The sequence below is a fragment of the uncultured Sphingomonas sp. genome (genome assembly GCF_937859915.1).
Taxonomy (GTDB): Bacteria; Pseudomonadota; Alphaproteobacteria; order Sphingomonadales; family Sphingomonadaceae; genus Solisphingomonas.
The window spans coordinates 1-54,282 of sequence record NZ_CALMAW010000088.1 but is presented as its reverse complement, the minus strand read 5'-3'; the positions used below and the strand labels follow the sequence as shown (position 1 = coordinate 54,282).

The following is a 54,282-nucleotide window of genomic DNA, read 5'->3' as shown; positions in this document are numbered from 1 at the left end:
CGTGTTCGATTTCGGCCAATATTGGATGCACAGGGGGATGCACAATTGGTATCCCTTGTGGCTGCCCCATTCGGTCCATCACTACATCACCCAGCTGAACATCAATAAAGGCGCGGTCGGCAATCCGGTCGAGCTCTTCCTGATCGGCCTCGGGATCGGCGGATTCTTCGACTTCCTGCCGCGCGCCGCGCTAATTTCCGGCGCTTTCGGGCTGGGCATCGGCATCTACCAACATATCAATGTCCGCTTCAATTCGCCGCGATGGTGGCGGTTCCTGTTCAACACCACCGAGCATCACAGCCTGCACCATTCGCAGGACTATGAAGCGACCCGGAGCAATTATTCCAACTCCTATATCTTCATCGATCGCATGTTCGGCACCTGCGTCGATGGCGAAGCCGAGCTGCTGGGGCTGGAAGGCGGCCGCCGGATGTCGATCAGCGAGCAGATGACCCATCCCTTCACCGAGGGCTGGAAGACGATCAAACAGCGCTATGGCCGGCGAACGATGGGCTATGGCGGCGGTCGCGTCCTCGAAGCGGCCGAATGATCGAAGCCCGTCGCGCGCCCGAAATGCGACAGGCTCGGGGCGCGGTCGGCTTCGGAATCACAATGACGCGCGGCGGGACTGCCGTCCGGCGTAGGACCGCAATGCTCTCCTGTAGGGAATTCCTGTGAACCTGCGTTTTATCGACTGGATCTGGCAGGTCAGAGGCAGCCTGCCGCTGGCGCCCGCGCAATCGGGGTGCGATGCCTTCGACCGGCTTGATCCGCTGTTCAGCCAGCCCGGCACCAGCCATGAGCGGACATTCGACCGGCTGACCTTCGCCAAGAAGAACCAGGCCGCCCAAGACAAGATGTCGATCTTCGACGGCGGCGTCCTGCTGATCGAGAAAGCGGCAGGCGGCGCCGTCCTGCGCTATCGGCTGACCAGCCGCGCCCTATTGTTCTGCTTCCTGGCGCCGTTGCTGTTTCTGGGGATCGCCCAGCTCACGCTCTTCACCGGCAGTCTCGAGAAGCCCAAGAGCGACGCCGCCAAGGCCGCGGAGGCGAAGAAGGCCGCCGCCAAGGACGCAACGCCGCCAATGAACCCGATCGACAAGGCGCTTGGCGCGCCGGCGCCCGAAAAACCCGGCAAGAAGGCCGCGGACGAGGCGCGGGGGCGCGACAAGAAGCCGACGGCGACGCCCGCCTATGTCTTCGCCGCGATCTTCGCCGCGCTCTATGTCGTCGGGCGGATTCTGGAAGACTGGCTGATCCGGCGATTATTCAGGAAGCGCTTGCAGGGGCTATGACCCCACCGCCCGTCCGCAGCCTCCTTCGGTCGGAAAGCTCTTGACGCTGCCCTGAGATTCGACGCGTGATGTCTCGGTAATGGGTGTCGCGCGACTGCCCGCATATCGATTCTGATCCGGCCACGTGCGCGGCACAGCAGACGGGGAGCTCTCATCATGAACGGGTCGCAACCGTTTCAGCTCAGCCTCGCCCCACAGCAGCTCTGGCAGGCGATAAACCCCTGGTTCGCCGGATCGCGCGACGATCAGTTCGGTCTGATCAACATCAATCTCGGCGAAGGCGACGGATCGGTCGAACGGGATATACTCGCGGATGTCGGCAGCTATGGGCGGCAGATCGGGCATCTCGCCGAGGCGCTTGAGGTCGTCATCGGCGTGCTGCATGCGATCGCGCCCGAGAAAATGGCGGCGCTACCCCAGATCCAACGCGATCGCCTGGCGATCGCGCTCGGCGACGTCGCAGCCGTCAGGCAGATCAAATCGAAACCGGACGAGGCCGGCTAAGCACGCACGAAGATCCGCCGGGGGATCGCTCGCCTGTCACGGAAGCAGATGCCGGATGCGGCGAAGAGTGCGCACCCGCCCCTCCAGCCGGGGATCGAAGGCCGCCGCAGCCGGTTGTCCATCCGCCGCCTCAGGCCGGGGCCGGCCGAGGACTTCCTTATGCCTATCAAGCTCAAGCCGCTCCATCAGCAGGTCATCGTCGTCACCGGCGCGACCAGCGGCAACGGCCTCGCGATTACCGAACAGGCGATCGCGCGCGGCGCACGCGTGGTCGCCGTCGCCCGCAATGCCGACGCGCTCGATGCGTTGCGTCAGCGTCTATCGCCGGACGGCACGCGTCTGCTGACCTGCGTCGCCGATGTCAGTGATCCCGTCGCGCTCGAGCGCGCCGCTGTCCTTGCCCAGGATTGCCTCGGCGGACTCGACAGCTGGGTGAACAATGCTGGCGTCGGCACCTATGGCACGCTCGATCAGGTGCCGCTTGCCGATCACCGCCGCGTTTTCGACGTCAATTATTTCGGCACGCTGCACGGCGGTCTGATCGCCGCGCGTCATCTGCGCGCCGGCGGCGGCGCGATCGTCAACGTCGGATCGATCCTCGGTGATCGCGCGATCGTCCAGCAGGGCCCCTATTGCGCGACCAAGCACGCCGTCCAGGCGCTGACCGACACGCTCAGGATGGAATTGGAGCGCGACGGCGCCCCGATCTCGGTGACGCTGATCAAGCCGGGGGCGATCGACACGCCGTTCCCCGAACATGCGCGCAACTTCATGGACAACCCGCCCCGCCTGCCACCCCCGCTGTATGTGCCCGAGGTGGTTGCCGACGCGGTGCTGTTCGCCTGCGCGCATCCACGACGCACCCTCTATGCTGGCGGCGGGGGGCTGCTGTCTTCGCTGTTGTCGCGCGCCGCACCCAGGCTCGCCGATCATATCATGGAAGCGGTGGGGACGACGGCGCAGCAGATGCCGGGCGATCCCGGCGACCCGATGCGGCGCGACAATCTCGACTCGCCGCGCGTCGATGCCCGACGCGGCAGCCAGCCTGTCCACGCTCGGCGATCGAGCATTGCCCTCCAGCTCCAGAAAGCCCCGTCGCCCGTGATGATGTTCGGCCTGCTCGGCATCGGCACGGCGCTGATGCTGATCGGCCGAAGACCGCGCTAAGCCCTGTCGCCTGCGCGCTTCAGTCCGTACGGAGCGGCGGATTGTCGTTGAGCATCGGGAAGCCGCGCTGGTGCCAGACCGGATAGGCGGCGGGCTCATCGCTGGCGGCGTCGAGTGTGGCGACCTGCGTGGGCGTCAACGCCCAGCCGACCGCGCCGACATTCTCGACCAGCTGCGCCTCGTTGCGCGCGCCGATTATGACGTTGGCGACGGTCGGACGCCGCAACAGCCAGTTGAGCGCGATCTGCGGGATGGTCTTGCCGGTCTCCTCCGCCACCTTGTCGAGCGCGTCGACGATGCGGAACAGACGCTCTTCGTCGAAATGCGGGCCGGTGCCGGCAATGTCATGCGCACGCGTGCCGGGCTTGGCGGGCTGGTCGCGGCGGATCTTGCCGGTGAGCTTGCCCCAGCCGAGCGGGCTCCAGATCAGCGCGCCGACGCCCTGGTCCGCGCCAAGTGGCATCAGCTCCCACTCATAATCGCGATTGAGCAGCGAGTAATAGACTTGATGCGCGACGTGGCGCGGGAAGGCGTGGCGGTCGGCGGCGCCGAGCGACTTCATCAGGTGCCAGCCCGAGAAGTTCGAGGCGCCGACATACCGGATCTTGCCGTCGCGGACGAGCTGGTCGAGCGTCGCCACGGTCTCTTCGACCGGCGTGTTATAGTCCTGCCCGTGAAGCTGGAACAGATCGATATGATCGGTGCCGAGCCGCGTCAGTGCCGTGTCGACCGCATCGATCAGATGGGCGCGCGACGATCCATAGTCGTTGGCGCCGTCGCCGGCCGGAAAAGTCGCCTTGGTCGAGATCAGCAACCGGTCCCGCTTGCCCTTGATCGCCTCGCCCAGGATCGTCTCGGCAAGGCCATCGGAATAGACGTCGGCGCTGTCGAACAGCGTCACGCCGTGATCGAGGCAGACATCGATCAGCCGTGCCGCGCCGCCCGCATCGGTCGATCCCCATGCCTTGAAGAAGTCGTTGGACCCGCCGAACGTCGCAGTGCCGAAGCTGAGCGCGGGAACACGAAGGCCAGATGCGCCGAGGCGGCGATATTCCATGACGAACTCCTTGCTGAGATGCGCGATGTAGGGTTGAGGGGCCCCCTCTGCCACCCGCCTGCGATCCGGCACGACGGGTCGGCAGCCGACGGTCGTCTCGAGCGCGCGCCGCATCGCTAGCGGACAAATAAGGATATGGCGGTATGAGGCAGCCATGATCCGCCGACTCGATCACTGGATTGGCACCCGCCTCTTCCATCCGCCGATCATCTGGCTCTGCCAGCGTACGGGGATGACGCAATATGCGGTCGCCCGCTACGGCTGGATGCTGGCGGCGTGGACGCTGGTCATGCGGATCAGCTTCAACGGGCTGGGCGACTGGATCTTCTCCGCTCTGATCCTCGTCGTGACGCTGCTCGAAACCTGGCGCGCGGCGGTCACGCCGGATGCCCCGACGCGCCGCAACGATGGGCTGCGCCTGATCATCCTGGTCTTCGCGCTGATCGATGTCGTCAAGCTCGTCTACGTCTCGGCGCATCAGGCCTTTCCTGGCTTCAGCTGGACCGAGGCGTGGGATGTGTTCGCGCTCGTCGCCGAATATGCCAAGACGATCGATACCATTCCGCCGCGCAGGCGCCGCGACGTACGCACGACGGCCGCCCGCCAGCGGGGATGATCGACGAGCGCCGCGACCGGCTCGGAGTCCGCCGCATGAAAGGCCGAAGACCGTGCCAGTACGGGATGCATGCCGATCGCTCTGATTGACTGCAGCCCTGCGGCGTCCATCGTCGGCGTGGGTGCTTCGCGCACCTCCGGCGCGCCGTGCTTTACCCTTTGCAGCGGCGCGCCGGGCTTTGCGCGTTGCTCGAGATTGCCCGGGCTAGGTGAGCAGTTCGGCGCCAAGCGAATTGCGGACGTCGCCGACCTCGATCGCGAGGTCCAGGAACGTCAGTCGCCCGTCGCGCGAGCGGACGTCGCCGGTGTGGCGGCTCTGGCGCCGCAGGTCGCTCAGCGTCTTGTCGCGGACCCGCCACGCCAGCGGCTTCGACCCCTGCGACGTCGACATATCCATCAGTTCGATCATCTTCGTGGCAATCATGCGCATCTCCGGTTCCGACGATCGAAGTAGCGCCCCGATGGTTAGTGGCACGTTAACCCGCGGCGGCGGCCGTGCCGTCCTATCGAGCCCCCGCCCGTTGCGACAGCGCCCGAACATGCAGAACGGCGCCGAGGTCGTCAGCGCCGTTCGGGGATGGTGGCCGGCAGAGATCAGCGGCGCGAGAAGGTCACGCCCTGCTTGGCCCAATCGTCGACGCTGTGGCACTCGTTGGTCGGGATCATCGTCCCGGTGACCGGCTCGCTGCGCAGGCAATAGGCGCCCGTCTTGTGATCGATCCGGACTGTGGGCTGCACACCCGTGTCGGCCATGGCGGCAACGGCACCCGTGGTGAGGAGGACGGCGGCGGCGGCGCAAGCGATGGAACGGATCATGGCAAAGTCTCCTGTCAAATTCGCTCGACGGGAGTGGTTCTCGTCGATGTCGGAAGCTTTGCACGGAGCGTGCCAAGTCATTAAAAACGCCGTATCCGCGCGCTAACGGCCCGCAGATAGGGTATCAGCTGCCGAAATATCCGCACCTTTGGCGCCGATCGCCAGATAGTGGCAGACTATCGCGCGCGGCCGTCACGTCTGTGGAATAGCGTCCGGATGTGGACAGTCGTTGGTCGCTAGCGGACAATAGGATGGACGCCGGGCCGACGAGGCGCGCCTCACCGCCTGGCGCAGACGCACGACCCGCGCGTCATAGACGGGCGACACGATGCTGATCGCAATGACGTATCGGCGCGAGTGCAGCCCTGATGCCCAAGGCAACATTGGAGGGCGGCGTTTGCGTTGCGGCGCTGATGATCGATGCCGGTTCGGGCTCGCCTTGGACGCTGGCCTCGTCGTCGGAGCATGACGGCGAAGACGAAGCCCGCTGTTCCTGGGGCGGACCATCAATGTTCCGTCTTTTGAGTTCCGCTGCGAGCGCCGCGGCCCGCCTAGAGCCATCGGCAGCGGAGCCAATCCGTGCCCATTCCGCGAGCAGCGACAGGTCGGTCATTGCGGATGGCGGAATAAGTGCGGTTTCGTCCATTCCCTCTTATGACATGGCAGAGCGAGCCGCGCCCTCATCCGTTGGTCTAATTCCCGCCCCTATACTGCCCGCAAACAGCAAAAACCCACGGCCGTTTTTGCGAATACGACCCGCGCGTCGGACCGAGCGCAACACTGGCCAAGGACATCCCGATATCATCTCGAGAAATATCGATGTCTTAAGTTTTCGTTAACCGTTTATCGCGCGACTTCGCCTGCTCGATTGACGTCGCGGCTCCACGACGCCCTTTTAGAGGTTGGTCGAACATCCTGCTTCTTAGGTTGCCTTGTCACGCCGTACGCGTTCAGCTTTGCGATCAAGCTCTCGGGAGACGGACGATGTTGCAACGGCTGAAGATGGAACATCGTCAAATTCTGCGGATCATGGACCGCGTCGAAACGACGCTGTTCTCGCCCGAGGCGACGGAGGCCGTGCACATCGGCGAGGCGCGCTGGGAAACGCAATATATCCTGCGCGACCATTTCGCCTTCAAGGATGCGTTCGTGTTTCGCATCCTGGCGGCGAGCGGCCGCCCCAAGGCGGTGGTGACGGGACGCCGGCTCCAGGCGCATGGGGCGGCGATCCGGGATGCGTACCGCAACCATCTGCTGCGTTGGGACCCGTCCGACATGCATGCAAGCTGGGACGCCTATCGGGCGGCCTCGCTGGCGATGATCCGGCAACTGCGCACGCTCGTCGAGACGGAAAAGGCTGAACTCTATCCCATTCTCGAGAGCGAGGTCGCAGAGGTCAGGCCGGTCGCCGCGCCGTTCTTCGGGCTGCGCAAGGCGACCGCCGGATAGCGCAACGCAGGGGCGCGCTGCGTACGCAAAAATCCCCGCCGACGCCTAGACGTCGGCGGGGACCTGAGACGATGGAAGCTTAGGACAAACCATCGCCCTTGCGGATTAAACCAGCGACCCGGGGGGATGGATCCCCCGCTGTCTCGCGCGCCGCGCGAAATCGTCGGCGGTCTAAACCCTTCAAGCGAGATCGGAGGGCGACGCCGAGACGACGCCCGCCGTACTCACTTGAAGCGGATGCCAACGCCGCCCATCGCGTGCTGGTCCTTGGTGTGGTTGTCATATTGCGCCTGCGTGTACTGCGCGGAGACGTACAGGCCGCCGGGCAGCGACGAGAAGCGATCACGCAGCGTATATTCGACGCCGCCGCCGAACTGATAGCCGTCGGCATGGCCATGGCTGATGTAGGAGGTCTCGCCGGTCGGCGCGAAGAACGCCTTGCGCTGGGCGTCGCTGGCGTACCCGCCCTTGCCGAACACGAGCAGGTCCGGCGTCACCAGATAGCCAATGCGCACGTCGGCGCCGAGCTGGTCGCGCTGCTGATGCACGACGGTGCCGCCGATCGCGCCGTTCGAGACGACGGTGTTCTGGTTGTGGTTAGGGTGCCAATAGGTGAACTCGGGGCCGATCACGATCTTGCCGATCTGGCCGTCGAAGCCGGCCGAGCCGCCGTAGGCGAACTTGGAATTGCGGTTGCCCTCCGAGCTGGCGCGATCGTAGCCGGCATTGCCTTCGATGCGAAAGCCGCGGAACGATGTCGTCGTGTCACCGAAGACACTCTGGGCGGAGGCGGCCTGGGCGCCGAGGGCGACGGCGGCGGTGGCGATAAGCAAAGCTGTGCGACTGAACATGTTACATCCTCAAACTGGGGTACGCGGCGGGCATAACAGCGCCGGTCACACCAAGTTCCTCCACGGTGTAGCGTATGCCCCTCACCTGCGACAAATGTGCAACAGATCGAATGCCCGCGATCATCAGCCGGCGAAAGGGCCGCAATCCGACACATCGCGCTGATCACGGGCGCGACGACCGTAGCGCCCGGAAAGACGCACGGTATCAAGATGTTGTGAGCCGGCGTCTTAGCGCACATCAGTGTGGTTTCTGGTGCCTAGCCTATGATGCGTGCGTTATGCGCTACAGGTAGGAGATCGGCATGCCCCGCTATTTTTTCGCGACCGCAGACGGAACGCGCGAGCCCGACGACATCGGGACGGAACTTCCCAACCTCGCTACCGCACGGGTCGAGGCGATCAAATATGCAGGCGAGGTGCTGTCGGATCATCCCGAGATCATTTGGGACGGCGAGGACTTCCGCGTGGAAGTGTCCGATGAGGACGGGCTGATGCTGTTTACCGTCATCACGATGGCGATGAGCAGTCCGTCGACCGCAGTCCATAAGCGAGACGACTGAGATTGCCCTACGGGCGGCCGCGCGGTAAAATAGGCGTATGCCGAGCTATTATCTTCATCTGCACAATGCACATGTCGACGCCTCCGATGAGGAGGGTGTCGACGTCGTGGATCTGCTTGCTGCCAAGGCCAAAGCGGTGAAAGGCATACGCGGTTTTCTGGCGCATGAGGTCATCCGCGGCACGCTCGACCTGCGGGGCCGGGTCGACATCGCCGACGGCGCCGGCACGATCTTGCTCACTGTGCCGTTCGCCGACGCCGTCGCCGTCGTCGGCTTCGCCTAAGCGGGGCTCTCCGGCAGCTTGGCGGTGGAATTCCGCCGCGGCCGAGACCAGCTCCCGATCGTCCGCTCCGGTCTTTTGCCATGCAGATAGCCCGGATCGAAGCCGGCGGCGGCAATCAGCCCGTCGAGGTCGAGTATGCGAAGCTGGAACGCCCGGAACGTGACGAGGCCCTTGCCGCGAAGCTGGCTGAGCATCCGATTGACGTGCACCGGCGTCAGCCCGAGCGCCTGGCCGAGATCCGCCTGCGTAAGGGGCAGACTCATCCGGCCATCGGTGACCAGCCCGACATTGCCCATCCGGACGTACAATTCGCAGAGCAGGTGCGCGACCCGCGCATAGGCATTGCGACCGCCGACGTTCACCAGCCATTCGCGCAGCACGGCCTCGTCCACGAGCGTCGTCCACCACAGCGCCCGCGCGATCGCGGGATTTTGATCGACGACCGCCAGCATCGTGTCTTTGGGAATACGCACGATCTTGCCGGCGGTCAGCATCGCGATCCCATGATCCATGCGATCCAGAATGAAGACATGGATATCGCACAGGTCACCGGGAAGCAGGATCGCGACGATCTGCCGCTTGCCATCGGGCAATATCTTGTAGCGGATCGCCCAGCCTTCGATCAGGAGGAAGACGATCCGCGGATCGTCGCCTTCCTCGATCAGCTGCTTGTGACGGGCGACAGGCTCGATACGCCCGCTGATCGCGGCAAGAGTCACCTGATCATCGTCCGAAAGATGCTCCCAGCGATCGAGTTTTCGAGTGAGGGCGTTGCTGGTCATGCCGTCTCGCTTATTACGCACTCGCAAGATGCAACACAGATCAGGATTTAGGATTGATCCAGATCAATTCTATGCCGCTGTTTTGTGAATCCGGCCGCTGATTTAGATTAAACCCGCGTAATTCTGCACCTTGCCGGACCCGCGCCGCCCAGCGACATCGCACGGGCGGAATTGTCCGTCATATATCCGGCAGCCGACCGACGGTGTATCGTGCCAAGCGGACGCGATGCGCGCGACGGATCGTTTGGCGCAAGCCGACGTTGGCATCCCGCACTTGGATGCGAGGATTTACCATGCTGAAGAAGATCCTGATGTCGGCGACGCTCGCCGCGCTCGTCGTTCCCGCCGCAGTGACCACGCCGGCGGTGGCCGCGCCCGCCCACACCTATCGCGGCGCAGACGGACGCTACCATTATCGCTGCAAACATAGCAGCGGCACGACGGGCGCGCTGATCGGCGCCGGTGGCGGCGGACTTGGTGCAGCCGCTCTGGGCGCCGGCCCGGTCGGGCTCGCGGCCGGCGTGATCGGCGGGGGCCTGCTCGGTCGCCATATCGACAAGCGCCAGCGCGCCGCCAAGAACCGACGCCACGGCTGCTGACGTCTCTCGCCGCGTGACCGGCGCATCGCGCGCGGTCACGCGGCACGGCGGTCCAGTTGCCCAAGCGGGTCTTCTCGCCTTAGGCTCCATGGAACAGCTGGATGCCGCGCGCGTAATCATCACGCGCCCTTCGACGCGGCGTTTATGACCGGAATGAAGCAGCATGTCCGACGTTCGAGTCCATCGCACCGCGCTCAGCCCCGCCCATTCCATCCATGTGATCCTCTCGGCCTTTCCGATCGCCTGCTTCACCGGGGCGTTCGTGACGGACATCGTCTATGCCGAGACCTATGAGATGATGTGGGCGAACTTCTCGATCTGGCTCATCACGGTCGGCGTCGCGATGGGCGTGCTCGCCGCAATTGCCGGCATCGCCGACTATCTCGTCTATCGCCGCGAACGCCCGCACCGACGCTCCGCATCGCCGCACTCGCTGGGCAATGTGCTCGTGCTGCTGCTGTCGGTGTTCAACGCCTTCGTGCACAGCCGCGATGCCTACACCTCGGTGGTGCCGACCGGCCTGATTCTGTCGGGTATCGTCGCGCTGCTCGTCCTCATCTCGAGTTGGCTGGGGTCCGCGCTCGTGTATCGCACCACCTCGGGAGAAACGTTGTGATGCGCGCTTTGTCCCCCTCGCTGCACCGCACTGCAGCTCGTGCGCTCGCCCTATCCTCGCTTGCACTGGCGCTCGCCGGCTGCGGCAGCAAGCCCGCCGATCCGAGCACGCAATATGGAGCGAACCCGCAGCTTCCCGATCCCCAGCAATATCTGCTGCCGCCAATGCACGTCGCGCCCGTCGCACCGTGGGGCAGCGCCACGCCGGCCGTGCCGGCAGGCCTTAAAGTCGAGGCGCTGGCGACCGGCCTTTCGCATCCCCGCTCGGTCTACGCGCTGCCCAATGGCGATGTGCTCGTCGTGGAATCGAGCGGACCGAAGGCGCCGGTCTATCGTCCCAAGGATCTGATCATGGGCTGGATCCAGTCGCTTGCGGGCGCCAAGCAGAAGGCGACGAACCGTATCCTGTTGCTGCGCGACACGAATGGCGACGGCAAACCCGACCTGCGCACCGTATTTCTCGACCATCTCCATTCGCCCTTCGGTGTGGCGCTGGTCGGGAACGACCTTTATGTCGCCGACACCGACGCACTGCTGCGCTTCCCCTATGTCACCGGGCAGACCAGCATCGCCGTGCCCGGCACGACGCTGACCCCGCTGCCCGGCGGTCCGATCGACCATCACTGGACCAAAAGCCTGGTCGCCAGCCGCGACGGCGCGAAACTCTATGTCGGCGTCGGCTCGAACAGCAACATCACCGAAAACGGCATCGGCGCGGAGCTCAACCGCGCCGCGGTCTGGGAAATCGACCGTGCGACCGGTGCCTCGCGGTTGTTCGCGACCGGTATCCGCAACCCGACCGGTCTGGGCTGGGAGCCGCAGACCGGCGCGCTCTGGGCGGTCGCCAACGAGCGGGACGAACTGGGGCCCAATCTCGTCCCCGACTATCTGACCTCGGTCAAGGACGGCGCCTTTTACGGTTGGCCGTACAGCTATTACGGCCAGCACATCGATCCGCGGGTCAAGCCGCAGCGCCCCGATCTCGTCGCCCGAGCGATCCCGCCCGACTATGCGCTGAGTTCGCATGTCGCGCCGCTCGGCCTCGCCTTCTCCACCGGCACCAACTTCCCGGCAGCCTATCAGGGCGGCGCCTTCGTCGGCGAGCATGGCAGCTGGGACCGCAGCCCGCTCAATGGCTATAAGGTGGTCTACGTCCCGTTCGCCGGCGGACATCCCGCCGGGCCGCCCCAGGATGTCGTCACCGGCTTTCTCGACAAGGATGGCCATGCGCGCGGACGGCCGGTCGGGCTGGCGATCGATCGGCGCGGCGGGCTGCTGATCGCGGACGACCTCGGCGATGTGGTCTGGCGGGTCAGCGCGGCGGGCAAATAAGAGGATCACCGCAGCGCCTGCCGGTTGCCACGAGGCTGCGCGGCTTCGTTCCGACCGCACCGATTGAGGGGCCAATAGCCAGGTCGATGCGGCGACGTGCTGTCCGGGTGAGGCGCTTTTCGCCGTCCGCCGGACCATGAAGGCGGGCACAGCGCGACGTCAGCGCTCGTCGTGGCTGGCCCGCAACTCCTCGATCTCTTCCTCGGTCTTATGTTCGATACCCGCGACCTCGTCGCGCGCCCCGGTCTTGGCGAGGATGAGTTCGTCGATCTTGAGATGCAGCGCGCGTTCGCGGCGGCGCTGCTGATTGAGCACCATCTGCGTCAGCACGAACGCGCCGATCGACATGGCGGAACTCAACGACGTCTCGCTGCCGCCCGCGACCCACCAGATGACGCAGGCCGCCATCACCAGCAATTGCGCAGCGGGATGGCCGGCGGCATCGGCCACGACGGTCGAGACTGTCCGCGTCGCCTTGAAGAGTGGTGTGATCATCGACGGATAACGCCGCGCTCGCTCGAAATGGACCCGATGGCGTCATTGTCTGCCGCTGATCCCCAATTTGCAGAGGACGGTCCTTCCCGTGCCGGCCCGATGCTTGGAATTCCTCCGCCACTCCCCATTTGGTACCAAGCTTCTGGGATATTGGTAAACTATGGCAGGTGGTTGGGCCCGCGACGGCGCCGTGCAGGACCAGATCGACGACACGGTCGCCGACGCCGTGACCTTGGCGCGCGCCCTGATGCCGGCCGGCGAGGGTCGCGACGAGTGCGAGGATTGCGGCGAGACCATCCCCGCCGCGCGGCGCCTGGCCCTGCCTGGCAGCCGCACCTGCGTCGCCTGCCAGGCGGTCCGCGACCGGGCCGTCCGTCATGCCGGCTTCAACCGCCGTGGCAGCAAGGACAGCCAATTGCGTTGAGCGTGGGCTAGCGTTCGGATGGGGTGAGCACCCGCTTCGCAAAGCTCGCGGCCGCCGCAAGCCCCGCAGGGTCGATGCCGTGGCCGATTCCCGGCGCAACATGCGTCTCGACCGGAACCGACGCCGCGCGGAGCGCGACCGCCGCCTGATCGAGCGCGCCGAACGGAACGACCTCGTCCGCAGTCCCGTGGAGAAGCAGGACGGGCGGGCGACTGCGGATGTCGGCGGGCAGCCGTTCGGGCGCGACCAGCATCCCCGAGAAACCGATGATCCCTGCAGCGGCACGCGGCCGGCGGAGGCCGACGTGCAGCGCCATCATCGTGCCCTGGCTGAAGCCGACCAGCAGCAGGCGATCCTCGGTCAGGCCCAACGCTGCAAGTTCGTGCGTCAGAAAGGCATCGACGCCGCCCGCCGCCGAGTCCGCCCCCAGCGCGCGTTCGGTCGCCGAAAAGCTCTGGATCCCCCACCATTGATAGGCCTCGGCCATATGCGGGAGCCGCGACGGCGCATTGGGCGCGACGAATGCGGCGTCGGGCAGCAGCGGCTGCAGCGGCGGCGCCAGCGAAATCAGATCGTCGCCGTTCGAGCCATAGCCATGCAGCAACACGACCAACGCGGTTGCGGCGCGGCCGGAGACAGGCGCCAAGCGGGGACCATCAAGCATCGTATTCCAATCTAGCCTGCGGGGCCGGCGCGGCGTCGCCGCGGCCGGTCGCCGAGTTCGATCCGCACCGGCGCGTGATCGCTGCTCTTCTCCCATCCCCGGACATCGCTGTCGACCTCGGCGGTCTTGAGCCGTGCCGCCGCCGGCCCGTTGAGCAACAGATGATCGATGCGCAGGCCGGCATTACGGCCGTAGGCATTCCGGAAATAGTCCCAGAAGGTATAGATGGTTTCGCCCGGATGCCGCGCGCGCAGCGCATCGGTCCATCCTTGATCGAGCAGCCGCGCATAGGCGTCGCGCACCGCAGGCGCGAACAGCGCGTCATCGCGCCAGCGCTCGGGCTTGTAGACGTCGAGGTCGGTTGGCATGACGTTGAAGTCGCCGGCCAGCACGACCGGCGCATCGGTCGCGAACAAAGCGGCGGCGTGCGCCTCGAGCTGGGCGAACCAGGCAAGCTTATAGTCGAATTTGGGGCCAGGCCGCGGGTTGCCGTTGGGCATGTACAGTCCGGCGATCAGCATGCCGTTGACCGCGGCCTCGATGTAGCGGCTCTGGCCGGGATCGGGATCGTGCGGAAGCCCGCGCCGCGTCTCGACCGGCATGCCGACCCGGCTCAGAATCGCGACGCCATTCCAGCTCTTCTGCCCGTGCCAAATCGCGTCATAGCCCGCCGTGCGGATCGCGGAGAGCGGGAATTTCTCGTCCGGCGCCTTCAATTCCTGCAGGCAGACGATGTCGGGGCGGCGCTCCTCGAGCCAGCGCAGCAGCACGGGCAGCCGGCCATTGATCCCGTTGACGTTGTAGGTCGCGATCTTCACGTCACAGCGCCCTGGCAGCTATCGTTGTTCGTCAATCCGCGGACCAGCGGCACGTTCCCACGACCACGGGCGGCGCCGGCTAAAATACGAGAGATAGTAGCGTTTCGTCCGCGCGCGGGCCCGTCTCCGAAAGTCGGGCGTTGGGTGGCTTCTATAGGAGAGACCCATGCATACCGACCACGACGTCAAGATCCTCAACGCGCTCATCGAGACCGTCATCGACAGCGCGGACGGGTATACCCAGGCCGCCAAGGAAGCGTCGAACAGCCGTTTCACCGCGATCTTCGAGCGCCGGGGTGCCGAGCGACAGGAGCTGACGACGCGTCTTCAGGCCAAGGTGCGCGCGCTCGGCGCTACGCCCGAGGACGACGGCACGCTGCTCGCTGGCGCGCATCGCATGTTCCTCAACCTTCGCAACAGCATGTCGAGCGACGACATCACAATCGTCGACCAGGTCGAGGCCGGCGAGGACCATATCAAGCATAAGTTCGAGGATGCGCAGCTCGACCGCGAGGTCAGCCCGGCCACCAAGGCCGACATCGATGAGGCCTATGTCATCGTCAAGGCGGGCCATGACGAGATCCGTGACCTCAAGCATGCGCTGCACGCGACCGCCTGAATCGACTGGCCGGGACGGGCGAAAGACCGTGCCGGTCGGCTACCCTTCTTGATGACCGGGGGCCGCCAATATCTTGGAGTGTAGGAGAGAGTATGGCATCTCATTCCCGGCAGAGCGACGCCCGGCTCACGACCGCGCCGTGCGTCGCGAACCTTGCCGAACGCCATAAGATCGGCCTGCTCGCGCTCGAGCGCACACGCGTTCCGATGGTGGTCACCGACCCGACGCAGGACGGCAATCCGATCGTTCTCGCCAATGAAGCCTTTCTCAAGATGACGGGCTATTCGGGCGACGAGGTGCTCGGCCGCAACTGTCGCTTCCTTCAGGGCGCGGATACCGACCCGGCCGTGATCGCGGAGCTTCGCGATGCGGTCGCGGCGCGTCGCGAGATCACCGTCGAGATCCTCAACTATCATCGTGACGGTCGTCCCTTCTGGAACCAGCTGTTGGTCAGCCCGGTGTTCAACGATGCCGGCGATGTCACCAATTTCTTCGCGTCGCAGATCGACGTCACCGCGCGGCGCGCGGCGCAGGATCTGGAAGCCGCCGAACATCTGCTGCTCAAGGAGGTCGACCACCGCGCCAAGAACGCCTTGGCACTGGTCCAGTCGATCATGCGACTGACCCGGTCGCAGGACGCCACGGCCTATGCGCGAATCGTCCAAGGCCGCGTCGATGCGCTCGCCCGTGCACATGCGTTGCTTTCCGAAAACCGCTGGCGTGGCGCGCCGATACTGCAGGTCATTCGCGGCGAGATCGAGCCGTTCGGGCATCGCCGCTTCCGCATCGAAGGCCCCGCCGTGCAGATCGCCTCGGCGCAGGTGCAGCCGCTCGCGCTGCTGCTCCACGAGATGCTCGAAAATGCCCTGCAGCACGGCGCGCTGTCGCATCCCGACGGGTTGGTGCGGCTCGACTGGTCGCTGACCGATTCCGACGATCTCGTGCTGCACTGGCACGAAGGCAGCAGTGCGACCGCCTGCGGCGTGGCCGAGCCTTCGCTCGGGCTTACGATGGTAACGACGATGATCGAACGTCAATTGCGCGGGCGCAGCGAGTTCCGGTGGGAAGCCTCGGGCCTCGAGGCGGAGTTCGTCTTCCCGATGGCGCGATCGGCGCGCGATGCGGCACCCGGCGTACTCCGCTCCAACGCAGACGGAATCGCGGACGGAACGTCGATACCGATCGCGGATTGAGCGCAGACGGCGCACGGAGAGGATTCGATCGATGGCGGCACGACCCTATTGGCGCGGACAGATCCGGCTGGCGCTTGTCTCGATCCCAGTCGAGATTTATTCCGCGACCAAGAGCGGCGCCGCGGTCGCGCTCCACCAGATCTACGAACCGACCGGCCAGCGCATCAAATATGAGAAGACCGTACCCGGCATCGGCCCGGTCGACGTCGAGAAGATCATCAAGGGCTTCGAATATGAGAAGGGCGAATATGTCCTGCTCGACGAAAAGGAGATCGAGGGCGTCAAGCTCGAGAGCAAGAAGACCCTCGAACTGACCCAGTTCGTCGACAGCCATGAGATCGACGCGATCTATTTCGACAAGCCCTATTATGTCGTGCCCGCCGACGATCTCGCCGAGGAAGCGTTCGTCGTGCTGCGCGAGGCGCTCAAGCGTACGCACAAGATCGGGCTCGGCCAGCTTGCGATGCGCGGTCGCGAATATGTCGTCAGCATCAAGGGATGCGGGCGCGGCATGATCATGGAGACGCTGCGCTACGCCGACGAGGTCCACAAGGCGGCGAGCTATTTCCGTGAGATCGGCGACACCAAGCCCGACGACGATCTGCTCGATCTTGCCCAGACGCTGATCGACAAGAAGACCGGCAAGTTCGATGCCGCCGACTTCCACGATCGCTATGTCGATGCGCTGAAAGACCTGATCGAGCGCAAGAAGAAGGGTAAGACGATCACGATCGACGACGACAAGGGCGCCGACCCGCGCGGCGGCAACGTCGTCGATCTGATGGCCGCGCTCAAGAAGTCGCTCGGAGCGGGCGGCAATTCCGCTGCGGCCAAGGCACCGGCCAAGAAGACGCCGCCCGCCAAGAAGGCCGCGGCCAAGGCGGCCGCCAAAGCGCCGGCCCACAAGCGCGCCTGATCGTCGGCGCGGTGGCGCTGGACGACGCGACGTTGCGCGAGGCCGCGAACCACCGCGGGCTGAAGCTTGTCAAATCCCGCAAGCGTAAGCCGGGCGTCGGAGATTTCGGCCATTTCGGTCTTATCGATGCGGCAGGCAAACCGTTGTTCGGCATCGACGACGGCACGCTGACCGCCACCGTACAGAAGATCGCGGACTATCTCCGCAAGGGCGAAGCCTCGACGTGGGCCGAATCCGCGAAGGCAGCCCCGCCGCGTGCCAAGCGCGCCGAGCCGGACGAGCCGGACGAGGATGCTGCCGAAGACGACAGCGCCGCGCCGCCCGCGATCCGTCCCCGTGCCACCAAATCGACACGAGCATCGGCGCCGACGCGACGCGAGCGCACGCACGAGGCGCTACGGCCGCCGTCCGCGTCCCGTCCGCGCACCGACCATCCCGAACCAACGCCCGAGCCGCAACCTGAGCCCGAGTTGACGATCCGGCCGGCACTACAAGCGGATGCGGACGGCGTGCGCGACCTGCTCGCGCTGATCGGCTTCGATGGCACGTCGCGGGATGTCGCCCGCGCGCTCGCATCGGCGGCCGCGCGTCAGGAGGCGGTGCTGGTCGCCGATCGCGGCGGCGTGATCGGCTGCCTGGCCTGGCATGTCATTCCCGCGTTCCAGCACGGTCCGATCGCGCGGATCACAGCCCTCGTCGTCGCGGAAAATGCCCGGCGATCCGGTATAGGCCGTGCGTTGTTCGATGCGGCGACCGACGAGTTCGCCCGGCACCATGTCGAGCATGTCGAGGCGATGAGCGCGATCGCGGTGCGCAACGCCAACGGCTTTTATCGCGCGCTGGGGCTCGAACAGCGGAGCTATCGGTTCCTTCGCGCGCTCTGACCTACGCTACGATGGTGGCAGGCGCGCCGGCCGCACAATTGAACGGCCCGAAATGGGCAGGATACGGAACACCCGCATCCTCGATCGGTTCACACCCCACCCGCGTTCGAGGAAAGCAAGCGTGATCAAGGCGATAGCTTATGCCCCCAGGCGGCCTCGGCGGGAACCGGCTGACCGCGCCCGCGGTCGATGACGCGATAGCGCCGCGGCGATCGCACACTCTCCACGGGCGAAGAAGTGCGGCGCAACGGCGCTGCCATCGGAAAGGGCACATCATGCCAAATCTTCGAACAGACGCCGTCGACCTCCAATATGACGACACGGGTCCGCGTGATGCACCCGTTGTCCTGCTGATCCACGGCTGGCCCGACGATGCGTCCAGCTGGGATGAGGTGGCGCCGCGCCTCAATGCGGCCGGGATCCGCACGATCGTCCCGATGCTGCGCGGTTTTGGCGGCTCGCAGCTACGCCAAGGCGCGCCACGCACCGGCAACAGCGCGATCCTCGCGATGGACATGATCGCACTGATGGACGGGCTGGCGATCGACCGCTTCATGGTCGCGGGGCACGACTGGGGATCGAACACGGCTGAGGCGCTCGCGGTCGGCTGGCCCGATCGGGTCGCGCGAATGGCGATGCTGTGTACGCCGCCCCGGCTCGGCGGCATGCCGACGCCGCCGTTCGAACAGGCGCAGCGGCAATGGTATCACTGGTTCATGGCGACCGGCCGCGGCGCGCAGGCGGTACGCGCCGACCGGCGCGGCTTCGCGCATCGCCATTGGGTCAATTGGTCGCCGCCGGGCTGGTTCGACGAGGCCACCTTCGCGCGTGTCGCGGCGTCGTTCGACAACATCGCCTGGGTCGACGTCACGCTGCACAGCTACCGCGCGCGCTGGGACGAGGCGGCACCCGACCCAAGCAGCGTGTGGCTCGAGGACAAGATCAAAGAGACCGCGACGCTCTCGCTGCCGACGATCTACATCCAGGGCGCGGTCGACGGCGTGAACCCGCCATCGGCAGCCAAGGACGTGCCCGCCAAATTCACCGGCCCATTTGCCTTCATCCAGCTGTCCGGCGTCGGCCACTTCGCCCAGCGCGAACATCCCGACGCGGTCGCACGCCATCTTATCCAGCTGTTCAACGGCGATCCCGCCACCCTGACCGACATGGTCGACCGGAGCCTTCCCATGACCCGAGCCAAACCCTTCGTCGCCGGCCTCGCAGCCGTCGGCGCGATCGCCGCCGTCGCCTTCGGCGCCAGTGCGGTCGCGCAGTCGCGCTCCGCGCTCACCCAGGTCGCGCAGTTCGATCATCAGGCGACGGGCGTCGCGGTGGTCGAGGACGGTCGCCGCTTCGTCAACTTCCCGCGCTGGACCGACGATGCGCCGATCTCGGTCGCAGAAGTGCTGCCCGACGGCTCGCTCAAGCCCTATCCGGACGCCCAATGGAACAGCTGGCGCAACGCCCGCGCCAACGAGCTGTCGGTCGGCGACCATTTCGTCTGCGTGCAGTCGATCGTGCCCGACGGCCACGGCCATCTCTGGGTGCTCGATCCGGGCGCGCCGGGCAATGAGAAGATCCTCGAAGGCGCGCCCAAGCTGGTCCGCATCGATCTCAAGACCAACCACGTCACCAAGGTGATCGCGCTGCCGCTCGATGTGGCGCTGCAGGGCACCTATCTCAACGACATCCGCTTCTCGCCCGATGGCAAGATCGGCTACATCACCGACAGCGGCACGCGCGGCGCGATCATCGTCGTCGATCTTCAGACCGGCCACGGCTTTCGCGCACTCGACGGCGATCCCAGCACGCAGATCGACAAGCGGGTGAAGGTTGCGATCGAGGGCAAGCCGCTGGTCCGACCCGACGGTCGCCAGCCCGCCTTCGCCGCCGACGGCATCGCCATCTCGAACGACGGCAAGACGCTGTACTGGCAGGCGCTGACCGGCAAGACGCTCTACAGCATCGACACCAGCATGCTGCGTGCCGACGTGAGCGAGGCGGAGCGCGCCAAGGCGGTCAAGACGGTCGCCACCACCCATGTCGCCGACGGGCTGTGGATGAGCAAGGCCGGCACGCTCTATCTCACCTCGCCGACCGACTATGCGATCACACGGCTGAGCGGGACGACGGTCGAACCCGTGCTCACCGACAAACGGCTGCGCTGGCCCGACACCTTCTCGGAAGGACCCGACGGCCGGATCTATGTCACCGCCAGCCACATCCAGGACACGCAGTGGTTCACCCCCGGCGCGCCGCCCTCGATCAAGACCGAGCTCTTCTCCTTCGCGCCCGTGAAATGAGCGGCGCTTACCCGCGCTGATCAGGCGACGAGCGCGTCCAGCACCGCCTGGACGCGCTCACGGCGCGTCTCGGCGTCGGTCCGCTCGGCGAGCAGGAAACGGCCCTTCTTCTCGACCAGCCCGGCCGCCGCCGTGTCGCCTGCGAAATCCGGGCGCATCGTCATCGCGATCGCCGCGGGACCGGCATCGATGCGCTGGACGCCCGCGGTGCGCGCCGCCAGCCGCAACCGGGCCCAGGCGGTCAGCGTCTCGGCATCGGCCGGCAACGGCCCGAAGCGATCGATCATCTCGGCCTCCAGCGCATCCAGACCGGCCTCGTCCTCGATCCGCGCCAGGCGGACGTAGAGCGACAGCCGGATATCGGGCTCGGGTATCCAGTCAGCGGGCAACAGGCCGGTCGCGCCGAGGTTGAGTTCCGGGGTCCAGCGCTCGACATCCTCGCCGCGCGCGTGGCGGAGCGCCATGCCGAGCAGATGCTGATACAGATCGATCCCGATCAGCCGGGTATGCCCCGCCTGGGTCTCGCCGAGCAAGTCGCCGCCGCCGCGCTGATCCAGGTCCTTCGCGCTGATCTCGAACCCAGCGCCAAGGCGATCGTAGGTCGCGAGCGTGCGGAGGCGCTTCAGCGTCCGCTCCCCGATCGCGTGGTCGGCCTCGGTGAGCAGGATGACCTGGCCGCGACGATGGCCGCGCCCGACACGGCCGCGCAGCTGGTGGAGTTGCGCGAGCCCGAAGCGGTCCGCCCGCCAGACGATCATCGTGTTGGCGCGCGGCACGTCGAGCCCCGCTTCGATGATGTTGGTTGCCAGCAGGATGTCGCCCTTGCCTTGGGCGAATATGACCATCGCCTCGTCGATCTCGGCGGCGGGCATCTTGCCGTGCGCCTCGATCAGCCGGAGGTCGGGGACCAGCCGCATTATCTTTTCGCGCAGCACGGCCATGTCTTCGATCCGGGGCACGACAACGAAGCTCTGCCCGCCGCGGCCCTTTTCGCGGAGCAGCGCGGTACGGATTCGGCTATCGTCATATTGGTCGAGGCTGGTGCGGATCGGCTGGCGCCGGGCCGGCGGCGTCGCGATCACCGAAATCTGCTGGAGCCCGACCAGCGCCATCTGCAGCGTGCGCGGGATCGGCGTCGCGGTCAGCGACAGAAGATGGATGTCGCCCGATCCGCGCAGTCGCTGCTTGTCGCCCGCACCGAAACGCTGCTCCTCGTCGATCACGACCAGGCCGAGCTTGGCATAGGCGATACCCTTTGCCATCACAGCGCCGGTGCCGACGACGACGGCGACGGAGCCGTCGGCGAGCCCGGCCTTGACCGCCTTCTTCTCGGCTGCAGTCGACAGTCGCGACAGACCCGCGACTGTGACGCCGCTCGCCGCGAAGCGCTGCGTGAACGCTTCGAGATGTTGGCGCGCCAGCACCGTCGTCGGTGCCGCGATCACAACCTGATAGCCCGACAGCGCAGCACACGCCGCGGCGCGCAGCGCGACCTCGGTCTTGCCATAGCCGACGTCGCCGACCACCAGCCGATCCATCGGCCGCCCGCTCGCGAGATCGGCCCGCACCGCGGCTATCGCGCGGACCTGATCGGCGGTCTCATTATAGGCGAAACCGCCCGCGAAACGCTCGTAGGCCGCCGGGTCCGGATCGAGCATCGGCGCGGTCCGTTCCGCGCGTTCGGCCGCGAGCGCGGTCAGCGCTTTGGCGCTCTCGGCGATCGCCGCATCAATATCGCCGCGGCGCTTGCGCCAGGACGACCCATCGAGCTTGTCCAGCGTGACCGCATCGACGTCGGCGCCGTAGCGCCAGATCCGGTCGGCATCGTCGATCGCGACAAGACGACGGGCGTCGTCGGCATAGGTCAGCGCGATCAGCTCGCCCGCACCCGACCCATCGGCCACCTCCTCCTGCGCCGGTGCGGGTTCGAGACCGGCCACCACGCCGACGCCATGATCCTCATGCACGACGACGTCGCCAATCCGGATGTCGCCGGCGCTGCCCCAAATCCCGTCGCTCGTCGCCGGCGCCTCGCCGACCAGCGCACGACTGCCGAGCAGATCGGCCGCCGCGACGAGTATGAGACCATCGCCGACGAAGCCCGCGTCGACCGGCATCTCGATCGCTGCGGCGGATCCCGGCTCAAGGGCCGCCACCGCCTGCCAATCTCCGACAGACACGACCTCGCGCTTGAGCCGCTTGCCCAGCCGCGTCCGCAGAAAGCGGATGTCGCGTCGACTGCCGGCCAACAGGATGCTGTGCCCATCTGCCAGCAAGGGCGTCGCGAAACGCACCAAGCCGGCCAGCGGCGACTTCGTCTCCGCGAAGCGAGCCACCGGCGTCACATCCGGATCGATGTCGAGCGTCGCCCAGTCGGCGCTCGCCTGTGTCCAGGCGTCGTCATCGATCGCGTCGAGGCTTTGCCTACCCGTGCCCATGGCGTCCTTCGCCAGTTTGACGAAGCGGCGGCGACGTTCCTCGGCCCTGTCCGCCATGGCCAGACGGCCGGGCGCGAGATGAGCGAGGATCGCGGTCGCCTGGGCGAGCGGCGGCTCGGTAGCGCGGCCGATCTCGAGCGACGCGACATCGGCGACGGTCAATTGGGTCGACGGATCATAGGACCGCAGCGCGGCAATCCGGCCGTCGGCGATCTCGATACGGATCGGGAGGCCGGCGTCGGCGGGGAAGATGTCGACCACCTCGCCACGGATCGCCATTTCGCCGGGCTCGTCGACACGGTCGTCGGCCATGTATCCAAGCGCGGCAAGGCTGTCTGCGAACGCACCGGTCTCGATCGCCTCCCCGACAGCGAGGATCGGCGGTGCGCCATCGAACGCGGTGGGCGGCGGATACCGACGCGCGGCCGCTTCGCCGCTGAGGATACACGCCATGTGGGGACGCCCATCCTGCAGCTGACCTGCGCGGATTGCACGCAGCGCCGAGACGCGGTGTCCGGCATTGGCCGGCGAGGGCGGCGCGGCATCACCCGGCAGCGCGTCGCTGGCGGGCAGGAAGAACACCGGATGCGCGGGCGCGATCGCCCGGACTGCCCCGGCGAGGGCCTCCGCCTGCTGTTCGTCGTCGGCAAGGAACAGGATGTCGGCATCGGCCAGCGCCTTGGCGATCTGAACGGCGGCATGAGCCAGGTTCACGCTCCCGTCCCCGACATCCAACCGAGATTATCTCGGCACAACCACCCATTAGCCGGGCTGAGCATCGGGCGGACAAGCAGGCGTCCCGGCCGACGTGCCGTCCGGGACGCGTTTTCGATCTTATCCATTGCTGCTCCATCGCCCGATCGTGTCGGCACAACGCGCAACCGCGGATTTGGCCCAGGCGATTTGTCGACCAAGATACTGACATATATCAACAATGCGTCGAAGCCTTGGGCGGCGGCTCAAACTGCTTCGCCGAACATCATTACGGACCGCACTCGTCCGGAACGTCTTGGCCGCCTTGTTCGTCGAAGCGCCGACACCGACGTCAGGAGGATGACATGGCGATCTTTAACAAGGACATGGTCGAACTCGCGCGCAAGAACACGTTCTGGCAGAAGGAAGTGTATCGCGATGCCAAGATCCAGATCGTGCTGATGGATATCCCGGCCGGCGAGGAGATCGGCGCCGAGACCCATCCCGCCGACCAGACGACCTTCGTCGTCGCCGGCGAGGCGCAGATCGTCATCGACGGCCATGCGACCAAGGCCGGCCCCAACCACCTCGTCGTCGTGCCCAAGGGCGCCGAGCATAATATCCTCAACAAGGGGTCCGGCACGCTCAAGCTATTCTCGGTCTATGCGCCGCCCGCCGAGCCCGAGGGCGCCGCCTTCAAGACCAAAGCGGAGGCCGAGGAGGCGGAAAAGGGATTGCTCGGCAAGGCCGCCGACAAGGTCAAGGAGGTGCTGGGCCAGTAGCCGAGATGGTCGCCCGTATCGCCGTCGCCGCGCGGCAACTTGGATGACCGGGTCGGCGACCGCGCCACCGGTCACGCCCGACGGACGCTATATCGTCGTGCGCGGCAGATTGTGGCGACGCGCCAATCCCGCCTTGCCCGAACCAGAACGGCAGGCGATCGTCGCGCGACTGATGGATGCGCGGCGCGCGGTCGGGCGTGCGCTAAAATCTGGCGACCGCGAAGCCCTCGCCGCGGCGCGCGGCGCGGTCGACTCCGCCAAGGTCGCACTCGGCGAGCGCGGCCCGGTTTGGTGGCAAGGTGGCGAGGATCTCAATCGCCATCTTGCCCGAAACACGCGCTACGCCGAATGGTATGCGACGCTCGCACCGGCGGGATGATCGCCAGGTCCCCCGCGCGGCGGCACGCGCGCACTCACAAGTTGGCGATCTCCTCGCGCGGCAGGTCGGCATCGGGCGGATAATATAGGCTTGCGCACTCCTCGCGCAGGCACCCGCCCTCGATCTCGATATCGTCGCGATAGGCGTCGCCGATGAACGCCAGCGTATCGACGTGCCGCGCCTCGAAATACATCGCATGCACGTCCTCCCGGCCGGCCCCGAAGACGACGCGACCGACTTTCGACCAGATCGACGCCATCGTGCACATGCCGCAGGGCTGGAGCGTCGAATACAGCGTCGCCCCGCGCAACTCGAGCTCGCCGATGCCTTCGCAGGCGCGGCGGATCGCCATCATCTCGGCATGCGCGGTGGCGTCGGGAAGCTCCTGAGTCTGATTGCGCTCGGCGGCGATCTCGCGCCCGTCGAGCACGATCACCGAGCCGAGCGGCGATGTCGCGGGATCCGATCCCTTCGAGCGCGCCACCGCGATGGCGCGGCGCATCCAGCGTTCGTCATTTTCGGTCATCGGCATCGTCCCTGGCCCGGCGTCGCAACATCGCTTATGGTCCGAACCGGTCCATCCCACCTTAGGCTCATATGAAAACAGTCCGCTTTCCCGATGGTTGCTTGGTTCCCGCGCTCGGTCAGGGCAGCTGGATGATGGCCGAGCACCCGGCTCGGCGCGCCGACGAGATCGCCGCGCTGCGATCGGGGATCGAGCTTGGCATGACGCTGATCGACACCGCCGAAATGTATGCCGATGGCGAGTCCGAGCGACTGGTCGGCGAGGCGATCGCGGGCGTACGCGACCAGGTTTTCCTGGTCAGCAAGGCCTATCCGCAGAACGCGTCGCGTGACCGGTTGTCGCACGCCTGCGAGGCCAGCCTCAAGCGGCTCGGCACCGACCGGCTCGATCTCTATCTGTTGCACTGGCGCGGCGCAGTGCCGCTCGCCGAGACGGCCGAGGCGATGACGCGGCTTGTCGCTGCGGGCAAGATCCTGCGCTGGGGGGTCAGCAACCTCGATGCCGACGATATGGCGGAGCTGATCGCGGCGGATGGCGCTGCCTGCGCGACCGATCAGATCCTCTACAATCTCGCCCGCCGCGGCCCCGAACATGATCTCCTGCCGTGGCTGACCGATCACAGCATTCCGGTCATGGCCTACAGCCCGGTCGAACAGGGACGCCTGCTGGGCAACCCGCGCCTCGGCGAGATCGCCGCCCGGATCGGCGCGACGCTGGCCCAGGTCGCGCTCGCCTGGACGATGCGATCCGGGCATAGCATCGCGATCCCCAAGGCGGGCAACGTCGCGCATGTCCGCGACAATTTCGCGGCGTCCCAGCTCGATCTCACGACGGACGACCTTGCTTCGCTCGATGCTGCCTTCCCGCCGCCGCGGCAGCGAGTGCCGCTCGAGATGCTGTAGCCGGGGGTCGCATGTCGTGCGGACGTATTGGCGGAGACGGACAGCGACGTGTCGGCGCCCATGGCTTTTCGTCTTTCGAGTAGCGTGGCACATTCAGTGGAGGTCGGCGAAGCGTGGGTGGTTGGTCATCGCGGTCCGCGACCGCATCATCCAAGGACCGCGGTGTCCGCGGCATATGTGTCTGTTTCCCGCCGGCCAAATCCGTTAACGTTAATGCGTCTTTAGGCATTATCTGGGATCACGGGCGGCGAATAATCCGGAAAAGTCCGGAAGCCTGGGTCGGCGGTTGGATGGCCGGCGCGTATTGTCGAGGATGACGTGATGCAAGCGGTGATACTTGCGGGTGGGCTCGGCACGCGGCTGGGCGAGGAGACGATTACGCGCCCGAAGCCGATGGTCGAAATCGGTGGCATGCCGGTGATCTGGCACATCATGAAGATATATTCGAACGCGAGCGTGAACGACTTCGTGGTCTGCCTTGGGTATAAGGGCTATATGATCAAGGAATACTTCGCGAACTATTTCCTATATAATTCCGACGTGACCATCGATCTCCAGGATAATAGCCTCCAGATCCACCAGAATTGGAGCGAGCCATGGCGGATCACGCTGGTGGATACCGGCGCCGACACGCAGACCGGCGGACGACTGAAAGCGGTAGCCAGTCATCTCAAGCCCGATCAACCGTTCTGCTTCACCTATGGCGACGGGGTGGCCGATATCGACATCGCGCGCCTCATCGCCTTTCATCGCGCGCAGGGCAAGCGCGCGACCGTCACCGCGGTTGCCCCGCCAGGCCGGTTCGGCGCCATCGAATTCGATGGCGACCTGGTGCGTAATTTCCGGGAAAAGCCGGCGGGAGACGGCGGCCGGATCAATGGCGGCTTCTTCGTCGCCGATCCGTCGGTGCTCGACCTGATCGACGGACCGGACACGATCTGGGAACAGGGACCGCTCGAGCGACTGGCGGCCGACGGCGAGCTGGCCGCCTATCGCCATGACGGGTTTTGGCAGCCGATGGATACGCTGCGCGACAAGATCCATCTCGAAGCATTGTGGCAGCAGGGCGCGCCTTGGAAATGTTGGTGAACCCCGAAGCCTGGACGGGCCGGCGCGTGCTCGTCACCGGCCACACCGGCTTCAAGGGCGGCTGGCTCTGCCTATGGCTACATCGGATGGGTGCCGTCGTGACCGGGCTATCGCTGCCCGCCCCGACCGACCCCAGCTTCTTCGAGCAGACGCGACTTGCAGCGCTCGTCGAGCACAAGATCGGCGACGTGCGCGACATGCAGCAGGTCGCGGACGCGATCGCGACCGCGCAACCGGAGATCGTCTTTCACCTCGCCGCCCAGCCGCTGGTGCGCTATTCCTATGACAATCCGGTCGAAACCTACGCGACGAACGTGATGGGCACGGTCCACGTCCTCGAGGCGTGCCGCGCGGTCGACAGCGTCGCGGCGCTGGTCTGCGTCACATCGGACAAATGCTATGAGAATCGCGAGTGGCATTGGCCCTACCGCGAAAACGATCCGATTGGTGGGCACGACCCGTATAGCAGCAGCAAGGGGGCAGCGGAGATTGCCGTCGCGGCATGGCGCCGTTCCTATCCGGCCGGGCCCGCTATTGCTTCGGTACGGGCGGGCAATGTCATCGGCGGCGGCGATTGGGCCAACGACCGGCTCGTGCCCGACATCATCCGTGCGCTATTGGCCGATGTACCCGTGCAGGTCCGCAATCCGGACTCGATCCGGCCCTGGCAGCATGTGCTTGACGCCTTGTCGGGGTATTTGCTGCTGGGACAGCGGCTGCTCGCAGGGGATCGGGGCGCCGGGGCCGCCTGGAACTTCGGCCCGTCGGAGGATGACGCGCGACCGGTCGGCTGGATTGTCGAGCAGATGCTCGCCGGCTGGGGATCGGCCCAAGATTGGCGGCGGCCCGAGGCTGCCGGCCCGCACGAGGCCACGCTGCTGCGCCTCGATACGAGCAAGGCGCGCAACGAACTCGGTTGGAAACCGACGCTCCGCCTACACGAAGCGTTAAGCATAATCGTTGATTGGCATAAGCAGGTCGCGCATGGCGGCGATGCCCGGGACATCAGCCTGCGGCAGATTGACGGTTTTGCCCTCCGCGGCGCGGCATGAACGATGAGAATCCAGGAACATGAGCGAAATTTCGAAGTTTCCGCAGCTGCAGGCGTTGGCCGGTGACGCCGACGAGGGGCAGTTGCGGCACCTCATCCTCGATCTCGTCGGCGAATATGCGCGCCGTCACCACGCCGCGCCCACCTTCGTGCCGGGCACCAGCCCGGTGCCGGTCTCCGGCAAGGTCTATGGCGCGCCCGATATGCAGTCGCTCGTCGACTCCGCGCTCGACTTCTGGCTGACGACCGGGCGCTTCAACGCATCGTTCGAGGAACGGCTGGCGGCGCGTATCGGCGTCCGGCACGCGCTCACGACCAATTCGGGATCATCCGCCAACCTGCTTGCGCTGTCGTCGCTGTGCTCGCCGACGCTCCGTAACGAGGCGCTTAAGCCCGGCGACGAGGTCATCACCGTCGCGACCGGCTTTCCGACCACGGTCAACCCGGTGCTGCAATATGGCCTCGTTCCGGTCTTCGTCGACGTCGATATCCCGACCTACAACATCAAGCCGGCGGCGATCGAGGCCGCGGTGTCGGAGCGGACGCGGGCGATCATGATCGCGCATGCGCTCGGCAACCCCTTCGATCTCGCCGAGGTGATGCGGGTCGCGAAGAAATATGATCTCTGGGTGATCGAGGATTGCTGCGACGCACTTGGTGCGACCTATGGCGGGCGCATGGTCGGCACGTTCGGCGACATCGGCACGCTCAGCTTCTATCCGGCGCATCACATTACGATGGGCGAAGGCGGCGCGGTGTTCACCGACACGCCGCGGCTCAAACGCGTCATCGAGTCGATGCGCGACTGGGGGCGGGATTGCTGGTGCGCCCCGGGGAAGGACAATACCTGCGGCAAGCGCTTCTGCCGCCAGCTCGGCGATCTGCCGATGGGCTACGACCATAAATATACCTATGGCCATGCCGGCTATAATCTCAAGATCACCGACATGCAGGCGGCGGTCGGGGTGGCGCAGCTCGATCGGCTCGACGGCTTCATCGCCGACCGCCGGCGCAATTTCGATACGCTGACGAAGTTGCTCATGCCGTTCGAGGACGTCTTCATCCTGCCCGAGGCGACGCCCAACAGTGAGCCGTCCTGGTTCGGCTTCCCGATTACGATCCGCGACGGCGCGCCATTCGCACGCGAACAGCTGGTACCGCATCTTGAGGCCCACCGGATCGGCACGCGGCTGTTGTTCGCGGGCAATCTGATCCGCCAGCCCTATATGCGCGGCCGCAACTACCGGGTCTCGGGCTCGCTGGAAAATTCGGACATCGTGACCGAGCGCACCTTCTGGATCGGCCTGTATCCGGGATTGGGCGAGAGCCATTTGGAATATGTCGCCGACGTCGTAAAGGATTTCGTAGGGAACCTCGTTAATAATTGAGCCTTACCGATGACATCGACGTCCGCTCGGACAGGGGATAAGTGGTGACCGTATCGATTTTCGACGACCTGTTCGTTCTCGAACTGGCCAATAACCATTGGGGCAACATCGATCGCGGCCTCAAGATCATCCGTGATTTCGCGCGCGTCGTGAAGTTCAACGATGTCCGCGCCGCGATCAAGCTGCAGTTTCGCGACGTCGACAGCTTCATCCACCCCGATTTCCGCGATTGCGGGGATATCCGCTACATCAAGAAGACCCGCGATACGCATATGGCGTGGGACAACCTGCGACGGATGGTCGAGACGGTGCGGGATTGCGGCATGGTCACGATGGTTACGCCGTTTGACGAGGTTTCGGTCGACAAGTGCGTCGAATTCGATGTCGATATCCTCAAGGTCGCAAGTTCCGACATCCGCGACAAGACGCTGCGCGCCAAGATCGCCTCGACAGGGCTTCCTGTGATCGCGTCGTCGGGCGGCGCAGAGCTCGAGCATATCGATGATCTCGTAGCGTTTTTCACGTCACGCGCCATTCCCTTCGCGCTCAACCACTGCGTCTCGCTCTATCCATCCGAGGACAGCGACCTCGAGCTTGACCAGATCGATTTCATGAAGGCGCGATACCCCGGCATCGTGATCGGCTATTCGACGCATGAATATCGCGACTGGTGGGATTCGACGCTGATCGCCTATGCCAAGGGAGCTCGCACCTTTGAGCGGCATATCGATATCGATTATGAAGGCGTGCCGGTGAGCTCATACTGCACCACCCCGCAGCAGGCCGACATCTGGTTCCGTGCGATGAAGAAGGCGCAGGAGATGTGCGGCCATGGTGCAACGCGCCGACGCGTCGTACCCGAGAGCGAGCGGCGCTACCTCGACGCGCTCGTTCGTGGCGTGAACGCCAAACGTGACTTGGCGAAAGGCGAGGTATTGACCCTCGACGACGTGTATTTCGCGGTTCCGCTGCTCAAAGGGCAAATCTCGACCCGCGAGTTCGGCGGCGGCGAGCATCTGACCGCGCCGATCAAGGCAGACGCGCCGCTCGACGTTTATACAGTGGATGGGCCGGGCCTCAAGGATCCGACGCTGATCAGGCTGATCATGGACCGCGGCCTTGATACGACGCCGGCGCGCGCCGTGGCGGTGCGCTGAATGAACCTCTTTTCACCGCCGACTGCCATCGGCCTCGAGACCGCGCGCCCTGGCATCATGACCGGACCGGTGCGGCTGGCGGACTTCGTGGCGCAGCGTATCGCCGCGCGCGGCGTGCGGCATGTGTTCATGCTGACCGGCGGTGGCGCGATGCATCTCAACGACGCGCTCGGCCGCGCGGACGGACTGCGCTATGTCTGCTTCCATCACGAGCAGGCGGCAGCGATGGCGGCCGAGAGCTATGCGCGGCTGTCTGGCCGTATTGCGGCGCTCAACGTCACGACGGGCCCCGGCGGCATCAACGCGATGAACGGCGTCCACGGTGCCTTCACGGATTCGATCCCGATGCTCGTCGTCTCGGGTCAGGTCAAGCGCGAGACCATCCGGCACAACGCGCCGGTGGTCGTGCGGCAGTTGGGTGACCAGGAGGCCGACATTGTCGACATGGTGCGGTCGATCACCAAGTTCGCGGTCACCGTCTCGAACCCGCTCGACATCCGCTACCTGCTCGAAAAGGCCCTGTGGCTCGCCGAAACCGGCCGGCCCGGACCTGTGTGGCTCGACATTCCGATCGACGTCCAGTCCGCGCTGATCGACCCGTCGCACCTGCGCGGTTTCGATCCGATGGCCGATGGCTATGGCCAGGCGCATGCGGTGGCGCGCGAATATGGCTGGCTGCGCGGCGACGATCTGGACGGGACTGCACGGCAGGTGATCGACGCCGTCCGGCAGGCCAGGCGACCAGTGATGATGCCGGGTACGGGAATTCGTATCGCCGGTGTTTATGAGCAATTCCTCGTACTGGCCGAACGGCTCGGCATCGCCGTCGCGCCGGCCTGGAACGCGCAGGACCTCGTCCCCGACGACCACCCGTTCTATGTCGGCCGTCCAGGCACCGTCGGCGATCGATCGGGCAATTTCGCCGTACAGGGCAGCGACCTGCTGTTGGTGCTTGGCTGCCGGCTGAACATCCGGCAGATCAGCTATAATTATGCGGGCTTCGCGCCGGATGCGACCAAGATCATGGTCGATGTCGACGCGGCCGAACTGTTCAAGCCGACGCTGTCGATCGACATGCCGGTCCACGCCGATCTGCGGACGTTCATACCCGCGCTGATTGCGGCGCTTGATGGCTATCAGACGCCGGCCGCCCACCGCACCTATGTCGATTGGGCGATGGAGCGGCGGCATCGCTACCCCACGGTGCTGCCGGAATATTGGCAGACACAGGGCGTCGTGAACCCCTATTGCTTCACCGAAACCCTGTTCGAAGCGCTCGTGCCCGACGAGGTCATCGTGATGGCCGATGCGACCGCCGCCGTTGTCACTGTCCAGGCCGCAAAGCTTAAAGTGGGCCAGCGCCTCTATTCAAATTCGGGCGCGGCCTCGATGGGCTATGATCTGCCGGCGACGATCGGTGCCTGGTATGCAATGCCGGCGGGCGCCGAGCGCATCATCTGCCTCGCGGGGGACGGCAGCATCATGCAAAATCTGCAGGAGCTTCAGACGATCATCGGACAGGCCATCCCGGCCAAGATCTTCCTGTACAACAATTCCGGCTATCACTCGATCCGACAGACGCAGCAGGCCTATTTCGACGGGCATTCGGTCGGTTGCGGACCGGATTCGGGCGTGACCTTTCCCGATTTCGGCAAGATCGCGCAGGCCTTCGGCTTCGCCTATACATGCACCTCCGAGCATGCCGACATGGCGCGCGCGATCGCCGCGACGCTGGCCGCCCCGGGTGCCGCGATCTGCGAGATCTTCCTCGATAAGGAGCAGAGCTTCGCACCGAAGGTGTCGTCGCGGCGCCTTGAGGATGGCAGCATGGTCAGCGCGCCGCTGCACGATCTCGCACCCTTCCTGCCGCGCGACGAAGTGGCCGAAGCGATGCGCCTGCCGCTGTGACCCGGCCGCTGCGAAGCATCGTCTTCGATCTTGACGGCACGCTGATCGACAGTGCGCCGGTGTTTGTCCGGATCCTCAATGCGATGCTCACCGAGCGTGCGAGCCGCCGCCGCGTGACCATCGCGGACGTCCGGCCGTTCGCGAGCTTAGGCGGTCCCGCCCTGGTCGGCGGCGCGCTCGCCGAAGATTGTGGCGATCTCACCCGCGCGGTCGAGGATTTTCGTGCGCGCTATCGGCTCTTCCCGACACCCCCGGAGTCGCTATACGCGGGCGTCGCAGACGGCGTCCGGGCTCTCGCCGCGCTCGGCTTTCCGCTCGCCATCTGCTCAAACAAGCCGCAGACGTTGTGCGAGAAGATCATCGCCGATCTCGATCTCGGCGACTGTTTTCCCGTCATCGTCGGCAGTTCGCCCGACCGCGCGATGAAGCCCGCGCCCGACCTGCTGGACCTGGCGCTGGCTCGGCTCGGCTCGGCCGTGGCCGAGTGCCTCTATGTCGGCGACAGCGAGGTCGATCTGGCCCTGGCCGAGACGACCGGCGTGCGCTTCGCCCTCCTCACTTATGGCTATGCGAGCGAACCGCTGTCCGTCGGGCGGCATGCGGCGTTCGACGACTTTTCCGATCTGGTCGGGTGGATCACGGCAAAAGCCGCGTGTCTGCCGGGACGCGTCTTGGCGTAGCGGGACCGTCGCGGCCTTGCCTCTTACCGCCCATGTCGCGGCCGCCTTACGGCGGAGCCCATATCGCATCGTCGTCACCGGCGCGCGCGGCTGGATAGGGCGGGCGACCCTCGACCTCCTCCACGACGCGCTCGGCGACACATTTGCGGAGCGGGTCCTATGTTTCGGGTCGCGCCTCGCCGAAATCGACCTTTCGCCCCTCCGGACGATCGACCAGCGGCCGCTGCGCGAACTGGGCGCGTTGCCGTGCCAACCGACGCTTGTCCTGCATTTCGCCTTCTTGACCAAGGATCGCGCCGAGGTGATGTCCGAAAGCGCGTATCGCGCCGCCAACCGAGCGATCCGTCAGCATGTCCTAGACGCGCTCGATCCGATCGGCGCCGAGGCCGTTTTCGTGGCGTCCTCGGGCGCTGCCCAATATGTCGACGACGACGCGGCCTCGCCGCCGATGCGGCTTTACGGCATGCTCAAGCGCGAGGACGAGGACGCCTTCGCGGCGTGGGCCGAAGCGCGGGGTCACCGCGCGGCGATCGCCCGGATCTTCAACCTTTCCGGGCCGCATATCAACAAGGTGCGTAGCTATGCGCTGTCCGCGTTCCTGCTCGACGCGCTGGCGGGAGGACCCGTGACGGTCCACGCCCGTCATCACGTGCGGCGCGGCTATGTCGCGATCCGCGAGCTGATGTCGCTCGGCATTGCGCTGCTGCTGGATCCGCAGGGCGGAGTCACGCGGTTCAGCAGCGGCGGCGAGCACATCGAACTCGGTGCGCTTGCAGCGACGATCGCGGCGGCGGCAGGCTGCGCGGTCGACCGTCCGGCGGTCGGCCACGACCGCGCGGACGTCTATCTCGGCGACGATCGTCGCTACCGGCACTTGTTGGACCATCATGCGATCGAACGGGTGTCGCTGAACGACCAGATCGCCGAAACCATGGCCTTCCTTAAGAACCGGGTAACTCCTTGTTGCGTACAAGATCCCCATGCTGAAGATCCCTGACAGGCCCGAAATCTCGGTCGTCATTCCTTGCCTCGACGAGGAAGAAAATGCCGAGGCCATCGCGAATGCCGTGCTGGTGCAACTCGGCTCGGTTACCGACGACTTCGAGATCATCTTCATCGACAACGGGTCGTCCGATCGGACTGCCGACATCGTCAGGTCTTTGTGCCGACGCGACGCCCGCATCCGGCTGATTATCAATACCCGCAATTTCGGCCAGATGCGCTCGCCGGCACATGGCCTGTTCCAAGCCAAGGGCCGGGCGATCATCGGGATCGCGGCCGACTTCCAGGATCCGCCCGAACTCATCCCGCAACTTGTCCAGCGCTGGCGCGAAGGGGCAAACATCGTTCTCGGCGTGAGCGAGACCAAAGTGCATTCCTCGCTCTATGCCGGCTTACGCAAGCTCTCCTACGGTCTTCAGCGCCGGTTCGGCGACTATCCGATCATTCCAAACGCCACCGGCTTCGGAATCTACGACAGCAAGGCCATCCAGGCGATCGGCGAACTCAACGAGCCGGAACCATTCGTGCGCGGGCTACTCGTCGAAACCGGCTATGCGATCGAGACGATCGTGTTCAAGCGGCCGGAACGCGCGGCCGGCAAATCGAAGAATGGCTTCTTCAGCCTGCTCGACTTCGCGCTGTCAGCGCTGGCCTATTCGTCGAAAGGCCTACTCCGCGCACCGCTTTATTTCAGCTTTATCGCGATGGCGGCGGTCGTCGTCACGGTTCTGGGCGCCTCCTGGTCGATCGCCTTCGGCCAGAATGCGCGGATGTGGATGTTCGCCGCTTTGCTGGAACTCCAGTTCGGCCTGCTGTTTCTGTTTCTTGGCGTCCTTGGTGTGCAGGTCCGGCTGATTTCCGATCGGACGCGCGGCACGCCGCTAGTGATCGAGCGCGAACGCGTCAATTTCACGCCTGAGGACTAAGGCCTGTGCAGCCGTCTTCCGCGGTCGTCAGGCAACTCTGGCGCTTTCTGCAGACGGGGGCAATCAACACCCTGTTCGGATACGGGCTTTACGCCATGCTGGTTGCGGGCGGGCTTCAGCTATTCGTCGCACAGATCGTTGCGACGATCATCGCCGTCGCGTTCAACTATGTGTGCTACAGCCGCTACGTCTTTGCGGGCGTGCGGCCGCCCAAACTGCGATTTCTGCTATCCTATGCACTGAACTACCTGCTCAGCGTGGCAGCGCTTGCGGCATGTGCCGCACTCTTGCCGTCGCCCTATCTGGCCGGACTGCTGGCAACTATGGCGGCAGCGGCGGTCAACTTCCTCGTCTTGCGCCGATGGGTGTTCACGCCCCGTGCCGACGCTACAGCCGCCGAGGCTAGTTGCCCCCTAGCTGCCGTAAGCGGCGGCGAGATGATAAAAGGTCCCTCTTGTTCGTGACCAGCCTGATCCAAACAGCATGGTGGTCTAAGGTCTGGGATCGGTGGGCCAAGGAATCGTCGATGACCTGCTTGCCGACGGAACGCACGTCGACCTCATCTTAGACCGCGGCAAGCGCGGACAAAGCTATCGCAACATCCCGATTTTGGCGATCGAGGACGCTGGTGACGGTCGCCTCGCCGATAGAACGGTGCTTCTGGGACTTCATAATCACTACGTCGATATCAAGAAGATTCATGCTGAGCTTCTCGCGGCCGGGGTTGCGCGCGTCCTAACCCCCATTTATCCGCCTGTGCTCGCCCCGAACGCGCGGACACGTCCGGGCTATTGGTTGGACAGCGACTTTAGCTATGACGCGCATCTCGGGGATTTCGCTCGCATACGCGCGCTGCTGGAAGATGATCAAAGCCGAGACCTGCTCGATACCATCATTCGCTATCGCCAAAGCGGCGATATCGCGAACTGTCCCTCGCCAAGTCAAGAAGACGAATATACGCCCCACGATCCTCCGCGTCTGAAGGAGCCGCTGCGCATCGTTGACTGCGGTGCGTTCACGGGTGTCGCGATCCACAAATTTCTCAAGGCCGGTTACACGATCGCCAGTTTAGTCGCTTTCGAGCCGGATCCCGACAATTTCGCGATCCTGGCTTCCCGCGACTTCGGTAATATCCGCTCGCTTTGTCTGCCGCTGGGCACTTGGTCCGAAACGCAGCAGCTTCGATTCACTAATGACGGTTCGATGGCCAGCCGGCTGAGCGACGATGGTGATACGATCATCCAGTGCGTCGCGATCGACGACGTGTTGCACGGCGCGCCCGTGAATGTTGTCAAGCTGGATGTCGAGGGCGCGGAAATTGAAACGCTCAAGGGCATGCGCCGCATCATTGAGACCGAAAAACCCGCGCTGCTCGTTTCCGCCTACCATCTGCCGGCGCATCTCTTCGAGATCATCGATCTCATCCACTCTTGGAAGATGGGCTATCGCTTCCACCTTCGCGTCCACGAGTTCAACACTTTCGGGATCGTCGTCTACGCGTTCCACGACTAACCGGGAACGCGCAGCTTCGCGGTCAGATCATGCGGTTGATCACGCTGGCCGACATGCTACCTGCAGGATTTGCACGTCACTGCCGGCCACGCTGACGGCGAGAATGTACTGTCTCAGGACTTCGTATCCGGCGGAACGTAATAGCGCCGCCATTGACGACTGCGAATAAAAATTGATGTGCTCGTGCCAATGACGTTTGTGGGTTTCGCAGTCCGGCAAGCCCTGTTGGACAATTTTTTCGAACGGGACTTCAATGTACAGAATAGAGTCATCGTTCATCGCGCGGCGGATGTCGGCCAAAACCTTTATCGGATAGGGTGTATGCTCGAGAACCTGTCCGCAGACGACAAGACGATAGGCTGCGGCCGCCGCCTGTTCGCGAGTCACCGCCCGCGCGCCTGGCACGACGCCTTTGTTGCTGATATCGAAGATATCAAGGCTGCTCCTCCGTTGCTGATAGGGCGTGTTTGATCCGGTGTCCCCGCCCCAATCGAGGACCGTCAGCGGATCACTGATATAAGGATCCAAGAACGCCTCGATGTCGGCCTTGTAGGTGATCGTCTCGACGAGCCCCTCGTTGCGGGTGCGGTATCCCGGTTCGTAATGATCACGTAGGCTGACATAGGCCTCGTCGCGATAGCCGGCATAGATGGCATTCATCTCCTCGTCGGAGAAGCGAATGTCGCAGAACAGGTGCGAGCAGGCACGGCAGCGCAGCGACTTGCAGATCGTATAGGCCATGCCGCTGCGAATCGTTTGGAGACCCCAGCTATCGTTTATCTCTATTGGCGCCCAGCCGAACGCACGATGCGCGACGAACGGCATGAGGATTGCGGGCGAAGTAGCGAGATCGGTGGACCCGCAACACACGCACGAGCGAGCGAGATGGTTATCAGCCTTCACAGTCATCTGCTTTCCCGATCCAATCGTTCATCGCCCTGCTCGGCTCTCGTTTGTCACAGCGGCCCCAATTATGTGTCACCGATGCGCCGAGGGATAGGATATCTCGATCGGTTCGCCTACCATTTCGAGGCGACGTTCGGCCAAGGCCCGGCCCAGCAGCGCTTGGGATCATGTGGCTCGATCACGGCCGGCCGGCCCGGGTGGACAAGTGAAGGCACCCGCGACAGCGGCGTGACATAGGTGGCCGAGCCGCCCGGCACCACGCCCAGGAAGCTGCACAACGGCGGCGGCGAGGCCGGGAAGTGCACCGCCCGCCAGATTTCGGATGCCGGGGTGCACAGGCCGATGGCAAAGGTCACGCCGCCGAGGAATTGCGCGACGCGCGCGTCGCGCCCACTGGTGGTCTCGGCGAGGATGTCACCCAGCAGCGTCGCCAATATAGCCAGTGCGGGGATCGACGCGCGCATAACGAAATCGCCTGACGTCCCGACCTGCCCGAACGGCACGAGCAACAGCACCGCCGCGACGATGACCGCGGTCGGGGCGCCGAAGCGGTTCCGGCCGAACAGCCGGACCGCGATCAGATAGGGTGCCACTTCGAGGAGTTCGAAAAGCAGATATATCGGCAGGTGGATCACCTGCGCACGCTCGCCGACCGTGTCGTTGGCAGCGGCCAGATACAGCAGCGAGGGCACCGCCAGAACAAGCGCCAAAGACGGGAGCACGATATCGCTGGCGACCAGGCGTCGCTTGAACAGGCCGTCCAACCCCGCATGCGCGGCAAAGGGCACGAGCCCCATCAGCGCCAGTGGCGACATCAGCGCCAGTAGCGGGAATATCGCGAGCACAACGGCGCGCGGCAACCGATCGTCGCGCCACAGCATGTAGAGCAGAGCGCCGATCCACCCCGCCATTCCATGCTGCGGGACCCAGAAAATCTGGGTGACGTGAGAAGAATATTGCGGGCCTATCCAATATTCCATGTGCCCCATCAGAGGCTCGCCCAGAAGCGCCGCCCCAAGGATGTCCATTCCGGAGAAGCCGAGGAATACGACCAGCCCGATCACGCGTGCGCGGGTGTCCCGGAACAGCGCGGCGCCGAGCGACAAGATCGTTGCAAGCAGCAGGCTGTTCTGACCCAGCAGCGCCAGTTCGGCAACGCGGTAGCCCAGTGCCTTCCCGAGCAGCGCCGGGATGATGTACATGCCGAGCGGCAGCCGCAGCATGAGCGGCGACGGTGTTGCCTGATACACGAACGGCCAGGGGTAGACGACGAGGTCGCGCAGCACGGCATCGCGGACCTGCCAGTCGATGTTGGCATAGAAGAACCGCCCTTCGCCGCCGAGCACGCAGGCCAGCGCCGCGACGGCGAGGCATGTGGCGAACAGGGCGGCCGATGGTGCGCGATCCCGGCTCCAGCCATCTGCGCGGCGCAACAACAGGATGAGCCCCCCGAAGCCGACGGTGCCGACGACATAGGTCCACCATGCATAGCCGAGAAACGCCCAGAGCAGCATCTGCTGCGTGGCCAGCAGACCGAACAGGCCAAGCACGAGGCCGCGCTGGACGGCAATCCCTTTGGATCCGCTTGGCAGACGCTCGGTGGCTGCGGCCGCAAGCGCCACGTCCATAAACTGCTCCTGAATAGTCAGAAGGCGAACGCTAGCCGACAGCGGTAAAATAAGCTCTAACCATGTTCGAAGCGCGCGTGTGCGATGGCCGCGGATAAGACCGGACGTCTATGATCTGTATGGCAGGCGACACAGACCAAGCCCACCGCGGTAGCGACATAAGTGAAGTCGGACACCCACAGCATGTTTGGCGCCGTCGCCTCGAGCTTGCGATTGAATGATCGAGCGGGCACGGCGCAGCTGTATCGCCGATGGTCGTGCGCACCGGCTTGCCATCTATCACGCCTGCCAAGCCCGTCTCACGCATCTTCCGGCGCCAAACCTTGCGCGCACGCTGAATCGCAAAGTTTTCGGCAGACGCACGGGCAATGTCCGGCTTCAGATCGCAATCCTGCTTAGCCCGCTCGGATAGTCGGAAAGGATCTTGCCGCCGCACGACACGCGCATGGTAGGTGGATGGGGTGATCGGCGGGACATTGCACAGATCGGCTCGACCCCAAGCGAGTAGGAGACGGACCCCGCCAAATAATCGCCCAAAATGCCCGGTTCTCGGGGTGTTTGCGGCCGGGTGATGGGTCGATACCACGGCTTGTACCATGGATTATAATTCTACCCCTTGTCCCGAAATCGAACCGCTCGGTGGCGATACCACGGCAGGCTCCCCCGCCCTACGCCGCCGGTGATATGCTGACGGCCGAATCGGAGGGCACATGTCGCAGACGAATGAACAGGGCGAGACGTTCGGCGAGTGGTTGCTCGCGCAGAAAGCCGACTGCCGCATGGCTGATCTGGTCAATGCCGCCAAGGGCGACAGGATGTTCCCGCGTCGCGGCTCGCCCGACGACGTGCGCAAGCGCCTCAACGAGATGCAGGCCGATGGCGACATGCGCGCGGTTGTCGACGAGGCTGAGACCGACTGGCTGAGCTACTGATGACGCTACGTAGTTTCCGGCCGTGGACAGAAGCCGAGGACCAGCGCCTTCTACGAATGTACCGAGACGGGTACGAGCGGACCGTTATCGCTGAGGCGCTAGGGCGGCGACCGAAGGCCATAACCGATCGCAAGCGCACGCTGCTGGCCGACGAATGCCCGACGAACTAAGCCTCGCCGTCGTCGGCGCCCGCCCTTAGGCTGCCAATCAAAAACAACGCGCGCTAACCGCTATAATTTGCTATAAATGTCCGAAAGGTTCGATATCGGCGAAAACTTTCCCCATATCGCCATTCGAACTTCTTTCATGTCCTCTTCTGTAACACGCCTCGTAGCTACACTGACGGCATGAGCTTCATTATCCCTAAGAAGTTTATCGCCCAAGACTGGATCGTCTTTCACGCACAGTGCACGGTGCCCATCGGGCAACTTCGCATCGCGTATTGCCTGGGCGGACCCGACTAAAGCTCCTCGTAGTTCCATCTGATCGCTAGACTTCATTATGTCTGACGCGACCGCGATGATTTCCGCGGCATCGATCTTGTCGACACGCACTAAGGACAAACCAGCTTCTTGCAAATGAGTGATTGCAAAAGCGCTAGGCTTAAGCCGGCCCTTCTTATCAAAGTGGAGAGGGCTCAAGATTCTTGCCAGCCGTTCAACGCTTTGGACTTCGCCTAGGTTACCATGCGACATGTCCTCGCAGGAACAAGGCAAAATTTGATCGATATCTATGCTCACACTAGGACAGTTTTATCGCGGCCATTAAACTCTCGGGAATATCATTACCGACGCCAAGAGAAACACGGCCTTTAGATACAACACCGTCAATTTTCGCTAGAAAAACCATTTCGCCACGTCCTCGGAATGTGACGTCGACGTAGCCTGATTTAAGTTCCCAAAAGAATCCAACTTCGCCATCGGCCGCCACCATTGGCTCCACCGTCGAGTAATCGATGGGAACATGCTGCAGAAATGACATCGCTTCGTGAAGAGCTTGAGAAGTTGGCGCGATGGAGCCGGGCCCATCCCATCCAGGCTGCAGCTTCGCATAGCTGCTCAGTTCCGCTCGCACGGACACCTCAGCCGCAATATCAGGTCGCGCGAAAATAGCCGATGAGCTTGCCTCAATCGGATGCCAATAACCTGCGGCACCGACGTTTCCGTAGGCCGCCCATGAGTCTCTGGGATAAGCAAATGGCAGGTCATCGTGCGACGGATAATCAACAAAGGTTACCGAACTGCCCGATGGTTTGATCAAGCCGATCGATGATATGCCAAGTGATCCTACGACCATCCATTGACCGCAATCCACCCTGCGGTCTTCAACCACCAAGCGCTTTGCCACGGTGGGACCGCTGATCTGAGCTAGCCAATCTACGCTCGACTCGTCCCCAAAAAACACAGAGCCACTGTCAGAGCTAGCTGCGCTGATATAAGCTGGCGGCTGCGACCAAGCAGCCGCTACTGCATGCGCATCAATTGGCGGAAGAGAGGCGATCATAGCCCTGCGACATAATCAGTTTCGCCTCGGCCGCAAGGGACGCGATCGCGTCAGCAGCTTGAGTCGGGCCGAGCGGGATATTGCGGGGTACCGAATTTATATCGATCGCCATCGTGGCAAGATGATGAGCGTTCAAAGTCTGAGGAAATTGGCTCCCACTGCTCACAACTTGGAATTGAACGAACTGGACTTGGCCAAGGCCCCAGCGGACAAACCTGTTCATCTGCCAACCAGCCGCGCCCAATCCTCGACGAACATTAAGCGCGAAATTCAAGTCTGACGCGGTACTAGGTATGTGCGATAGATTTGTTGCGCCTTTGAATATGGCGACAGCTTCGGCTTCGCTAGAGGCGTTGATCGCGCAGTTTATGATAAAAGCGACACGTATCGGATTATCCCCGATCGCTAATTTCTGACCAAGACCGACTAATGTTTGGATCGCGGCATCTTTGTCAACTATGGTCGGCGGGTGAGATGGCGGCGCTCCGTCAACCTGAGGCTGAAGGGTTATATCAATTCGCCCGAGCTGGACGCCGATATTAGCCTGGTACACTCCTAGTAAGCCGGACGCATTCGAGCCTGGGGGCATGCCCGCCGGGTTCTGTTGAAAGCCCTGCGGTTGACCGCCGATCAGACGTCCCCAAGTCTCGAATGCCGAAGGTGGCACAGGAGCGGGCGGGGTGAAAACCACGCAAGACATGCTCTGTATGGACCAGTCCATCGATTCCCCGGATTCCCAATTTATTTAGGCCTTGCCTAAACGCTTCCATCCGTCAGTCAATGCGTGGGACACGCCCGCCTATCGCAAAGAACTGGGCCTCGGATGAGAGATTTCAGCTGAAGGTGGTAATTATGAGCGTAGGGCGGTGGTAACATTCGCGCTCTCTGCTACGCCAAACCGCAGTTTTCTGCGGTTGGTGACCCCAACGGGAATCGAACCCGTGTTTCGCCGTGGATGCCGAATGTTGAATGAAATCAACGACGTTTGCCACATCCGGGGGCCTAATTGCTCTCATGCAAATCAATGGGTTAGCTGGCATGTGGCATAGGATCGACCGTTCGCGAAGGTCCCCTGCCCGTCATTGCTCCGGCTCCGAGATGTCGAACGAATAGCCGCGCTGACGGAATGCCCGACCGTTCCAGGACACGCTCTTGTGCAGCAAGCTATCCTGCCGATCGAAGATAACTAGATCCTTGTAGCTGATCGCATCCGGATCGCGCGGCGAGTCGGCGGGCTGGTTGGATAGCGCGACCTTGACCGGCCGGCCGTCCAGATCAACCGGGTCCATGTAAAACGAGTTGATGTCGCCATAGGGCAGGTCGGTAGTGACGAGGAGAACCGGCTGAGCGCCCACGTCCTGGTTGGGCATATTCGGCAGCCGATCAGCGCTCAGGACGTGGGCGGTGCGCATTGGCTTAGGCCGCCTGGGCGATCGGCGCGGCGGCGGCGGCGGCGGCGGGCGCCGGCTGGTCGGTCAGTGCCTCGACGATCTTCGTGGCATCGGCCGCGAGCGCCGGTACCGTCGTCGACATCGTCTGGTTATAGACGAGCTGCGCCGCCCCGCGGACAGCATCCTCGACCTGCTCGGCCGTCGCGGCGACACCGCCGGCAGCGAACAGCGTGATCGCGGTCGGGATCGCGTTGGTGACGACCTGCTCCATCTTCTCGACGCCGGTGAGCGACGAGTCCTTGAGGGTGGCAATCTCGGACGCAATGAAGGTGCCGACCGGGCTGGCCTTCAGCGCCAGGACGAGATCGTCAGCGGCCGACTTCGCCGCAACCTCGACGACGTGGCCGGCATCCGCCAGCGCGGCCTTGATGACCGCCTTCTGCGCGTCGTTGGCGAAGACGATGTGGAAGTTCTTGATGAGGGACATGGTGTGCTCCTTGCGATCGGCCGGCGCGGTATGCGCAGGCGGATGGGGGTCAGGCGGCGGTGTCGCCTGTGATCTGGTCGGCCCGATCAGCTGCGGCGCCTGCGACGGCGCTCGCGGCATCACGGGCATTCTGAGGAGGGGCCGGGGTGTCTTTCGCCTTGCCGGCGCTGCTCGATCCGACCCAGAAGGCGAAGGACGCGACGGCGAACGATTTCCAGGTGCCGACGACGTCGCCGCGCAGGGCCGCGTCGCCGGTCCAACCGAAGACCCAGATGCTGAAGCCGAGGTAGCCGAGCGCGGCGAGCAGGCAGAAGCCTATGACCACACGGACGTGCGGGATGGTGCTGTTCATGGTAAGCCTCGTGCTCTGGGTGGGTTGCAGCCGCGATCTTGGGCGGCGCTTTGAAAGATAGAGCGCTTTGATCGACTGGACGTTCGTGATCAGTCTCGGCCTGATCGTCGCCCTCACATTCATCGTTGGAAGGCTATGGGCGGTAGAAAACCGCCGAAATCGTGAATGGATAGCCTTGGCCGTCGGCTTGGTTATGGTGCTGGCACTCGGATACGGAGTACTTCATCCGGGCGAGCAAGCGCTAACGGCAAGCGGCGCTCTGGCTGCCGCCGCAGCGGCTCTGTTCGTGGGCCTGATTTATCGCATCTTTCGGTAGCGCGCATCGATGTGTGGCGCCTTCTTGCTCGCCCATTGCGTAGACGAGCAAGAAGGCGCCGAAAGTCAGCCCCAACGCGACCATTCTGCGAAGCTGATGGCCGATCACGCCGCGTTCGCCGGCAGCAGGCCGTCCTTCAGCTTCGCCGCGACGGCCGCGCACACCTCGCCCCGCGTGATGCGCCCGCTATGGTCGACGTCGAGCCCCCGGTTCTGGAGGTAGCGCGCCGGGTGCGCATCCCCCTCGGTGAACAGCACGTAGCTGTCGGGCTTGCCGACGCCGTCTGGCCACAGGATCGGCATGTAGACGTCGCCGAGGTTGTGCATGCGACCCCGCCAGGGGCGGAAGTAGAGGTCGACGAAGTCGAGCTGGTCGACCGCGCTCATCAGCGCCAGCTTGCCCGTAGTGGTGTGCAGCTGGCCTGCGGTCTGCGGCATGAACTGGATGAGCCCGATCGCGCCCGACCCCGCCCCGTTCTTCACCGACGGTGAAAAAGTGCCGGCGCTCTCAAACGCCATGCACGCCATCAGCCAGTTCGGATCGCAGCCGAGGCCATCGGCGATCGCACGCGCGCGGTCGCGAAATGCGGGCGCGACTCTGCGCCCCCAAGCGAGTGGGGTCATGGACCTATCCTTTGATGGTGGGTGTTGAAGGTCGCAGGGCCGTTCGAACGCTGCGGGTGTTTGCGGCCTTAGAGCCCCGCGGCGACCTCTTGCGCCGCGGGGCTCGCATTTTTCCGGAAGCCAGTTATTGCGCGCGCAGAGACCGGCGAATCCCTGCACACCTCGACCGGTCTCAGAGTCCCGCCGTTTGCACCCCTTGCGGCGGCGGGGCTCGTCTCATTCCTTCGGCAGCAACCGGTCCGCAGCGTCGATTTTCTCGAGCAGCGGTGTAAAGTCCTCGCCGGTCTGCGGCGGTTCGCCCCCGATCAGCCGCGCCAGCCGCGCCGTAGGCAGCTGGTCGATCTCGGATGCGACGCGCTGTTCGAACTTCTTGCGCACGGCCCGGACAAGGCGGTCCGACGACACCGCGGTCATAGCGCCCATGAGCACCTTCGCATTGCCGGTGAGATGGAACTGGTCCGCGACGCTGACCGCGACGACGCCGAGGAAGCCGAGGAGCAGGATGTCGGCGATGAAGGCCCGCCAGGTGAACGCCTTGCCGTCATTGAGCGCCAAGCCTTGCTTGGCAGCCGTTCCGATGCCGAGGCCAATTAGGATAGGTCCGTAGCGCGCGGCCGCATCGTTCCACCAGCTCACCGGAGAACCGTCGACACGCCGATGCAAAGCGCCAGCATACCCCCATAGACGATCATTGCCCGCTTGATGCGCAGGGAGCCGTAGCGCTTTCCGTGGACGTAGATGCCGAAGACCAAGCCGGCCGCCATGCCGCCATGCGCCACTACGAGCAGCTGGCCGCGATGCAGATCGGAGAGACCCGGCGCGAACCAGCGAAGCTCGAACAGCAGCACGGCGATCGCGATCGGCACGAGACCGGCTCGGTGCGCATCGCCTTCCGCATCGCATCCGCGAAGGCAGCGCCAGGCCGAAGACCACCACCACAGGATGATCGCCGAAGCGAACACCGTCGAGAATATCCGCAGGCCGTTCGTCACCGCGAGCAGCGAGGGGTAGGCGTGGGCCAGCGAGCTCCACAAACGCGGATGGTCCATATGCTCTCCGAATCTATCAGAAGTGGATGGTGACGACCGGCGCGATCGCGAACTGGCGGCCGTAGGCGAACTCGACCCGGAACTGGCTGCAAGGCTGGAGCGTGACCCAGACCACCTTTGCCGGCGGGACGAACCGCCGGATCAGGTGAGGCTGGTGTTCGGTGATGACGATGCTGAACGGCGCGCTCGATGGCGGGGCGATGATATGCATGGACACCCTCCGTCGCTGCCGATGCGTGATAGTGAAGCGGGCGGCCGTCCTAAGCAGCCGCCCGCAAGATTTACATCTTCGAGAAATAGCCCGCGCGCAGCAGGGCATAGGTCTTCGGGCACTGCGTCGCGTTGATGTTGCCGGCCGAGCCGGACTCGGCTGCGGCTTCCTTGTTGAACTGGGCGAGGCCGTTCTTGCTCAGCTTGTTGAGAAGGCTGGCGTCAGAAGGTGCGTTCATGGTGATTTCCCTAGATTACGACCGCGTAGGTCTTGTTAAAAGGCTTTGCTTTAAGCAAAGCAACGAGACGCTGCATCTCCTCGTTACAGTCTAGCGCGTCGAACCAGACTGTATTTCCGCGAAACTTATCGCGAAACCGTGCCAGCATCAGGGCAAGAGCTTTTTGGTTGCCTTCGACCACCTTGATGCTTTCGATATAAATATGGTCATATTCGTGCCGCCAAAGCACGTGAGCGACGATCTCGTCGCCGTCCGACACCGTTATAGTATCGCCTTCGACGATGACGCGGCGCTCTCCGATATGAGCGGGCCGCATCTATCGGTTGGTCAGCGAGTGGACGTAGGCATTGTCGAGCGTCTGGCCCTTCGGAGCGATCGCGAAGATGTAGCCCGCCGGCCACTCGCGACCGCCGCCCCATTGTGTGAAGCCGATGATCACGTCCGCGTTTGCACGGATGCCAGCGAGCGTCGCCGCGCCGGGGGCCGCGCATGTGGCCGGTACGCCGCTATATTTGCCCCAAGCTTGCTCGCCGATGATCGCGCGCAGATGCCGCTTGCGCACCTGGGCGGCGAAGCTGTCCGTCCAGCTATAGGGATCGCAGGCGGCGTTGGTGCCGGAGCTACCATGATCGAGATACTCATGCGGCGACAGGATCACGTTGCCGGTGATCGGGAAGCCCGGCGTCCGATCGATCGCACACCCCGCGCTCTCGCAATCCTTGGTTGCGGCCTCGCCCTTGTCGAAGCGGAAGATCGCGCTGCTCTGCGGCCACTCGGTAAGGACCGGGTTGGTCAGGCCGTTGGCAAGGAAGAGGGCCTCGGTGTCGCGCGTACCGGCCGCCCACTCCATGAAATCGTTCGGGATCGTCGTGCTGTTGAAGCCCCGGGGTTCGTTGTCGAGGTCGATGTAGACCCGGGGGTTGCCGACATATTTGCCCAGCTTGGCCTTCCAGTAGGCGAGGTTATCGGCTGCGGAGTGCCAGGCATAATCGTGCCGATCGATGATGACGATCTTGCCCTTGGCGAGCGCCTCATCGATAGCCGGGATCAGCTTGTCGAAGGGCGTGTCATCCTTGATCGCGAAGCGGAAGATGTCGCCAATGTTGGCCGCCACATAGGCATCGATCTCGCTCGGGAGCGGGCACAGGGCGCCGCCGGCCGCTGCATAGCAACCCGCAAGGTTGGCGCCGACGAGCGCCGAGGCGGCCGCAGGCGGCGCGGGGGCCGGTCCAGCGCCGGACGATACCGGCGGCGCGGCGACTACCGGCACGGGTGTGCCGTCCATCACCTGATACGTGAAGCCGTTCAAGGCATAGCCAACGGCCGGCGCGGTGATGATGCCGAGCTTCGTCGCGCCGCCCGAAAGCGTGAACGGCTTCCCGTCCATGCGGTTGATCCAGATACTTCCGGCCGCCTGCACCATCGTACCGGACGCCGTGATCCTGTCAGTCAGCGGCTTACTGGTGACGAGGATGTCGCCAGTATGGACCGTTAGCAGGCCGTCCACGATCGGGATCGTGTCGGCGGAAGCTGCAACCGCGTAAAACGCGCCAGCAACGACCGCGAGACTTATTGGAATGATTGCCAAGCCCACCCGGCGAAGCCTTTTTCGCGGTGCATCCAAGGCCATTATCAAACCAACAACGGAAGCGATTGCGAATGCGGAGGCGACGAGCGCGAGGAGTATAGTGCGGATCATAGCGCGTTCCTTACTTGAGGGTAGGCCAGCAGATGTCGATGGCTTGCGATGCGACAGAACTGTTCTGGCAACCGATGGACATCACGGCCTTGCTGCCTGCAAGCGGGAGGTATCCGACAATCTCAAGCCGGGTCCATGCCGTAGTTAAGGTGATGCTGGCGCTGCCAATAGGAGCAGGAGTGGATGAGCCTAGCTTGCCGACCTGGAAACCTATTACCTCTCCGCCAGCACGACCGCGAACCCATACGCTCGCCTGAATGTTGCCGGCCAGATTGCCACCACTTCCTATGCCTTCAATGCTTTGACACCCAATGAATGCGTATGAGCTAGTGCTAGTGCCGCCGAACGCAATCGTACTGGCCGTGAGATCTCCGTTAGGATCAGGAACGGCATATTTGTTTGAGATTGTGACGGAGCCACCGGAACCGACCGTGTAGTTGCGCTGCCAGCCGCTAGCAGAACTGCCGTTGACCGTAAGGCCATCGGCAGGGTTGCCGGACACCAGGATCCCCTTGCCTTCCCAACGGTAGGCGCGAGTGGAAGTGCTGGCCTGCAAGAGCGGGTTGGGGAAGCCGCTAAGCATTGGCGCGATCTCGCCTTGCTCCATTGCGTCCCCCGAGGGGATGGAGCGAGCATTTGTAGCAGCATTGGTGAGCAAGTTACCGAGCGTAGCTACGCTATAACCGTGGCCCTCGCGATCGAACAGAAGGGCGAAGTTGGGCGCGGTTGCTGTCCCGAGATTGACGAGCTGCGGACCCTCGACGCTAGAGCCTAGGCCATAAGCGTCTGCGGCAGCCGCCAAGGTCCATGTTCCGGTGATCGTAGGCGCGGTAGCGTATCGAATCTGGCCGCCGCCGACGTTGCCGGTGCCTTCCTTGTAATCCGAATACGCCATGACAAACGTGCCGTCAGCGGCTTGCATGACGGACGGATCGATCGAATTGGCGCCGTTCCCGGTGAACCCGGTGCATAGGACCGGAGTGCCCCACGTGCCGCCGGCCACCCACGTGTTATCGGTAGATTTTACAACAAAGATGCTATTGCCGGAGCTGGCGCCGCCAGCGACGTAAGTTCCGTCGAAGAACAGATATGCGCAACCCTGCGCGTCGGTATAGATCGTGTTATCGATTTTGCGGGCGAAAGAGCCACCGATCGGATAGCCTGTCGAACCATTAACACCGCTAGTGCTGATCGATGCTAGCCGGGTCCAGTTAAACCCATCGCTAGAGGTGAGCAACGGGATGACGCTGTCCCCGGCACCATCCCGCGTCATGAAATACGCAGAGCCGTTCGTCGCAAGGCCGTAGTCGGCATAGAATCCGGTCGTTTGCGAAAGACCTGCCTCCGCACTGGGGCGATATTCCGACTGTGTAAGGTCCGCGCTGAAATGCTTGAAAACGCTGTTATGGGAAGCAGCCCGCTCGCTCGGACTTCCGTCGCCCTGGAAGAACGCGCCAAGCCACCCGGTAAGGGTCTGCTTCTGCGCGGCGCGGTTTACCATCCACTGCGAAACGCCGGGGATTTCGGAAGTGCCGAGCTTGCCGGACGATACCGCCCAGCCGAGAACCAGCCCCTTGAAATAGTTGGACTTGGTTGTCCCATCCGATGCGAGCGCGGCACCGATCGTCGCGCTGGACCCAAGCAATGCAGATGGGGTGCCAGTCGCCGTGGTTGGGGACGCCTTGTCCTGCGCGCCGCTTTTATAGTGCGAATAGGTCGTGCCGTCGCCGATCATCATCAAGCACTCGGTATGACCGACAACCATGCCGGTATTTACCGTCGCGGTGCTGGCGTCCGATCGGTAGCGCGAGAATTGCACCACATCGGCGCCAAGAAGACTGCCCGAGGCGTTGGAAAGCGCGAGCGCGTAGCCGGCTGTGTTAGCACTAGATACGATGGGACCGGGCTGCGCGAGTAGTGTCGAAACGGACGGACGGGCATGTTTACCAGCCATGTCTGCGCTATAGATGACGGCAACCGTTGCAGCTTCCGCTACGTTCGACCGGACGCCATAGGTCGCTGCACCGTCGAAAGACAACGCGCCGTTGCCGCTCTGGCTATCGATCTGGAACGTCGGTTGCGCACCGGATGGGAATGTCGCAGCCATATTACCCGCCACATCGCGGATCGCGCCTACCGTCTGCCCGACGCCGCTGCCAGTGAGCGCAACCGTGCCGGCCGTGTCGCTGAACACTTTGGCGAAATCGACAAGAACGACCTCTTGGAAGGTCGTCGTTGTCGCATTCTGCGGGGCGATAACGGCGCCGGGTGCAGGGGCATTGGCGGCGATCACTGCAATGATCCCTGCCACCGAAGTTCGCAGATAGTCGCGAAGGCGACCGAAGGTGTTGGGTGTCAGCATGGTCGCCTCGCGCGATAGAGTAAGGTCAGGGTGCGGGTTGCAGCGGCCTCAGCCCTGCCGCGAGTAGACCGCCATAGTGCCGGTGCAGATGATCGAGACGACGCCAGTGCCGACGTGGGTCCCGCTCTCAAAATAGCCGCCTCGAGCGATGAATAGGCTATTTGCGTCCGCGGTCGCGCCGCTGATCCCGTTGATGTAGCAGCCGTTGGTCCCGGTCGTGTCAGGCGCGCCCTGCACCTGGATCGTCATGAAGTGCCGCGACGCGTTGGCGGCGAAGAGTGTTGCTGCACTCGTGCCGAACGAGATCGCGGTGCCGGCCGTGGCCGTGATCTGCGGGAGCACGGTCGTGACGGTCTGCGCGGTCGTGGCGGCTGTGCCGGCAGCGGCAACGGTCCCTGCCAAGGTGGCGAGCGAGCTGTTGCCCGACGTCTGAAGCGCCTTGGTCGCTAGATCTTCCTGCGCACCAGCGGCGTTGTGATAGACGAAGCAATAGGCCTGCGAGCTGTCGCTCTGGACGCCCGTGCACATCGTCTGGGTGGTGCCGGCACCATCCTTGATGCTGAGGTTGGCGGCCATGGCCGGGGTGACCGAGGCAAGCGAAAGGGCGGCCAGCGCGGCGATACCGCGGCCGATCAGCGAACGGATCATGGTGTTTCTCCTAGTGGAAGGCGTCAGAGGTAGAAGCTGTTGCGAGCGTCGCTGTGGTCGAGCGAGGGCGCGTAGGCGGAGCCGGGGACGGAGAGCGTTCCGCTCAAGGCTGATGTGGTGCCCGCTCCGTTGGTGGCGCTGATCTGGACCCCGAGGGCGCTGCCGGCGTCGGCACTCACGACGACGTAGGAAGAAGCAGACGCGCCTGCGATCGCCGAGCCCGCGCGCCTCCACTGATAGGCGTAACCCGACGGTGCCCCGGTCCAGCTGCCGACAGCCGCGGAGAGGGTTTGGCCGACGGCCGGCGTGCCGGAGATGCTGGGCAACGCAAGCGAGACGGGCGGGATGGCAGCGGCAAGCGCCTTGGCCATCTGCATCGCCTGAAGGGCCAGGCCCCGCGCGATCGTATCCTGCGCCTGTGCGGGTGCTGCAATTCCGCACGTGGCCATTCCCGTCATCAGCAAGCACGCAAGGGCGGCCCGCGCCGGCAGCAGCCGGCCCAGATACTTGGGCATCGGTTTTTCCTTTCTTAGGCCAGCGTCAGAGCGCCGGAATTTCCTGATAGGTGGCCGTGACGACCGGACTTCTCGCGGCTGCCGCGGACGGCATTGTCGCCGGCTGCTTGATGATCGAGAGGCGCACCGGCTTGCCGTCGAGCGTAGCGGCGCTGATCGTGTCCGGCCGGCTGATACGCCCGGCCGGGATGAAGGCGAGGATCCCGCCAGAGACCCCCGCAGTACCGCTGAAGACGTTCGGGATATCCAGCGTCACGCGCTTTCCGTTATCTATCATCACAGGTTCCTTACGGTCAGGATGCCGGTGCGCTCGTAGGTCTGGTAGACCGCCGCGTCAGTCTGGATCAGGATCGAGACCCCGACCTGCAGGCCCGCGCCGCTGAAGCCCGGATCGGACTGGAAGGCCGGATCGACCGCGAACCAGATCTGGACGATCTGGCTGGTCGCCGCATCAATGATCGGCACCCGGGGCGAATCCTGCCACACCTCGACGCCGACCGTGGCCGCAGCGGCCGACATCGTGATGCGGACGATCTGCGCGATCTTCGCATCACCGATCAGCGCGGAGAAGTCGAAGGCACGGGGGTTGAGATCGGCCGGGTCGAGGGGCTGCGCGGTCAGTGGCGAACCCAGCGGCAGGCCAGCGACCGTCGCGACCGACGTCTGCGCCGCGTCGAACTTCACCGTCTGGCCCGCTGTGGCGATGATTGCGCCGGTTGGCGTGGGCGCCGGGGCGTTAGGCACGAAGCTGAGCGCCATCAGGGTTGCGAGCATAGCTCATCGTCTCCGGCTCACTGAAACAGGCGGTAGGTCACGCCCGATGGCACGCTGAGCCACCAGGTCGCGTTCGGCTCGGTCTCGGTGAAGAGGCCGAGCTCCTGACAGTCGGCCGTGAAGACGCCGATCGTCGATCCGAGCGCGGTCAACGGCTTGGCATTTGCCTGCGTCCCGTCGATCGATCGGAGAAGTTGCACCTGGCCGGCGCCGAGCGCGGTCAAGCCGACGATGCGCAAGCCGATCGAACGACCAAGCTCCGGCGTGAAGGGCCCCTCAATGACCGTTCCGCCGCCAGCGGCCGTTCCAGCGAGCGCCGTCGACGTCGCGGGCAGGGCGCCTGCAATCTGCGACAGCAGCCAGAGCAACGTACCCTGCGCCGGTCCGCCCACCTGCCCCATCGCATCCTTGCCGGCGATGTCGGAGAGCATCGACGCTTGGAAGCGCGAGCCGCTGACCAGCTTGGCCGCCAGGGCGGTACCGGCCTGCACCGGCGAATTGAGCGGATCCGTAAAGTCCATGGCCGATGCCCCTTATTGGCGGAGAGAGTAGGAAAGGGAGCCGGACGTCACCGTCGCGGTCGCGCAGTAGACGATGCCGGCGAGAGTCGGCGTGTCGACAACCTCATTGGCATTCGCGGAGAAGTTGCCCCATGGCTGGCCGGCGACCGTCAGCGGATTGATCGTGCCAGCTGCGCACGCATTGGCGGAGGTCGAGGTGCCGACCACGAAGCCGCCGGCCCATGTGCCCTTGAGGACGACACGGATGTCTCGGCCAAGCTGCGGCGCGAACGGACCAACCACCGCCGCGCCGCTCGCGAAGGCCGCACCGCCGGATGTCGGCGTGGCGGCCGTAGAGGTGACGACACCTTCTTGCCCGATCGAATAGGCCGGTACCGTCACGACCGCCTGCTCTGGCGCATAGCCGGCAGGCGCGGCTGATGCCGTCGCATGCTGAGCCAAGGATGGCGCCCAAGCGACGAATGCGGACAACAAGCATGCCGCCCGGGCGCGCATCTTCATGGACGTTCTCCGGTAGCGGTTGGATTAGGCGGTCGGCGTCGACGCGGTCGCCGCGGCCGGCAGCGGCACGCCGAGGTTGCGCAGCCCGGTCAGAGCAGCGTTGATCGACGCGCCATAGGTCTGGTCCATGATGAATACCGGCAGCAGCGCTTCGAGTGCGGCACGAACCTGGGCAGCGCTGTCGGATGCGACGAAGTCGGTGATGGGCTTCATCTTGGCCGCCTGCGCCGCGGCCGCGGCCGCCTGCGAGGCTGCGATGACCTGCTGAGCCTGAGCGACCTGGGCGTCAGTCGGGGCGGTCGTGGTGGTGCTATCGTCGGCCATGGGGTTCGATCCTTACGATGGTGGTCGGGTGGGTCAGCGCTTTGCGCGGTTGCGCGCGCGCCGTGCGGGACGCGGACTGTTGGACTGCGCGGGTTTCGGCTGGAGCGCCTCGGCAAGGCTGGCCTCGACGACCGACTTGGCGGCCTCGATCTCGTCGTCGGTCTCTACGACGGTCGCGAACTTGATCTCGCGCCCATCGCCGAACGCGTCGAAGTCGACCCGCGTGTTGGCGCCGGCGCATTCGTCAGGGTCGAGCCCGTGGGTCGCAATGATGGACGGCGCGAGCAGATAGACGTCGTCGCCTTCGGTCGTCGTGAGCGGCACCCATGGCGCGGGTGCGAACTTCGTCGCCTGGACCATCACCTGCTCGGCCGCGGTGCGGAGCCAGGCGAACATCGGACCGGCGCCGAAATCGTAGCGGAGGATGGACTTGCAGCCCTTCTTATCGTCGGGAAGATCGGCATGCTCGACACCGATGATCGACCTGATCGACGTCGCGGGGATCTTGATCACACGGTGAGCATGATCGGCCAGAAGCACGTTCATTGTGGTTTCCTTCGACATTTGACGGGGGCTGCGCCGGACACCCCGGCTAAGGCGGCAGCGCGCCTATCACTTGTCGTTGCCA

65 protein-coding genes, 1 tRNA gene and 1 pseudogene (1 of these 67 only partly in view) are annotated in these 54,282 nt (G+C 64.4%); 32 read left to right on the top strand and 35 right to left on the bottom strand.

What is annotated here, in order from left to right; translation table 11 throughout:
* The 4 genes from Q0326_RS11445 to Q0326_RS11430 form a co-directional block, all read left to right on the top strand.
* On the top strand, positions 1-550 hold the 3' portion of the coding sequence (locus tag Q0326_RS11445; protein ID WP_298690337.1) for a sterol desaturase family protein. 455 nt of this gene lie to the left of the window's left edge; 550 of the gene's 1,005 nt are visible here — the last part of the coding sequence; its start codon lies beyond the left edge, outside the window; the stop codon is at positions 548-550.
* A gap of 124 nt (positions 551-674) precedes the next feature.
* Positions 675-1,295, top strand: a complete 621-nt coding sequence (locus Q0326_RS11440; RefSeq protein WP_298690334.1) for a hypothetical protein — start codon at positions 675-677, stop codon at positions 1,293-1,295.
* A 156-nt stretch (positions 1,296-1,451) separates the two neighbouring features.
* A complete protein-coding gene (locus Q0326_RS11435; protein WP_298690331.1) occupies positions 1,452-1,799 on the top strand; it encodes a hypothetical protein in 348 nt (115 codons plus the stop codon).
* Between the two features lie 159 nt (positions 1,800-1,958).
* Positions 1,959-2,966, top strand: a complete 1,008-nt coding sequence (locus Q0326_RS11430) for an SDR family oxidoreductase (protein WP_298690328.1) — start codon at positions 1,959-1,961, stop codon at positions 2,964-2,966.
* A 19-nt stretch (positions 2,967-2,985) separates the two neighbouring features.
* On the opposite strand, the gene Q0326_RS11425 is transcribed toward Q0326_RS11430, so the two are convergent.
* Entirely contained in the window at positions 2,986-4,023 is a 1,038-nt protein-coding gene (locus Q0326_RS11425) for an aldo/keto reductase (RefSeq protein ID WP_298690324.1), read from the bottom strand.
* Positions 4,024-4,177: 154 nt separating this feature from the next.
* Between Q0326_RS11425 and Q0326_RS11420 the strand changes: the two genes are divergently transcribed.
* On the top strand, positions 4,178-4,639 hold the full coding sequence (locus Q0326_RS11420) for a hypothetical protein (RefSeq protein WP_298690321.1): 462 nt from the start codon (positions 4,178-4,180) through the stop codon (positions 4,637-4,639).
* Positions 4,640-4,843: 204 nt separating this feature from the next.
* Here Q0326_RS11420 and Q0326_RS11415 read toward each other — a convergent pair whose 3' ends face one another.
* Together Q0326_RS11415 and Q0326_RS11410 are read right to left on the bottom strand one after the other, a co-directional pair.
* Positions 4,844-5,062 carry a hypothetical protein gene (locus Q0326_RS11415; protein ID WP_298690318.1) on the bottom strand — a complete coding sequence of 73 codons (219 nt, stop codon included), beginning with the start codon at positions 5,060-5,062 and terminating at the stop codon, positions 4,844-4,846.
* A gap of 170 nt (positions 5,063-5,232) precedes the next feature.
* Positions 5,233-5,454 (bottom strand): hypothetical protein, encoded by a 222-nt coding sequence (locus tag Q0326_RS11410; protein ID WP_298690315.1) that lies wholly within the window; start codon positions 5,452-5,454, stop codon positions 5,233-5,235.
* A gap of 984 nt (positions 5,455-6,438) precedes the next feature.
* Between Q0326_RS11410 and Q0326_RS11405 the strand changes: the two genes are divergently transcribed.
* Positions 6,439-6,903, top strand: a complete 465-nt coding sequence (locus Q0326_RS11405) for a hypothetical protein (protein ID WP_298690312.1) — start codon at positions 6,439-6,441, stop codon at positions 6,901-6,903.
* A 224-nt stretch (positions 6,904-7,127) separates the two neighbouring features.
* Here the strand turns inward: Q0326_RS11405 and Q0326_RS11400 are convergent, their stop codons facing one another.
* The gene (locus tag Q0326_RS11400; protein WP_298690310.1) at positions 7,128-7,754 is read right to left on the bottom strand and encodes an outer membrane beta-barrel protein; all 627 of its coding nucleotides are present in this window, start codon (positions 7,752-7,754) and stop codon (positions 7,128-7,130) included.
* A gap of 302 nt (positions 7,755-8,056) precedes the next feature.
* On the opposite strand from Q0326_RS11400, the gene Q0326_RS11395 reads away from it, so the two are divergent.
* Positions 8,057-8,314, top strand: coding sequence for a hypothetical protein (locus Q0326_RS11395; RefSeq protein WP_298690307.1), 258 nt, complete (start codon positions 8,057-8,059; stop codon positions 8,312-8,314).
* Between the two features lie 37 nt (positions 8,315-8,351).
* On the top strand, positions 8,352-8,597 hold the full coding sequence (locus tag Q0326_RS11390) for a hypothetical protein (RefSeq protein ID WP_298690304.1): 246 nt from the start codon (positions 8,352-8,354) through the stop codon (positions 8,595-8,597).
* On the opposite strand, the gene Q0326_RS11385 is transcribed toward Q0326_RS11390, so the two are convergent.
* Positions 8,594-9,379, bottom strand: a complete 786-nt coding sequence (locus Q0326_RS11385; RefSeq protein WP_298690301.1) for a Crp/Fnr family transcriptional regulator — start codon at positions 9,377-9,379, stop codon at positions 8,594-8,596. The two genes, Q0326_RS11390 and Q0326_RS11385, sit on opposite strands and share 4 nt — an antisense overlap.
* A gap of 293 nt (positions 9,380-9,672) precedes the next feature.
* Between Q0326_RS11385 and Q0326_RS11380 the strand changes: the two genes are divergently transcribed.
* The 3 genes from Q0326_RS11380 (at position 9,673) to Q0326_RS11370 (ending at position 11,925) form a co-directional block, all read left to right on the top strand.
* Positions 9,673-9,978, top strand: a complete 306-nt coding sequence (locus tag Q0326_RS11380; RefSeq protein ID WP_298690297.1) for a hypothetical protein — start codon at positions 9,673-9,675, stop codon at positions 9,976-9,978.
* 163 nt (positions 9,979-10,141) lie between these two features.
* Positions 10,142-10,594 (top strand): DUF2231 domain-containing protein, encoded by a 453-nt coding sequence (locus Q0326_RS11375; RefSeq protein ID WP_298690294.1) that lies wholly within the window; start codon positions 10,142-10,144, stop codon positions 10,592-10,594.
* Positions 10,594-11,925: a sorbosone dehydrogenase family protein gene (locus Q0326_RS11370; protein WP_298690291.1), complete on the top strand. Its 1,332-nt coding sequence runs from the start codon at positions 10,594-10,596 to the stop codon at positions 11,923-11,925. The genes Q0326_RS11375 and Q0326_RS11370 overlap by 1 nt, the downstream gene beginning before the upstream one ends.
* A 159-nt stretch (positions 11,926-12,084) precedes the next feature.
* Here Q0326_RS11370 and Q0326_RS11365 read toward each other — a convergent pair whose 3' ends face one another.
* Positions 12,085-12,420 (bottom strand): low affinity iron permease family protein, encoded by a 336-nt coding sequence (locus tag Q0326_RS11365; RefSeq protein WP_298690288.1) that lies wholly within the window; start codon positions 12,418-12,420, stop codon positions 12,085-12,087.
* 160 nt (positions 12,421-12,580) lie between these two features.
* On the opposite strand from Q0326_RS11365, the gene Q0326_RS11360 reads away from it, so the two are divergent.
* Entirely contained in the window at positions 12,581-12,844 is a 264-nt protein-coding gene (locus Q0326_RS11360; RefSeq protein WP_298690286.1) for a DksA/TraR family C4-type zinc finger protein, read from the top strand.
* A gap of 7 nt (positions 12,845-12,851) precedes the next feature.
* Here the strand turns inward: Q0326_RS11360 and Q0326_RS11355 are convergent, their stop codons facing one another.
* A complete protein-coding gene (locus Q0326_RS11355) occupies positions 12,852-13,508 on the bottom strand; it encodes a dienelactone hydrolase family protein (RefSeq protein ID WP_298690283.1) in 657 nt (218 codons plus the stop codon).
* A gap of 11 nt (positions 13,509-13,519) precedes the next feature.
* Entirely contained in the window at positions 13,520-14,326 is an 807-nt protein-coding gene (gene xth / locus Q0326_RS11350; RefSeq protein ID WP_298690280.1) for an exodeoxyribonuclease III, read from the bottom strand.
* Positions 14,327-14,492: 166 nt separating this feature from the next.
* On the opposite strand from xth, the gene Q0326_RS11345 reads away from it, so the two are divergent.
* From Q0326_RS11345 to Q0326_RS11325, 5 genes are all read left to right on the top strand, one after another.
* Positions 14,493-14,945, top strand: coding sequence for a PA2169 family four-helix-bundle protein (locus Q0326_RS11345; protein ID WP_298690277.1), 453 nt, complete (start codon positions 14,493-14,495; stop codon positions 14,943-14,945).
* 92 nt (positions 14,946-15,037) lie between these two features.
* Positions 15,038-16,138 carry an HWE histidine kinase domain-containing protein gene (locus tag Q0326_RS11340; RefSeq protein WP_298690274.1) on the top strand — a complete coding sequence of 367 codons (1,101 nt, stop codon included), beginning with the start codon at positions 15,038-15,040 and terminating at the stop codon, positions 16,136-16,138.
* Positions 16,139-16,169: 31 nt separating this feature from the next.
* Positions 16,170-17,054, top strand: a complete 885-nt coding sequence (locus Q0326_RS11335; protein ID WP_298690271.1) for a Ku protein — start codon at positions 16,170-16,172, stop codon at positions 17,052-17,054.
* Between the two features lie 11 nt (positions 17,055-17,065).
* Positions 17,066-17,938, top strand: a complete 873-nt coding sequence (locus Q0326_RS11330; RefSeq protein WP_298690268.1) for a GNAT family N-acetyltransferase — start codon at positions 17,066-17,068, stop codon at positions 17,936-17,938.
* A 275-nt stretch (positions 17,939-18,213) separates the two neighbouring features.
* The gene (locus Q0326_RS11325) at positions 18,214-20,241 is read left to right on the top strand and encodes an L-dopachrome tautomerase-related protein (protein ID WP_298690265.1); all 2,028 of its coding nucleotides are present in this window, start codon (positions 18,214-18,216) and stop codon (positions 20,239-20,241) included.
* 20 nt (positions 20,242-20,261) lie between these two features.
* Here the strand turns inward: Q0326_RS11325 and Q0326_RS11320 are convergent, their stop codons facing one another.
* Complete coding sequence (locus Q0326_RS11320; RefSeq protein ID WP_298690262.1) at positions 20,262-23,393, bottom strand: TRCF domain-containing protein; 3,132 nt, start codon at positions 23,391-23,393, stop codon at positions 20,262-20,264.
* A gap of 344 nt (positions 23,394-23,737) precedes the next feature.
* Between Q0326_RS11320 and Q0326_RS11315 the strand changes: the two genes are divergently transcribed.
* Positions 23,738-24,154, top strand: coding sequence for a cupin domain-containing protein (locus tag Q0326_RS11315; RefSeq protein ID WP_298690259.1), 417 nt, complete (start codon positions 23,738-23,740; stop codon positions 24,152-24,154).
* Positions 24,155-24,197: 43 nt separating this feature from the next.
* Positions 24,198-24,533, top strand: coding sequence for a hypothetical protein (locus Q0326_RS11310; RefSeq protein WP_298690256.1), 336 nt, complete (start codon positions 24,198-24,200; stop codon positions 24,531-24,533).
* Positions 24,534-24,567: 34 nt separating this feature from the next.
* Here Q0326_RS11310 and Q0326_RS11305 read toward each other — a convergent pair whose 3' ends face one another.
* Entirely contained in the window at positions 24,568-25,059 is a 492-nt protein-coding gene (locus Q0326_RS11305; RefSeq protein ID WP_298690253.1) for a nucleoside deaminase, read from the bottom strand.
* Between the two features lie 71 nt (positions 25,060-25,130).
* Here Q0326_RS11305 and Q0326_RS11300 point away from each other — a divergent pair, with 71 nt between their 5' ends.
* The 11 genes from Q0326_RS11300 to Q0326_RS11250 all read left to right on the top strand — a co-directional run bounded on the left by Q0326_RS11300 (position 25,131) and on the right by Q0326_RS11250 (position 36,674).
* Positions 25,131-25,961 carry an aldo/keto reductase gene (locus Q0326_RS11300; protein WP_298690250.1) on the top strand — a complete coding sequence of 277 codons (831 nt, stop codon included), beginning with the start codon at positions 25,131-25,133 and terminating at the stop codon, positions 25,959-25,961.
* 321 nt (positions 25,962-26,282) lie between these two features.
* Positions 26,283-27,050, top strand: a complete 768-nt coding sequence (gene rfbF / locus Q0326_RS11295; protein WP_298690247.1) for a glucose-1-phosphate cytidylyltransferase — start codon at positions 26,283-26,285, stop codon at positions 27,048-27,050.
* Positions 27,041-28,102: a CDP-glucose 4,6-dehydratase gene (gene rfbG / locus Q0326_RS11290; protein ID WP_298690244.1), complete on the top strand. Its 1,062-nt coding sequence runs from the start codon at positions 27,041-27,043 to the stop codon at positions 28,100-28,102. Before rfbF ends, rfbG begins: the two co-directional genes overlap by 10 nt.
* A gap of 19 nt (positions 28,103-28,121) precedes the next feature.
* Positions 28,122-29,489, top strand: coding sequence for a lipopolysaccharide biosynthesis protein RfbH (rfbH, locus tag Q0326_RS11285; protein WP_298690241.1), 1,368 nt, complete (start codon positions 28,122-28,124; stop codon positions 29,487-29,489).
* Positions 29,490-29,533: 44 nt separating this feature from the next.
* Positions 29,534-30,646: an N-acetylneuraminate synthase family protein gene (locus Q0326_RS11280; protein WP_298690238.1), complete on the top strand. Its 1,113-nt coding sequence runs from the start codon at positions 29,534-29,536 to the stop codon at positions 30,644-30,646.
* Positions 30,647-32,554 (top strand): thiamine pyrophosphate-binding protein, encoded by a 1,908-nt coding sequence (locus Q0326_RS11275; protein ID WP_298690235.1) that lies wholly within the window; start codon positions 30,647-30,649, stop codon positions 32,552-32,554.
* Positions 32,551-33,234, top strand: a complete 684-nt coding sequence (locus tag Q0326_RS11270; protein ID WP_298690233.1) for an HAD family hydrolase — start codon at positions 32,551-32,553, stop codon at positions 33,232-33,234. The genes Q0326_RS11275 and Q0326_RS11270 overlap by 4 nt, the downstream gene beginning before the upstream one ends.
* Positions 33,116-34,231, top strand: a complete 1,116-nt coding sequence (locus Q0326_RS11265) for an NAD(P)-dependent oxidoreductase (RefSeq protein ID WP_363304011.1) — start codon at positions 33,116-33,118, stop codon at positions 34,229-34,231. Before Q0326_RS11270 ends, Q0326_RS11265 begins: the two co-directional genes overlap by 119 nt.
* A complete protein-coding gene (locus Q0326_RS11260; protein ID WP_298690227.1) occupies positions 34,215-35,162 on the top strand; it encodes a glycosyltransferase family 2 protein in 948 nt (315 codons plus the stop codon). The genes Q0326_RS11265 and Q0326_RS11260 overlap by 17 nt, the downstream gene beginning before the upstream one ends.
* Positions 35,163-35,167: 5 nt before the next feature.
* Positions 35,168-35,626: a GtrA family protein gene (locus Q0326_RS11255; protein WP_298690224.1), complete on the top strand. Its 459-nt coding sequence runs from the start codon at positions 35,168-35,170 to the stop codon at positions 35,624-35,626.
* A gap of 43 nt (positions 35,627-35,669) precedes the next feature.
* Positions 35,670-36,674, top strand: coding sequence for an FkbM family methyltransferase (locus Q0326_RS11250; protein ID WP_298690221.1), 1,005 nt, complete (start codon positions 35,670-35,672; stop codon positions 36,672-36,674).
* Between the two features lie 39 nt (positions 36,675-36,713).
* Here the strand turns inward: Q0326_RS11250 and Q0326_RS11245 are convergent, their stop codons facing one another.
* The 3 genes and pseudogenes from Q0326_RS11245 to Q0326_RS11235 all read right to left on the bottom strand — a co-directional run.
* Positions 36,714-37,415 carry a class I SAM-dependent methyltransferase gene (locus Q0326_RS11245; protein WP_298690218.1) on the bottom strand — a complete coding sequence of 234 codons (702 nt, stop codon included), beginning with the start codon at positions 37,413-37,415 and terminating at the stop codon, positions 36,714-36,716.
* A gap of 278 nt (positions 37,416-37,693) precedes the next feature.
* Complete coding sequence (locus Q0326_RS11240) at positions 37,694-39,208, bottom strand: hypothetical protein (protein WP_298690215.1); 1,515 nt, start codon at positions 39,206-39,208, stop codon at positions 37,694-37,696.
* Between the two features lie 125 nt (positions 39,209-39,333).
* A pseudogene (locus tag Q0326_RS11235) lies at positions 39,334-39,521 on the bottom strand (IS3 family transposase); the annotation flags it as partial.
* 397 nt (positions 39,522-39,918) lie between these two features.
* Here Q0326_RS11235 and Q0326_RS11230 point away from each other — a divergent pair.
* On the top strand, positions 39,919-40,140 hold the full coding sequence (locus Q0326_RS11230) for a hypothetical protein (protein ID WP_298690212.1): 222 nt from the start codon (positions 39,919-39,921) through the stop codon (positions 40,138-40,140).
* Positions 40,141-40,881: 741 nt separating this feature from the next.
* Here Q0326_RS11230 and Q0326_RS11225 read toward each other — a convergent pair.
* From Q0326_RS11225 to Q0326_RS11200, 6 genes are all read right to left on the bottom strand, one after another.
* A complete protein-coding gene (locus tag Q0326_RS11225) occupies positions 40,882-41,643 on the bottom strand; it encodes a hypothetical protein (RefSeq protein ID WP_298690209.1) in 762 nt (253 codons plus the stop codon).
* A complete protein-coding gene (locus Q0326_RS11220) occupies positions 41,618-42,334 on the bottom strand; it encodes a hypothetical protein (RefSeq protein WP_298690207.1) in 717 nt (238 codons plus the stop codon). Before Q0326_RS11220 ends, Q0326_RS11225 begins: the two co-directional genes overlap by 26 nt.
* 224 nt (positions 42,335-42,558) lie before the next feature.
* A tRNA-OTHER gene (locus tag Q0326_RS11215) sits at positions 42,559-42,646 on the bottom strand.
* 76 nt (positions 42,647-42,722) lie between these two features.
* The gene (locus tag Q0326_RS11210) at positions 42,723-43,055 is read right to left on the bottom strand and encodes a hypothetical protein (protein WP_298690205.1); all 333 of its coding nucleotides are present in this window, start codon (positions 43,053-43,055) and stop codon (positions 42,723-42,725) included.
* A 4-nt stretch (positions 43,056-43,059) separates the two neighbouring features.
* Positions 43,060-43,521: a hypothetical protein gene (locus Q0326_RS11205; protein ID WP_298690201.1), complete on the bottom strand. Its 462-nt coding sequence runs from the start codon at positions 43,519-43,521 to the stop codon at positions 43,060-43,062.
* Positions 43,522-43,570: 49 nt separating this feature from the next.
* Positions 43,571-43,873, bottom strand: a complete 303-nt coding sequence (locus tag Q0326_RS11200; RefSeq protein WP_298690198.1) for a hypothetical protein — start codon at positions 43,871-43,873, stop codon at positions 43,571-43,573.
* A 67-nt stretch (positions 43,874-43,940) separates the two neighbouring features.
* Between Q0326_RS11200 and Q0326_RS11195 the strand changes: the two genes are divergently transcribed.
* Complete coding sequence (locus Q0326_RS11195) at positions 43,941-44,189, top strand: hypothetical protein (RefSeq protein WP_298690195.1); 249 nt, start codon at positions 43,941-43,943, stop codon at positions 44,187-44,189.
* A 104-nt stretch (positions 44,190-44,293) separates the two neighbouring features.
* Here Q0326_RS11195 and Q0326_RS11190 read toward each other — a convergent pair whose 3' ends face one another.
* The 16 genes from Q0326_RS11190 to Q0326_RS11115 all read right to left on the bottom strand — a co-directional run bounded on the left by Q0326_RS11190 (position 44,294) and on the right by Q0326_RS11115 (position 54,200).
* A complete protein-coding gene (locus tag Q0326_RS11190) occupies positions 44,294-44,812 on the bottom strand; it encodes a transglycosylase SLT domain-containing protein (RefSeq protein WP_298690192.1) in 519 nt (172 codons plus the stop codon).
* Positions 44,813-45,028: 216 nt separating this feature from the next.
* Positions 45,029-45,448: a hypothetical protein gene (locus Q0326_RS11185; RefSeq protein WP_298690189.1), complete on the bottom strand. Its 420-nt coding sequence runs from the start codon at positions 45,446-45,448 to the stop codon at positions 45,029-45,031.
* Positions 45,445-45,861 carry a hypothetical protein gene (locus tag Q0326_RS11180; protein ID WP_298690186.1) on the bottom strand — a complete coding sequence of 139 codons (417 nt, stop codon included), beginning with the start codon at positions 45,859-45,861 and terminating at the stop codon, positions 45,445-45,447. The genes Q0326_RS11185 and Q0326_RS11180 overlap by 4 nt, the downstream gene beginning before the upstream one ends.
* Before the next feature lie 16 nt (positions 45,862-45,877).
* Positions 45,878-46,072 carry a hypothetical protein gene (locus Q0326_RS11175; RefSeq protein ID WP_298690183.1) on the bottom strand — a complete coding sequence of 65 codons (195 nt, stop codon included), beginning with the start codon at positions 46,070-46,072 and terminating at the stop codon, positions 45,878-45,880.
* A 70-nt stretch (positions 46,073-46,142) separates the two neighbouring features.
* Positions 46,143-46,310: a hypothetical protein gene (locus Q0326_RS11170; protein ID WP_298690180.1), complete on the bottom strand. Its 168-nt coding sequence runs from the start codon at positions 46,308-46,310 to the stop codon at positions 46,143-46,145.
* Between the two features lie 10 nt (positions 46,311-46,320).
* Positions 46,321-46,626, bottom strand: a complete 306-nt coding sequence (locus Q0326_RS11165) for a hypothetical protein (RefSeq protein WP_298690177.1) — start codon at positions 46,624-46,626, stop codon at positions 46,321-46,323.
* Complete coding sequence (locus Q0326_RS11160; RefSeq protein ID WP_298690174.1) at positions 46,627-48,009, bottom strand: cellulase family glycosylhydrolase; 1,383 nt, start codon at positions 48,007-48,009, stop codon at positions 46,627-46,629.
* A gap of 10 nt (positions 48,010-48,019) precedes the next feature.
* Positions 48,020-50,371 (bottom strand): hypothetical protein, encoded by a 2,352-nt coding sequence (locus tag Q0326_RS11155; protein WP_298690172.1) that lies wholly within the window; start codon positions 50,369-50,371, stop codon positions 48,020-48,022.
* Between the two features lie 48 nt (positions 50,372-50,419).
* Positions 50,420-51,019, bottom strand: coding sequence for a hypothetical protein (locus Q0326_RS11150; protein ID WP_298690169.1), 600 nt, complete (start codon positions 51,017-51,019; stop codon positions 50,420-50,422).
* 23 nt (positions 51,020-51,042) lie between these two features.
* The gene (locus Q0326_RS11145) at positions 51,043-51,534 is read right to left on the bottom strand and encodes a hypothetical protein (protein WP_298690166.1); all 492 of its coding nucleotides are present in this window, start codon (positions 51,532-51,534) and stop codon (positions 51,043-51,045) included.
* Between the two features lie 25 nt (positions 51,535-51,559).
* Positions 51,560-51,811, bottom strand: a complete 252-nt coding sequence (locus Q0326_RS11140; protein ID WP_298690163.1) for a hypothetical protein — start codon at positions 51,809-51,811, stop codon at positions 51,560-51,562.
* On the bottom strand, positions 51,811-52,308 hold the full coding sequence (locus Q0326_RS11135) for a hypothetical protein (protein ID WP_298690160.1): 498 nt from the start codon (positions 52,306-52,308) through the stop codon (positions 51,811-51,813). The genes Q0326_RS11140 and Q0326_RS11135 overlap by 1 nt, the downstream gene beginning before the upstream one ends.
* Before the next feature lie 17 nt (positions 52,309-52,325).
* A complete protein-coding gene (locus Q0326_RS11130; RefSeq protein ID WP_298690157.1) occupies positions 52,326-52,799 on the bottom strand; it encodes a hypothetical protein in 474 nt (157 codons plus the stop codon).
* A gap of 42 nt (positions 52,800-52,841) precedes the next feature.
* Positions 52,842-53,330 carry a hypothetical protein gene (locus tag Q0326_RS11125; RefSeq protein WP_298690155.1) on the bottom strand — a complete coding sequence of 163 codons (489 nt, stop codon included), beginning with the start codon at positions 53,328-53,330 and terminating at the stop codon, positions 52,842-52,844.
* A 24-nt stretch (positions 53,331-53,354) separates the two neighbouring features.
* Positions 53,355-53,654, bottom strand: a complete 300-nt coding sequence (locus Q0326_RS11120) for a hypothetical protein (protein ID WP_298690152.1) — start codon at positions 53,652-53,654, stop codon at positions 53,355-53,357.
* 33 nt (positions 53,655-53,687) lie between these two features.
* Positions 53,688-54,200 (bottom strand): hypothetical protein, encoded by a 513-nt coding sequence (locus Q0326_RS11115; protein ID WP_298690149.1) that lies wholly within the window; start codon positions 54,198-54,200, stop codon positions 53,688-53,690.
* Positions 54,201-54,282 lie beyond the last annotated feature (82 nt).

Coding starts and splice junctions, on each gene's coding strand:
- Q0326_RS11435 (WP_298690331.1), top strand. CDS start 1,452: ATGAACGGGTCGCAACCGTTTCAGCTCAGCCTCGCCCCACAGCAGCTC.
- Q0326_RS11430 (WP_298690328.1), top strand. CDS start 1,959: ATGCCTATCAAGCTCAAGCCGCTCCATCAGCAGGTCATCGTCGTCACC.
- Q0326_RS11425 (WP_298690324.1), bottom strand. CDS start 4,023: ATGGAATATCGCCGCCTCGGCGCATCTGGCCTTCGTGTTCCCGCGCTC.
- Q0326_RS11420 (WP_298690321.1), top strand. CDS start 4,178: ATGATCCGCCGACTCGATCACTGGATTGGCACCCGCCTCTTCCATCCG.
- Q0326_RS11415 (WP_298690318.1), bottom strand. CDS start 5,062: ATGATTGCCACGAAGATGATCGAACTGATGGATATGTCGACGTCGCAG.
- Q0326_RS11410 (WP_298690315.1), bottom strand. CDS start 5,454: ATGATCCGTTCCATCGCTTGCGCCGCCGCCGCCGTCCTCCTCACCACG.
- Q0326_RS11405 (WP_298690312.1), top strand. CDS start 6,439: ATGTTGCAACGGCTGAAGATGGAACATCGTCAAATTCTGCGGATCATG.
- Q0326_RS11400 (WP_298690310.1), bottom strand. CDS start 7,754: ATGTTCAGTCGCACAGCTTTGCTTATCGCCACCGCCGCCGTCGCCCTC.
- Q0326_RS11395 (WP_298690307.1), top strand. CDS start 8,057: ATGCCCCGCTATTTTTTCGCGACCGCAGACGGAACGCGCGAGCCCGAC.
- Q0326_RS11390 (WP_298690304.1), top strand. CDS start 8,352: ATGCCGAGCTATTATCTTCATCTGCACAATGCACATGTCGACGCCTCC.
- Q0326_RS11385 (WP_298690301.1), bottom strand. CDS start 9,379: ATGACCAGCAACGCCCTCACTCGAAAACTCGATCGCTGGGAGCATCTT.
- Q0326_RS11380 (WP_298690297.1), top strand. CDS start 9,673: ATGCTGAAGAAGATCCTGATGTCGGCGACGCTCGCCGCGCTCGTCGTT.
- Q0326_RS11375 (WP_298690294.1), top strand. CDS start 10,142: ATGTCCGACGTTCGAGTCCATCGCACCGCGCTCAGCCCCGCCCATTCC.
- Q0326_RS11370 (WP_298690291.1), top strand. CDS start 10,594: ATGCGCGCTTTGTCCCCCTCGCTGCACCGCACTGCAGCTCGTGCGCTC.
- Q0326_RS11365 (WP_298690288.1), bottom strand. CDS start 12,420: ATGATCACACCACTCTTCAAGGCGACGCGGACAGTCTCGACCGTCGTG.
- Q0326_RS11360 (WP_298690286.1), top strand. CDS start 12,581: ATGGCAGGTGGTTGGGCCCGCGACGGCGCCGTGCAGGACCAGATCGAC.
- Q0326_RS11355 (WP_298690283.1), bottom strand. CDS start 13,508: ATGCTTGATGGTCCCCGCTTGGCGCCTGTCTCCGGCCGCGCCGCAACC.
- Q0326_RS11345 (WP_298690277.1), top strand. CDS start 14,493: ATGCATACCGACCACGACGTCAAGATCCTCAACGCGCTCATCGAGACC.
- Q0326_RS11340 (WP_298690274.1), top strand. CDS start 15,038: ATGGCATCTCATTCCCGGCAGAGCGACGCCCGGCTCACGACCGCGCCG.
- Q0326_RS11335 (WP_298690271.1), top strand. CDS start 16,170: ATGGCGGCACGACCCTATTGGCGCGGACAGATCCGGCTGGCGCTTGTC.
- Q0326_RS11325 (WP_298690265.1), top strand. CDS start 18,214: ATGCCAAATCTTCGAACAGACGCCGTCGACCTCCAATATGACGACACG.
- Q0326_RS11315 (WP_298690259.1), top strand. CDS start 23,738: ATGGCGATCTTTAACAAGGACATGGTCGAACTCGCGCGCAAGAACACG.
- Q0326_RS11310 (WP_298690256.1), top strand. CDS start 24,198: ATGACCGGGTCGGCGACCGCGCCACCGGTCACGCCCGACGGACGCTAT.
- Q0326_RS11305 (WP_298690253.1), bottom strand. CDS start 25,059: ATGACCGAAAATGACGAACGCTGGATGCGCCGCGCCATCGCGGTGGCG.
- Q0326_RS11300 (WP_298690250.1), top strand. CDS start 25,131: ATGAAAACAGTCCGCTTTCCCGATGGTTGCTTGGTTCCCGCGCTCGGT.
- rfbF (WP_298690247.1), top strand. CDS start 26,283: ATGCAAGCGGTGATACTTGCGGGTGGGCTCGGCACGCGGCTGGGCGAG.
- rfbG (WP_298690244.1), top strand. CDS start 27,041: ATGTTGGTGAACCCCGAAGCCTGGACGGGCCGGCGCGTGCTCGTCACC.
- rfbH (WP_298690241.1), top strand. CDS start 28,122: ATGAGCGAAATTTCGAAGTTTCCGCAGCTGCAGGCGTTGGCCGGTGAC.
- Q0326_RS11275 (WP_298690235.1), top strand. CDS start 30,647: ATGAACCTCTTTTCACCGCCGACTGCCATCGGCCTCGAGACCGCGCGC.
- Q0326_RS11265 (WP_363304011.1), top strand. CDS start 33,116: ATGGCTATGCGAGCGAACCGCTGTCCGTCGGGCGGCATGCGGCGTTCG.
- Q0326_RS11260 (WP_298690227.1), top strand. CDS start 34,215: ATGCTGAAGATCCCTGACAGGCCCGAAATCTCGGTCGTCATTCCTTGC.
- Q0326_RS11245 (WP_298690218.1), bottom strand. CDS start 37,415: ATGGCCTATACGATCTGCAAGTCGCTGCGCTGCCGTGCCTGCTCGCAC.
- Q0326_RS11240 (WP_298690215.1), bottom strand. CDS start 39,208: ATGGACGTGGCGCTTGCGGCCGCAGCCACCGAGCGTCTGCCAAGCGGA.
- Q0326_RS11230 (WP_298690212.1), top strand. CDS start 39,919: ATGTCGCAGACGAATGAACAGGGCGAGACGTTCGGCGAGTGGTTGCTC.
- Q0326_RS11225 (WP_298690209.1), bottom strand. CDS start 41,643: ATGATCGCCTCTCTTCCGCCAATTGATGCGCATGCAGTAGCGGCTGCT.
- Q0326_RS11210 (WP_298690205.1), bottom strand. CDS start 43,055: ATGCGCACCGCCCACGTCCTGAGCGCTGATCGGCTGCCGAATATGCCC.
- Q0326_RS11205 (WP_298690201.1), bottom strand. CDS start 43,521: ATGTCCCTCATCAAGAACTTCCACATCGTCTTCGCCAACGACGCGCAG.
- Q0326_RS11200 (WP_298690198.1), bottom strand. CDS start 43,873: ATGAACAGCACCATCCCGCACGTCCGTGTGGTCATAGGCTTCTGCCTG.
- Q0326_RS11190 (WP_298690192.1), bottom strand. CDS start 44,812: ATGACCCCACTCGCTTGGGGGCGCAGAGTCGCGCCCGCATTTCGCGAC.
- Q0326_RS11180 (WP_298690186.1), bottom strand. CDS start 45,861: ATGGACCATCCGCGTTTGTGGAGCTCGCTGGCCCACGCCTACCCCTCG.
- Q0326_RS11175 (WP_298690183.1), bottom strand. CDS start 46,072: ATGCATATCATCGCCCCGCCATCGAGCGCGCCGTTCAGCATCGTCATC.
- Q0326_RS11170 (WP_298690180.1), bottom strand. CDS start 46,310: ATGAACGCACCTTCTGACGCCAGCCTTCTCAACAAGCTGAGCAAGAAC.
- Q0326_RS11165 (WP_298690177.1), bottom strand. CDS start 46,626: ATGCGGCCCGCTCATATCGGAGAGCGCCGCGTCATCGTCGAAGGCGAT.
- Q0326_RS11160 (WP_298690174.1), bottom strand. CDS start 48,009: ATGATCCGCACTATACTCCTCGCGCTCGTCGCCTCCGCATTCGCAATC.
- Q0326_RS11155 (WP_298690172.1), bottom strand. CDS start 50,371: ATGCTGACACCCAACACCTTCGGTCGCCTTCGCGACTATCTGCGAACT.
- Q0326_RS11150 (WP_298690169.1), bottom strand. CDS start 51,019: ATGATCCGTTCGCTGATCGGCCGCGGTATCGCCGCGCTGGCCGCCCTT.
- Q0326_RS11145 (WP_298690166.1), bottom strand. CDS start 51,534: ATGCCCAAGTATCTGGGCCGGCTGCTGCCGGCGCGGGCCGCCCTTGCG.
- Q0326_RS11140 (WP_298690163.1), bottom strand. CDS start 51,811: ATGATAGATAACGGAAAGCGCGTGACGCTGGATATCCCGAACGTCTTC.
- Q0326_RS11135 (WP_298690160.1), bottom strand. CDS start 52,308: ATGCTCGCAACCCTGATGGCGCTCAGCTTCGTGCCTAACGCCCCGGCG.
- Q0326_RS11125 (WP_298690155.1), bottom strand. CDS start 53,330: ATGAAGATGCGCGCCCGGGCGGCATGCTTGTTGTCCGCATTCGTCGCT.
- Q0326_RS11120 (WP_298690152.1), bottom strand. CDS start 53,654: ATGGCCGACGATAGCACCACCACGACCGCCCCGACTGACGCCCAGGTC.
- Q0326_RS11115 (WP_298690149.1), bottom strand. CDS start 54,200: ATGAACGTGCTTCTGGCCGATCATGCTCACCGTGTGATCAAGATCCCC.